The sequence below is a fragment of the Mesorhizobium sp. DxT genome, from assembly GCF_058448885.1.
This window is the reverse complement of sequence record NZ_JBZFLJ010000018.1, coordinates 1-47,504: the sequence shown is the minus strand read 5'-3', so window position 1 is coordinate 47,504 and position 47,504 is coordinate 1. Positions and strand designations below refer to the sequence as shown.

Sequence of the window (47,504 nt, the reverse complement as noted above, 5' to 3'; positions counted from 1 at the left end):
CCTGATGAAGTGTTCCGTCAGAAGCTGATGGCCGCAGATCGATGAAGCGACTACATTGCTTGCGCTCGCAAGTCGCACTTCAGCGAAAACTCACACCGTAAAGCTAGAGTGTCCTGTCTGCAAAGTTGGAATGTCATACTCCCCGGGCCTGAATTGCGTCTGGGAGATCGCGGGTGGGAGATCCGTCAGATGGGGCAGTGGCTGGAGCGGCACGGCGTGAACTGAGCTTGCCAGACGGAAATTGCGGCGGGGCTCGGACACCCCGCTACCGCGCCGGGTAGGTTACCGAACCTTCGTCGCCGAAAACGGCGCCGTCAGTCGGGACAGCAGGCTCGACGCGGTGGCTGCCCATCAGATGGAAGACCTCTTCTCCGTTGGCGAGGAGATGGTCCGCGATAATGCGGCGATGGCAGCGCCACCAGACGGCCTCGGAACACATGATCGCGCATCGGTATTCCTGCCCCAAGGCGAGGAGCCGGTCGAACCCTGCTTGGAAGTCCCCGGTGAGGGCATAGTCCGCATAATTGTGGAAGCTAATGTTGCGCCACGCACCGTTGGTTTCAGCAGGTACGGTCTCGACCTTCCTGCGTCGCCCGCCGAGCGGAACGATCAGTTCATAACTTATCTGCGCCTGCGCCAGCGAACCGGCGAGGTTCTCGCTGTCGAACTGCGGATAGGTCCGGGATCCGGGCAGCCTGCGGACGTCAACGATCATGCCGATCCTGGCCGTGCGCAGCAGATCGATGAACTCGTCGGCGGTCCGGTTCGAATGGCCGACCGTGAAGAAGGGCTGGCCCATGATCGGCGAGAGACGGAGACGACTACTTCTTGCGGTCGCCTCGATCTCCCTGCCCGGGTTTCGTGTCGCTCTTCGCCTTCCGCTTCTGGTCCTGGGCGCGGCTTCGCCCGACATCCTCGAGTTCCGTGAAACGGCCTTCGTCGTCGCGGCGGACATAGCGCTTATCGCCGGGTGTCGGTTCGATCAATTCGCGCGTGGCTACCATCGGGTTTCTCCTTCGCTGGATCCATGTGCAACGGATTTGGATTCCTTCTTGTTCCAGATTGCGAAGGCGGACGCCCCCGAGGCCGGGGATCGAGGGGCCGAAGTGACTGGGTTACGATCCATCGATGATCATCCTGTCGAGCGGGATGTCGTGCCATTGCGGATTGATGGTCGGCAATTTTGCCAGCGCGTATCCTACGCCGAATGTCAGCGGCCTGCTCGGCATCGCCGCAAGAGTCCGGTCGTAGAAACCGCCGCCATAGCCGAGCCTGAACCCGGCCTCGTCATAGCCCACCACCGGAGCCACGACGATGTCCGGAAGGGTCGCCACGCCGCCAGTCGGCACCGGGATGTTCCAGACGCCCTTCTCCAGCTTCTCGCGAGGAGACCATGTGCGGAACTCCAGCGGCTTTCCCTTCTCCAGAACGACCGGAAGAGCAAGCTGGCCTCCGCGTCCGGTCACTGTGGAAGCCCATTCGCGCAGGTCCGGCTCGCCGCGGAACGGCCAGTAGATTCCCACCACGCTGCCCTCGACGGTCCCGATCTCCGCGTCGAGCCGGCTGGCGATCCTTTGAGCAGCCTGCGCCCGGACATCGGCCGGGAGGGCCAGACGTTCCGCCAGCAGCCTTTTTCTCTGGGCTTTCCGCCAGCGCGCGACATCGACAGCGGCCTGCGCGTACGGGTGTTCTATCGAGAAAGCGGGATCAAGTTCGTGCATGAAGCACGGGGGGGAAGCATAGCCGGGATTGTCCTCGTCTCCTGGATACATGGCAGTCTCCTTTCATTCGTCAGTTTCGTCGCAGCAGGCTGGCTCGGCGACGCAGAACGAAGTGCGCCGCAGACCTACGGCGGTCATGTGCGTCCACCGTCGGGACATTCGATCACCAGGGAAGAATAGGGCACCGGAGGCGCTTTGCTCCTGAAAATGCGTCGTCGGTCTGCCGCCTTATGGCAGGTTGCCCCGGACTGCTTGGTTAGCTTGACTTTCATCCCGCAAAGTCCCACGTCTGTGGCATGTGCATGACCGACTGCCACTTTCTGAAATTTTACAGGGTCTGCCCCATCGCGGACATCTGACCCCCGGCCAGGTCGCGTCGCGCCCCGGCCGCGGGGCATAGGCTGATTCCGGTTTGACGGAGCTGCCGTCACTAAATCGGTAAACAATTCCAGTTCACAGAAGACAGCGTCACGCCGTGGTTGCGTGCGCGTGTCGTTTACATGAAAGGGCCCAGAGATGGCTCAACCGACCAAGAAGAACCGCAAGCCGGCGATCGCCGTGACGCGCACCGACAGCGAGCGCCTGTGGCGGCTCGCAGACTCCTTCGCCGACCGCAACCCCGCCGTGGCGGAGGAACTGCTCGCAGAGCTCGATCGCGCCAAGGTCGTAGAAGACGGCCGGCTCGCGCCGGACGTGGTTCGCATGGGATCGTCCCTGCGATTTACCAGCGATCTCGGCGAGGACAGAAACGTCACGCTGGTGTTCCCGGGCGAGGCCGACATCGCCGAAGGCAGGGTTTCGGTCCTGACCCCGATCGGCGTCGCGCTCATCGGCGTTTCCGCCGGACAGTCGATCGACTGGACTGCGCGTGACGGTCGCGTTCACCGCATGACGGTGGAAACAGTTCGGGTCCCGATGTCCACTGTGCCTCCGTCAGAAGCCTCGCAGGAACTGCGGACCGCGTCATGACTGAAATCCGCCCGCCCTGCCGCCTCTCGCTCTTCGGGGGCTGCCTCATCACAGGATAGCTGCCCCTGCGCCGCGTCCGTGCGGCCCAGGGGATTCTCCAGTGCGCCACAACGTAACCGCTCGAAGCCGAGCGATGGAGAACAGCTATGAAGAGAGAGACCTGCTTCCTCACGACGAAGGACTTCACGATCCTGGAGGTGATGCGTGACCGCTGCCTCGGCCAGGGCGATCCGCTCGCGCCGATCCTCAAGCGGAAGATCGAAGCGGCGACGGTGATGTTCCGCGACGACATCCCCGTCAACGTCGCCACCCTCAGCAGCCGGGTGACCTTCAGCGTCGACGGCCGCGATCCCGACACGCGCATCATCTCGCATGACCAGATGACGTCGCCGATCGGCATGTACCTGCCGATCACGGCGGCGCGCGGACTGGCGCTGCTCGGCCTTTCCAAGGGCCAGGGATTTGCCCTGCGCAACGGCGACGGCGAGGAGGAGCGGATCGTGCTCCACGAGATTCACTACCAGCCCGAAGCCGCGAGGCGCGAGAAGGAAGCGCTGGAGCGGGCCAGCACGCCGGCCTTCGGCAAGCCGAGCCTCCGCGTGATCCGGGGAGCGTTCTACGATCAGCCCCGCCTCGTGCCGGTCGCCCATGACGGCTTCGACGATCCCGGCCCGCCAGCCGCCTGAACGTCCGCCGCGGCAAGGAGAAACGAGTGACTGAATACCTTCTCCTGGCCGCGGCGGCCTTCTTCGCCGGGATGCTGAACACGATCGCGGGCGGAGGTACGTTCCTGACCTTCCCGGCGCTCGTCTACACGGGCGTGCCGCTGGTTGCCGCGAATGCGACCAATGCGGCCGCCGTGTTTCCCGGCTATCTCGGAGGAGCGCTCGGGTTCCGCCAGGAGATTGCCGCCTTCGACAGGATGCGGCTCATGAAGATCGTCGCCTTCACCGCCATCGAAGGGCTTGCGGGTTCGCTCCTTCTCCTTGTGGGGCATGCGCGACCTCAACGTCATGAACGGGCTGAAGAACGCCCTGTCGTTCGTGCAGTCCGGCATTTCCGTCGCCACCTTCGCGGCGGCGGGTATCGTCGCATGGCCGCAGGCGGTCCTCATGATGGTCGCTGCCACCATCGGCGGATATGCGGGCGCACCCGTCGCCAGGGCGTTGCCTGCCTCCGTCGTGCGCATGATCGTCATCGCTGTAGGCACGACGATGAGCGCCATCTTCTTCCGGCGGACATTCGCATGAGCCGCCCGCCCTTCTCCCGGTCAGGTGCATTGCTGATCCGGCATTGACCCCGGGGACCACCTGTCCGGCGGTCTCCGGGGTAGCCGGCTTCAACGCAGGTAGCACGGTCGCTTCCGCTCGTTGGCGAAGTTTCCGCGCGCCTGAAATCCAGCTTTCGGGCAACCCGCCGACCCCGGCGCAAGGCCCGGCCATATTCGGAGACTGACATGTCTGATCACAACAATCCTCGCCCGCGATCCGCCTTTGCGCGAATGATCGTCCGCAGGTTCGGGAGATGGCAGCGCCAGAAGGCGATGGACCAGCTTCAGGCCCTCGACGACAGGGAACTCTGGGACATCGGCATTTCCCGCAACGACATCCCGCGCGCGGTCGAAGGCCTCTTCCGGGACAAGTAGCTGGTTCCGGCCCAGGTCATTCGATTGAATGGAGATCGCCAATTGGACTTGACGACCAAGGTCATCATCGCGTCCGGCGTGCTGGGCCTGATGCTCATCGCATTCGAGCTGCTCTGACACCATTAATGAAGGCCTGCACGCGGCACAGTGTCCGCGTGCAGGCCTTTGCCTTATCGCCGCTTTCCCGGCATCGCCGCTCGGGCCATCAGTTCCGAGACGGAACCGACTTCGGCCTTCTTTTCCTTCTGCTGCTTGGGCTTGCGGGCTTCCTTGTTGCCCTTCCTCTTCGCCATGACGGCTTCCTTCCTGACGGCGCGCGCACGGCCGCCTGGCAGCACGCGGCGCGGTTGATCAATGGTGTGAAAGGAATGTCCCTGGCCCGCCGCCCGAGGCTGCACGAGCCAGGGCTAGCTGCCGTTTTTCGGGCGCTTCCGGAATGGAAGCCGCATTTCAGAAAGCGTGATCACGGCTGCATCTTGGCCAGGCTGCAGTCGATGTCAAACCTTCTTTGCGTCGCAATGCCGGTGGCCGGGCGACATAAGGTCGCCTCGTAAAGAAGGCGGCGAATGGCTATATCGACGGCATGTGCATGGAGACTTTCATCAAGGTTTCGAGGCTTGCCGGGAACGGTCGCATCCGCCCCCGGAGCAGGCTTCCTCACCCTGATTTCCGCACCTAATCCTGCTCCGGGAAATCCCTACGAACCTGCGGTCTGATCCTGCGGCGCCGAGCGCCGCATCGATGGAGCGTACAATGAGAACTTTCCGTTCACGGCCGGTCTGCCGTCTTTGCAACCACCATCTCCCGCTTTCCGCCAGCCGATGTCCCTGGTGTCTGACTCCGCCTGATCGGCGCTCTCCAAGCCCGTTCCGAATGCCTGCGCTTTCGCTCGCCCTCTCGTCAGAAACGGGGGCGCGGCCATGATGCAGTCCAGCTGCATTGTGGCGGTCACCGGCGACCTCCTGAGAGAACACGCTGCACTCCCGTGGCGCATTAACTGCGAAGGGAAGCTCGATGTCATGCTCCTGCGCCTGCGGAGGGGCGGAAGCTGGCGCATTCCGGCAGCCCGCTGGTCCGGCACGAGAAGAGGGCTGCAGTCGGCCGACCGCGCGGCGTTCCAGGAAGCCGGCATCACGGGAAGGGTCGGTTCCGAACCTCTCGGGCTGTACGTGGCGCCGAGACTTCAGCCATGCGGCAGCCGCAAGGCGGTCGAGGTGACGGTCCATGGGCTCCAAGTGTGGGGCACCTTGGTCAGCTGGCCGAACGACGTGAAGGTGATGCGTCGCTGGATGCTTCCGGACGAGGCGGCAGTATCGGTCGAGGATACCGGGCTCCGCGATCTCTTGGCGTCCCTCGTCTCGGGCACGGCACTGGTCCAGCCGGAACTGCCGTCAGGCAGCCGCCCTTTCGCAGTCGGGAACGCGTCCGTTTCAGGGCGTGCTTCGTCGGCAACAACCGCTAGGTTCGCTCCATGCTGAAAATGCCAGCCTTGGTGCGCCTCGAGGGCGCGCGCCTGCTCAAAGCGGGCATCTAACCCGGACGCGATCTGACCCCTGGCTCAGCGTCCGGGTCCGCCAGGCTTCAGCAATCTCATTTGATCTGCGTGCCCGCGATCGCGGGCGGTCGCCTGCGGCGTTCGGCCGTGGCGGGGAGTCCATCATGGAAATTCTCAATCTCCTGCATCCGCGGGACATTCTGCTGCGCGACCCGGCGCAGGCCAAACGTCCGCTTCTTGAGGCCATTGCGCGCCAACTCTCGTCCCGGACCGGGCTGTCCTTCGTGTCAGTGCTCTCGGCGCTGCTGGACAGGGAGAAACTGGGCGCGACCTACATCGGCCAAGGCATCGGCCTGCCTCACGCGATGCTGGAGCGACTGAGGGAGCCGGCCGCGGTCCTTGCAATCCTTCAACAGTCGATCCCTTACCATACCCCTCACGAGCAGTCGGTTGATGTCGTGCTGGGGGTCGGCTGGCCGCGCGAGGGTGCGACGGACTTCCTCAACGCTCTGGCGCGCTTCTGCAGGCAGCGCTCCCAGCCGCAGGTCTTGAAGAAGGTCAGAGGCGCTGCGTCGGCCGAGGAAGTTCTGGCGCATCTGAGCCGGCCTATGGATTCCGCACCTCTCTCAATTCCCGGCTTGTCGAGCCTCCAGCCTCGAGCCCAGGCAGCGGAGAGGTGGGGGTGGCGATGAGCGCAAAGACGATGGACAGGCCTTCGTGCCGGCTGGACGGTCGGATGTCAGCTCAGGATCTGGCGGATGCGCTCGGATGCGACATCGCGTTCATCCACGGCGTCTTGGCGTGTTGGAGCCGAAACTCCCTTCCCATGGCGCCCGCAGCGCGAACACAGGGCGTGCAGACCTGTGTTCGGCTGACGATAGCCCACGCGCTGCACACGACCGGCGCGCTGACGTTGCCGGACGCTGCCGCCGTGTCGGCTGGAAGCTGGCGGGTTTCTGCTTCGCTGATGAAGCTCCTAGCGTTCCGTCCGTATGGCTGTGGATCCGGCAAAGGTGATCCTGTTAGCGGTGGCGAAACGGACCCGCTCATGCAGTTCGTCCCGCATGCGGCGGAGGCCATCCCGATCGCAGCCGCCGACGAGTATCTGGATGTGGCGGACGGCCGGCGGGTCTACTGGCGCAAGCCACGGCGCGACGCATACCTGCTTGCCTGCGATCTCCACCGCCTGTCACGCGTAAGCCGACGCGAACACACGCCCGCGCTCCAGGAAGAGTACCTCGATTTGCTTGCCCGGCTGCGGGAGCCCGAGGACCATGTCTGCGAATGGATCGGGACGGTCGCTGACGGCCGTTTCCGTCCCGCTCCCGACAGGTTCGCCGAGCGTTCGCCAGCAATGCGGCAGGGAATTGGCGACGCAAGGGGCCGATTGTTCGCCGAGTCCTACGCGAGGAAGGTTTCCGTCAACGTGTCGCTGGCGGCGCGCTCGATGAAGCGACGCGCGCTAGGCCTCGCCGTGATCGATCCGCTGCGGACGGCGGCTACCCGGAAAGGCGATGGCCGAGCATGATGAACACCCACCTGATCGACAAGTCGAAGCTGCTCCTCAACCTCGAGCGGATCGAACACCTGCGCGAGAAGTCCGGAGCCAAGGCGCTGCTGGCGCTGAAACGCTTTCCAGCTTGGAGCGTGTTCGACTTCATACGCCCCTACATGGACAGCGCGACATCCTCGTCCCTCAACAAGGTTAGGCTGGGAAGCACACCCGGTTCGGCGGCGAAACGCACGCCTACGGCCTTGCTTGGGCCGATCACGAGAACTACGAAGCGGCCGGGCTTGCATGGTTCATGAACCGGATGCGGGTCCTCGAGTTCTTCCGGTTTGTCTGCGGCTTGCGCAATCGGTTGCTCGCGGCTGGGTTAGCTGCCAAATCATTGCGGGCGGATTGATCAACTTCAGCTCGCGCGTTCAGGTAGGTGTATCTCGCGGCCTCAATACCGCCCCAAAGATTGCGTCATCTGGCTCGAATTGACGCGCGGGAGAGAGCCGGGGGACCGGCCGCCGAAGGAGCAACCGCCCCGGAAACTCTCAGGCACCCGGACCGCCCGTCGATAAAAGACTCTGGAAAGCGGAGCGGCAGCTCCCGCCGAAGGTATAAGCCGGGCCCGTGCGAGACGGTCCCTGCCAAGCTCTCAGGCCAATGACAGAGGGGGCATGCATGCGAATAGGCATGCATCGCGCCAGAGGTCTGTCATGAATCAGCGCCCTTGATCAGCGTCGCAGTTTTCTGCGTGCCGTGATGGCGCGCAGTTGTCCTGCTCGACATTTCAACTTCGCTCTTCCGGTCGCACGTCCGCTTCGTCGAAGCTGGCGGCGCGCCGCTTTTTCAGAATGCAACGATATGACTGATTTTCCCCCTTCTACCCTGAGCCGTCGCGCACTGCTCGTTGGTGGCGCCGCGTTCCTCGCCCCCGCCGCCGCGGGCTGTTCCACAACCGCTCCCGCGCCTTCGCTGGCTGTAGCTCCACCCCCCGCTCCCGAAGCTTCCTTCGACGTGGATGTGCTGTCGATGTACCGGGCGATGCCGGAGGAGAAGTTTCCGGTGCCGGCCGCCGACCTGCAGAGTCTTGACCCGAAATATGTCCGTCGGGTCGTAGACTACGTAGCCGTCGAGAAGCCCGGCACGGTGATCGTCGATACGGCCGCACGCTACCTGTATCATGTCCTGCCCGGCGGACTTGCGACCCGCTACGGTGTCGGCATCGGTCGTGCGGGATTCGAATGGTCGGGCCGGGCCCACATCGCCTACAAGCGGGAGTGGCCGGTCTGGACGCCTCCTTCGGATATGATCAAGCGCCAGCCCGCGCTCGAGAGGTGGCGTCATGGCCGGCCGCCCGGCATCGACAATCCCCTTGGGGCACGCGCGCTCTACATCCACCAGGGAAACCGGGATACGCTTTACCGCATCCATGGCACCGCTGAGGCGTGGACGATCGGCAAGGCGATATCGTCGGGCTGCGTGCGCCTGCTGCATCAGGATGTCATCCATCTGCACGAACATGTCCGACCCGGGTCAGCCATCATTGTCATGGGATCCGGCGGCGCTGCCGACGTGTGAGGACTGTCATGATCGACCAGGCAATGACTTTCCTCGACTGGTTCGGGGTCGTGGTCTTCGCGACCACTGGCACGCTGGCCGCTGCACGCAAGCGGATGGACCTGTTCGGCTTTATACTCCTTGGCACGGCCACGGGCATCGGAGGTGGAACGATAAGGGACACTGTCCTCGGCGCCACGCCCGTATTCTGGATCACCAGCCCGGAATACCTTCTGGCCTGTGTGGCCGTGTCGTCCGCCGTGTTCTTCCTGGCGCATATCCCGCAGTCACGGGAAGCCCTCTTGCTGCGGTTTGATGCAGTAGGCTTAGCCCTTTTCGCAGTCCTTGGAGCCGACAGGACTCTGGCTATGGCCGGTGGACCTGTGGCTGCGGTGGCCATGGGCATCGTGACAGCCACGTTCGGCGGTCTCGTCAGGGATGTCCTCAGCGGCGAGAGTCCTGCGATCCTCAGCCGGGAGGTCTATGCCTCCGCGGCGCTCGCAGGTGCCTCGACGTTCGTCCTCCTCCATGAGGGAGGTGCCGGACGAGAGATCGCGGTGATCGTCGGCTTCACGGTGGCGGCTGCTATCCGCTTCGGGGCACTGCAGTGGGGGTGGTCGCTTCCCCGCTACAGCGCTCGCGGCGCAGATCGCGCCAACGGGGTGGTCTCCAGCTAAAATGGCATTCTGGATCCGAGATGGCGGAGAGGCCAGCCCTTGCTCCGACCTAGCAAGGGGCGCAACTATCGCCGCCTCGATGGACCTTCGAGGAGAAAGTTCGATGATTTCAGGTTCGCAATGCCGAGCCGCCCGCGCTCTCGTGGAAGTCACGCGGGCCAAGCTCAGCCTTCGTTCTGGAGTGGATGAAGACACCATCCATGACTTCGAGCGCAAGATCGACAACCCGAACGAGCGTGACGTTGAGGCCCTGCAGGCTAGTCTCGAGGAGCTTGGGGCCGTATTCATTCCGGAGAATGGCGGCGGCATCGGAGTACGGCTGAAGTTTACCGCGGCTGAAGCCCGCCAGATTGCACGTCTTGAGGGAGAAGGCGGCGTTGTTGCAGATGATCGAGTGCCATGAGCCAACGGGCCTCCCACCTGCTTTGTTGAAGCAGCGATTATAAGCCGGGGCACGGCGCTTGTCGTCCACGCGGCGCGGTCGCTGTCGTGGCACGGCCCAGCTGTTAACCGCCGAGCGACGCCCTGGGATCGCGCCCCAGATCTCAACTCAAGACGCCCTGAGCCCCCGCTAGTCCACCATGTCGTCAGTGACGACGCGGCCCGTGTGACGCGGAACGATCAGCGCTGTCAGGTCGAATCCTTGGCGTTCCGCCTCCGCGAGGTATTCAGCGCGCGTATCCGCGTCCAGCGATGGAGTTCTCGACAGCAGCCACAGATATCTATGATCCGGCGTGCCGACCAGGGAGACCGAGTAGTCGTCGGCGAGTTTCAAGACCCAGTAGTCGCCGCTCGTGAAGGGTATCCACCGGATGACTTTGGGCAGGAAGGTCACCTTCATTCGGGACCCGCCCTCGTCGACCGGTATGGCCTCCCCCACCGCCTGTGATGGGTTGCCATCCTCGTCGAAGCAGCGATTGTCGATCCTGACCGATCCGCTGTCGTTAAGCGAGTAGCGTGCGGTGATGTCGGTCGCCGTCTCGTCCTCGTACTTCAGCGGAAGCCGACAGATCTCGTACCATTGACCGAGGTACCGTTCGAGGTCGAGTGAAGGAATAGCGGCGACGGGTGTCTGCATCATGGTTGTTCTCCTTGCTCGCACAAACACGCGGTCCAGCTGTCGGGTTCCGATCTGCGATTCTTGTGCTGCTGCGGCGTCCGGTCGATCTTCCGAGCCGTCCGGCAGGGGAAACTCCGCGTGAGGCCGTTCATCCTTCATGCCCGCCTCCTATCGTTCGCGATCGTCGCGATCGCGCTCGTGACGCTGTTCAATCTCGTGTTCGATCTGGCGCAGTCGCGGCACGTTCTGCTGAGGGGGATCGGATCGGTCGGGTTCGGCCGCGGGCCTCGTGGGGGCCTCTTGCTGGCCGTGCCCGTCCCCCTCTTCAGACTCGCGAAGAACGTCCAAATCCGCCTCACGGACCTGATCTGCCTCGATAGCTCCCGAGGGCGATCCGTTTGAATCCTTGCCGTCGCTCACCACGGACGACTGACCGGCGAAATGGTGTTCGCGGTCGACATTTCGATTGGCTTCACGCCGCGCAAGTTCGATCGCCTCGATGGCTCCTTGCAGCTGCTGGTCCGACTTGGCGACCTCGCGCAGAAATTGGTTGTCGCCATCCACGGCCATTTCCGCCGCGCGGTTGATTTCCCGTGCGAGACCATCCTGATAGCTGGCGCCATAGGACCGCGGCAGTTCTCCGGCATTGATCCTGGACAGTCCTTCCCGATAGTGCTCGACCTCGACCAGGACCTCATTCGCCCTCTCAACCGCGTCCCGGCCCGGTCGAGCCACCGCCGAATCCCAATCGGCGTTGGACCTATCCGGCCGTTCGTCCCGGCTATCGTGAGGCAGCTCATTCCGGACCTGATCAGATTGCCTTTCGGTGACCTCGAGATATTCGCGACGAATGTCGACTACCTCGCGAGCCGCGGCGGCGACCTCATCGAAGTCAGCCTGCGCCGAAGGCTCAAGTGACCGCTCCACCGAGGCAAGAACCGCTTCCACGCGCTTTTCGTAGGCTTCGAACTCCGGACGTGTCATCTCGCGCATCTGTCGATCCTCACCGTTTAAGAGTTGATAAATCTCTATCATATTGGCTTGATTTTTGACAGTTTGACCCGATCCTCTCTCGGAATTATGATTGTTTTGATTGATCTCAGCCAGACCTTCCAGGCGTGCCGCATGCAGTCTTGCAAACGTCCCCGCGGACATCCCCGTCTCGGCATTGGCGAGATCGTTCCATGCCTCCGCTGCCCGAGCCGCGTACTGACGGCTGCGGTCGGTGGTGGCGAGGTTGATCTCGTTGGAGCGCTTTGCCTGATAGCGGGCGTGTGAGGCTTCGCTCGTACCCACATGTTCGGTTCGGTCGCGGTAGCTGACCGGGCGGACCTGATTGCGACTATAGGCCGGAGCGCTGGCGAGTTCCCGTCGATCGGTCAGCTCCATGTCGAGGCCTTGTTCCCGCGCCTTCTCCGCCATTACGGAGCGCCATTCCCGGAACAGCTTGGGGCTGGTGACAATGCGATCTCCGGTCTCCGATCGCATTGTAATGATGGCATGGGCGTGGATGTGAGGGCGCTTGCCACCTTCGGCAAACTCCTTCGGGTCGAGCGCCGGATCGTGAACGGCGAACACATATCGATGCCCCGCGAACTGCTCGCCGAGAAACTCCCGCACGGCGCTTTCGAAGGGAGCCGCATCCGTGCCGGCCCGGGCCGAGACGATCAGGTGCATGACGTCCCTGCCCTTTCGACTGTGCAGTTCCTTGCGCCACTCCTTCTGGACGAGATCGCCAGCCTGCGTCGCATCCCCGATCAGCCGGCCGGTCTCGTCGCGAACCTCCCCACCGACTGACGCGACCAGTTCCCGAACCCGCGCGGTACCCCATTCGACACCGTTGCCGTAACCATGGAAGCAAAACCGTGCGTCGACGTCCCTGCCGGCTTCGCTGTCGTGATGGCGCTGCTGCACTATCTCGGCAGCTTTTCGGTCCCCCGTCAGCCGTTCGCCTTGCCCGCTGCGCAAGACAACGACACCGTTCACCTGGATCTCACCCGGATTTCGTTCGCGCACCGAATAGACGAATCGTCGGTCGCCAAACCCCGACACCAGGATATGGCGCAACTGATCGTCCTGGTCGAAGTCCTGCCGCAGCGATGCCGCATCGATTGCGACCTGGAAAACGGCAAGATCCCGGCTTGCCGCCCGATTGTCGAACAGATGTTCCCACTCGGCCCGCTGCTCGGCGAGCGCACCTTTGCCCATCACACGTTCGCCGCGCTCGTTCTCGACGGCAAGCTCCCCGCACCGCGACGTGTAGCTCATCATCGCGCCGGCGCGGGCTCCGCCGCCATAGGAGGCAAGCTTCACCACGGCCGGCTGGCTGCCGCGCGCCAGGGACGCAAACCGCTTCCGCATCGAGCGGCCGCTCGAGCCTACGCCATCGAGCAATCGCCGCGGCTGGCCGTCGCCACGCCGCCGCGCTTGCCCCAAGCCACGTGCGCCCTCGTCCAGCGGCCGCGCTGCCCCTCCCCTTTTCGGCTCATCCCAGTCGTAGCTATCGATTCGATCAAGCTGCATCTCATGCACAAGCATGGCACGGCGGCGCTCCCACTCCGCCTCGAAAGCGCCTGGGAAGAACTCCATCACGCACCCTCCCCGCGTCGATGCGCTGCCGATCGCCGGGTCAATTCCGCGAGCTCGGAAGCGAGAGCTGTCGTCGCCCCATGGGCATCCTTGATGCTGCCTGTCAGGTCTCCTTCATCTGGCACCTTGCCAGTGTTGATGGCGCGGGCGATTTGATTGAGGTTCCCGCCGATCGCACGGATGCCCGCGGCGAGTAGGCCGAACACGGCCCGATCTCCTTCTGCGAGGAAGGGCCGCACACCGGCGCCTTCCATGGCAAGCGACCGGACGAAGGCCGAAACAGTCATGTCTGCAGACCTCGCGGCCGTCTCGAGGGCGTCAAACTCGGCCCGCGAGAAACGGATGTGAACCACCCGGTCTTTCCTTTTCGACGTTGCGCAGAGAACGCGAGCCATCGCTACGCTTGGCCTTTGATCGTGGTGATCGCGGCCGCAGGCCGCGGATCGAGGGCTTGTCCCTCGATCGTCAGGAAAATGTATCACATTTTTCCGTATCCTGCCAACTCATATATAGCATTGATTTTTCTTACTCTGGTTTGTTCGTCCATTTTTCAATGTTAATATGATTGTGTTTTTTTATCCTTCGCGTATTTCTAGTGCGATGTGAATCGACGACCACACCGAGATGGATTCCTGTGCGAGTAGAAACACATTCCATGGAGCTACCGATGACCGTCGTGATCGCCGCCATTAACGGGAAGGGAGGTGCTGGCAAAACGACCGCGCTGATGAACATCGCCGGTGAGTACGCACTGCGCGGAGGACACGTTGCCATGATCGACATGGACGCCCGCAACAACCTGATGCGGTGGTGGACCGACTGTCAGGAGAAGGATGCGCAGCCCGAGGGCATCCACGTCTATAGTCACAAGACGGCACGAGGGTTCGAGCGCTGGATGGACGAACACGGCCCAAAGTTCGATCACGTGCTGATCGACACGCCTGGCGAGGACACATCGATCGTCGACCCGGTGATTGCTTCGTCGGATCTGGTGATCTCGCCAATCCAGCCGTCGAAGCGTGAAGTGCTAGGCGCCATCGATAGTTTTGAAAGCGTTCGGCGTATCAACGACGTTCTAGGCAGCGAATGCAGGCATGGCGTGTTGCGAACGCGGATCACCGTAACCGTTCGCCATACCGAACTCTACCGCAAGATCCGGCCGATCATCGAGGACAAGGTCGGAACCTACTTGTTTCGGACTGAAGTGTTTGAGCGCAACGTCTACAAGGATATTCATAACGGCATCGGCACATTGCAGATGCTGGAAGTGACAGAGGCGATCGCCAAGGCGCGGCGGGAGACCCGGGCGCTTGTCGAAGAAGTTGACGCACATCTCGAAGGCGCGTCGAAGTCGGAGCGTGCGGCGTGAGCAGTAAGGAAAATCTGTCGCTCGAGGAATTTGCCATCGCCCCTCGAAAGCCACGCTCAACCCCGACGCTGTCGGAGCCGGAGCAAGTCGAACACCCGGTTGCGATAGAAGTGATGTCGGAACGGGCGACGGAAGCAGACGACGTGCAGGCGGAGACGTCGAGTGGGGCGAGCAAGGCGTTACGACAAATGAAAAGGGCTCGCATGAAGGGTGCGAGCCACTTCGTGAACGTCAATCTGGATCGGGACACGAAGCGCCGGCTGAAGCTGGCATCCTTCAACCTGGAGACGTCGATGCAGGCCCTCATGGAGAGGGCTATTCAGCAGTATCTGGACGCGAATGGATTTTGAGAGAAGGTGTGTCGCGCGGGGCCTTCCAGCACGTGTCAAGTTGAAGTCGCATCTGGATTCCTGCTAGGACCACTGTGGTTTTGGATCTGATTTTTCGGGTCTGGGGTAATTTCGTGGAATCTCGCGGCTCTTTTTGACGGGGTTCAGCAGTGAGCGGGTTCGAGCGAGCCAGTCTATGGCGATCAAAGACATAAAGACATACATCGACAAGCGCGGCCTCGTTGAAACAAGCGATTCCGAGGTCGACAAGCCGATCTGGCGCAGACCGGGCTTCAACGGGATTCGCAGCCTGCTGGAAATGGAGGAGGAGCTCAGTCGCTTCCTGCGGGAGCGTCGCGATGGGCTGAATCTCAATCGTGAGCAGGTCGGCATGATGGTCGGTCTGCATCATGAGATCTACGCCCGACATGAGCGGGCTGGCGCCAAGCTTAGGGTGACGCGGCTACTTCACCTCGCCGAACTGCTCAACTTCTCTCCGGTGGAAGCGGTGTATGCGGCGGCACCGCATATGTTCGGCGAGAGCGCTGAGGAGGCCGAGGTCAAGATGAAGCTGATCAGGCGAATGCTCGATCTCCCATCGTCGACCGCGCAAAATCTCTTGATGATCATCGAGCAACTGTCGTCTGATAACCGGTCGGACGACTCGAACCGACCGGCGGACGCGAAGCGTCCGGATTGATCGGACGCGGGAGCCTTGCCGCCAGTACCGACGTGAGGTGCGAGGCGAATCGTCACGAAGTCTTCGTCGGAAATCAAGGATTGGTCCGCCCCCTGAAAAGTGGTCCTCGTTGAATTAGGCTATTGAGCCTGAGAGAGGACGTTGGAATGCCCCAGAAGAAGTACAAGCCCGAAGGGCTGCGGGCAGGCCACTTAAACTGCAGTCGATCGCAGCCGACGCTGACTCCACAGCTTCGCCCTCAATCAGGTCGATGTGGACGTGGGAGGTGGGGTCGTCAGCGTTTTCGAGAGAGCAAGCAAGGGGCGCAATATGGGACACTTGCGCTACGCGCCGAGATGGACGCGTTGCCAATGCTCGAACTCAACCGGTTCGATCACGCCTCCATAAACGTCGGCCACATGCATGCATGCGGCCACAACGGTCATATGGCGATGCTCGCCGCGGCAGCTTTTCTTTCCAAGCATCGCGTCGGTTGCATCGCCTTCGTCTTCCAACCGGCTGAAGAAGGTGACGCAGGCGCACGCGCCATGCTCGAGCATGGACTGGTCGAACGCTACGATATCACGTGTGCTATCGCCCTGCACAATCGGCCAGGAGTGCATGCTGGAGCCCTTGCCCTTCTGCCCGGGCCGGTAATGGCGACTGCCGACCGGATCACGTTCCCAATCAACGCTTCCGATTGGCACGCGGCAATGCCGAAATGCCCCATCTAAATGCGGATCCCGTCGTGGTGGGGTTCCATCATTATAGGGTGCCAACTCATCGTGTCGCGGCATGTCTCGCCGCTGCAGCCCGCTGTCCTTACAATCCCCGTCTTCGAGGCGGGGACGGTGTACAATCGCCATTCCAAGAAAGACTGCGCGAATACAATCAAGCGCGATCAGAACTGCTGAAAGGGCTTCGCCTTCGTTCCTAGCCGATGTGCGACAGTGCATCGCTCAAGTCTGCGATCAGGTCACCAGCGGCTTCCTGGCCAACATGAATGCGGATCAACTTCTCCGGCCCATTCCAGGTTTCTGGACGCATCGATTTCACATTCACAGGGAGCGCGAGGCTTTCAAAACCTCCCCAAGACGAGCCGATGCCGAAGAGCTGGAGCCTGTCCACGAATTCCTCGCTTCGGTGATTGTAGTGGTCCGCAAGCGCGAAGGAAAACAGGCCGCTGCTACCGGTGAAATCCCTTTTCCAGATTTCATGGCCATCGCTGTTCTCGAGAGCGGGATGCAGCACGTCCGTGACTTCCGGCTGGTCTTTCAGCCAGTGTGCGATCTTCAATGCAGTGCGCTCATGGATTTCCAGGCGCGCGCAAAGGCTCTTCATACCGCGCAAGGCAAGATAGCAGTCATCCGGACTGACACAGATGCCAAAGGTTCCGCTCAGTTCAAACAGCGGCCTGTACAATTCTTCACGAGTGACGATGGCGCCCATCATCAGGTCCGAATAGCCACCAACATATTTGGTGACGGCCTGCACCGAGACGTCGGCGCCATGAAGGAGTGGCTTGAAATAGTGCCCCGCAGCCCAAGTGTTATCGACTGCCAGACGGACGCCAAGCGGCTTCGCGATACGTGAAAACGCCGGCAGGTCGATAACTTCAAACGTGTTCGATCCCGGCGACTCAAGCAAAGCCAGACGGGTATTTTTCCTCAGGGCCGCTTTGAAGGAATCGGTGTCCGGCCGAAAATAGCTGAACGTGACGCCGCGTTTGCCAAAGTGCTTTTCAGCGAGCGCACGAACAGGCGGATAGACGGAGTCGATAATTGCAACGTGGTCCCCTGGCTCCGTGTATGCAAGGAAAAGTGCAGCGAGCGCGAACAGGCCAGAGGGATAAAGAAAGGCTCTATCCCCCTGCTCGAGTTCGCAAAAAGCATCCTCCAGCGCAAACGCGGTCGGCGTCCCCCTCGCCCCGTAGGTAAAGAGGCGTTCGCCGGTATCGCGCCGTTGACGGTGATCCTTCATCGTCGCCAGGTCTGGATATAACACCGTGGAAGTGCGCACTACAGGCGGGTTTACTGCTCTTGCCTCGGGATAGGATTTGCGGTTCACACCGATCAAGCGCGTGGCTTCATCCATGACGCTTGTCTTCAATGTGGAACTGGCCGCGTTCTGACGAGCTCATTTGCGCGACGAGCCCTGTTTCCCACTCCAGATAGCGGCGCGATGCTTCCAGATTGCCATTGTGCCGGTCATGTACAAAAAACAGGAAGTCTATCGCCTCGGCATCCGCAGGACGATCGGGCGTCTGTTCGACCTCGCCACCCTGGGCGCACCAGGCCTGAAAGCCGCCGTCGAGAATGAAACAGTCGACATTGCTGGCGCTCTCTAGGTCGCTCGCGCACAAATCCGCTACACGGGGGTCGTCCGCGACAAACGTCACAGTTCTGCACGCCGGCGGAACGACAGAGGCTAATCTGGCGCGGGTGGCCCAGATCGAGCCCGGCACGTGACCTTCCCGGAAGGCCATGCTCTTGCGCAGGTCTAAGATCAGGTTCGTGTCACTACACAAAGCCACGTCCGAGGGTGAAACGGTTCGCAGCCGGGATCTTGGCGACCGTAGCGCGTCAGGCTGGGTCATAAGCGCTTTCGCACGACGCATGACGATCGGCTTGTGGCCGAGTTGTTTCAACCATACGGCTGTCGAAGCGGCACGAACGCCGTTATCGTCGATAAGCAATATCGGTGAACGACGCTGGGCAACGTATTCATCCGTGGCTTGCACCAATTGCACCGTCGGCGCATGTAACGAACCGGGAACATTTGCTGCTTCGAATTCGGCCACGGAGCGGACGTCGAACATATAGGCATTCGCGTTCACATGCCGCCAAGCTGCAAAGTCAGACGCTTCAAGGGTTGGTACCCCATATTGAGTTACCAGCCTCTCGAATCTCTCGCTGCCCTGGTCCACCTTGGTAGAGGTCATGGCCGGCAACCCATCTGAGCGATTGCCGCGCATTAGATGTCGACCCGACAGGGCCCAACCTTGTGTTCCGTTCTGCAGCGCGACAACCGGATTGGGTATGCCGGCGTTGATCAGGCTCTGCGCACCGATAAGGCCGCGCGTACGACCCGCGCAATGCACCACCACGGGCACAGCGGGATCGAGGTCTAGCGCGTCCCATCGGTAGAGCAGTTCGCCATTTGGAAGGCTTCGTGCTCCCGGAATGGTCATTTTTTCGAATTCGCTCGTCGGGCGCCCGTCGATCAGAAGTAGAGCCTGCCCAGATTCCTGCATTCTGGCGAGCTCATCGGGCGTGATCGACTTGACCTCCATAGCATGTTCAATCAGTTCTCCCAGCACCTTACTGGGCACGTTCACGCCCTTGAATACGGCGAGTCCCGCAGACCGCCAGGCCTCGATCCCGCCTTCAATTATCAGGACATCTTTATAGCCGATGCGCTCCAGCGCCTGAGCTGCCCGTTCGGCAACGCCGTCAGCGTCGTCATAAATGATCAGGGTGGCTTTTATGTCGGGCACCAAGGCGCTGATTTTGAGTTCGAGGACGCTGTACGGACAGTTCGAGGCGAACAGCAGGTGCCCCTCCCCGTAGAGCCCGTGCTCGCGTATATCCAGAACCGCCAATGGATCGGCCGAAGCGATGAGTTGCTCGGCCTCGTGTGCAGAAACGTACCTCACCTTGCGACACGCGTCCTGACCCCGACGTCCATGACGCGGCAGGTCTTGTCCTCCATGTTGAACATCAGTCGCTGCGAGAGTGTCTCCAGCCCTCGACCATAAAAATGCAGGTGCCGAATGACACTGTCGCCTGGAATGAAAACCGAGTGGATGTCTTCCGGCATCATGCCGATCGCGATGCCCGGTGCTATTGCCACTTCCCGCACGGGCTCGAGTTCAGCGTGGCCTGCTCCAGAGCCTCCGTCGATCCGGCGGTACAGGGTATTCAGCTCGACCCCATCGACCGCTGCCACGCAGGCCCAGGTCGTATGGTTGTGCGGAGAGATTTTCTTGCCCGGCTTCATGACGTTGAGATAGAGGGCATATGTCTGCCCCTCGTCCTGGGCGATCAGATAGCGCGCCTGCTTTTCGTCCCCCTCCGGCGGTGGAAACTCGGCTTCGCTCCACAGCGCTGTATCGGCCGCAAGTTGGCGCAGCCCAGCGGCAACCGCCTCGACATTGGTGCGCTCGATAGCGGATTCGGGAAGCAGCTCTCGCGCCTTGTCCCTAAGGGCAGACACTAGTTCATCGCGCCGGCTCTTCACGTCAGACATCTATCTTCTCCCCTGTTTCTCGCATCGCGAGATGCGCCTCGGTTGGCATTCTTTCTATTCCATTGATCGGCATGAGGTCCTGCGGACACGCTGACAGGACGAGGACTATGTCACGCTCCGCGCGGAACGTGACATAGTCGCCAGGGCGCGAGACCGGTGGCTTCCGCGAGAACACACCCTCGGCATCGACGGGATAATTCATGAAAAGGTTCAGCGGCGCCGGAGTGTGGTCAGATTTGAGGCCTATCTCGTCGAGCGCTGTGTGAAGATTGTCTTCGCAATTATCGTGATATTCGGTGCAACCCATTCGCTTGTAGATGGGGTCTGAGCATGAGCACATCAGAATGTCGTGCACGCCGGGCGAGGTGTCCTCGACCATGGTCACGATGGCCTGATACCTATTGTCCACCAGACTATCGCCAGCCTTGATATAGATTCGGCTGATGCGAGAGCGCGTGTGCTCCATGGACATGTAACATCTCATGTCCATGGCGTCGAAAGCCCACGTATCCAAGACCTGGCTACCGTGGGTGTTGATGACTTTGACTTCGGCGCCAGCGCCAAGTCGGATGGCCTTGCCCCGGCGTGCGGGGATGACGATCTCTGACATGTTTGTCCTTTCACGTGACCTTGTTGCTCTAGCCGGCGGCTTCCATCGAGATGGTCCCGAATGGGTAGGCTGACGCACCGAGCTTCAGGGACAGGCGTCGCGCCGATGCGAATAGCCAGTCCTTGATGCGCGCAGGGTCCTCCTCGTCGAGAAGCGGATCCGGCAACACGATGCCCAGCGCGTAGTCAAGCGCCCCCTCTTCGCCGAATAGAGGGACGGCCAGAGCCGCCAAACCGGGCGCGCTTTCGCCTCTGGTCGTTGAACAGCCGCTGGCCGCGACTTCGTTCAGGACGGATCGGAACCGGGACATATCAGTGATGGTGCGGTCGGTAATCGAGGTCAGATTCAATCCGGCGAGAATGGAATCACGGCGCTGCGCATCCATAAAGGACAGCATCACCTGCCCTGCCGCCGTCGCGTGGATCGGAAGCCTGTTCCCGACGCGCCATCTGCCATCAATGAAGTGCGGGCCTTCCACGGCCATGATGTGAAGTACATGTTCGCCGCGAAGCGTGCTGAGAGTGGCCGAATGCCCGCATAGATCGACCAGCTGGCGCATTATCGGGAGTGCGTCCCTGGCCACTTGGGAGCGAACGATGTAGCGCGTCCCCAACTCGAAGGCGTCCACCCCTACGGAGTAGCGTCGGGTGCGTGGGTCCTGTTCAAGAAACCCCTCCTTGCGCAGCGAACTCAGGATTTTGGAGACGTGGCTCTTCTTCAGGCCACTACGTTCGACCACATCGTTGACGGAAAGGTCGCCGTCTTCAGAGATGAAGGTCTTCAGGACAGACACTGCCGTTTCAAGCGATTTCATTCTCCGGCCCCCCGATATCGGGCGTAGACATCGGGTCGCCTCGACTTGATGTGACTTTGCAGGTCGTCGCGACTGGCGAGTTCTACCTCCGCCACGATTAGTGTCGTTTCATCGAACGGAGCCGGGCCGGCCAAGACCTCGCCCGCGCTTGAAACGATGCAGGAGTTGCCGAGGTATCGCGTTGTCTCTTCCTGCCCGATCCTGTCGGCTGCAACCACGGCAACCTCGTTGACGCAGGCTGTGGTTCGCGCCAGATGGAAACCCATGGCATGACCCTGGCTATCGAGAACCTGCATCATGCGCGGGTTGCCAGCCCAGTTCGCCGGCGAAGCAATGATGTCCGCGCCTTGCAATGCGAGTGCCCGACTGAGTTCAGGAAACCACAGATCGTAGCAGATCGAGAGCCCGACCTTCCCGATGGGTGTAGGTACCACCATGGGGGCGTCGCCTGCCGAGAATATCTCTCGCTCGGCACCCCATAGATGAATCTTGCGATAATAGGCTGGTGCCGCGTCTGGCTGCAGCACAACCGCGCTGTCAAACAGGAGCGGTCCTTCGCGCTCGGCGATCCCGGCAACGACCGTCATACCGGCTACCGCCGCCGCATCGGCAAGACGAGCGAGCCGTGCACTCCCACGTTGCTCTGCCACCGTGCGAAGAGTAGCGGCATCGGCGAACCGATAGCCGGTGAGGCAGCATTCGGGCAGAACGAGTAACGCCGCACCCTCCCGGGAGGCCTGGGTTATAAGGTCGAGCGCTGCCGCAAGATTGACATCCGGTTGTGCGTGCTTGGGCGCGTACTGAGCCGCTGCTATCTTGACCTCTTTAACGCACATCGACCCCGTCCCATTCAAGGCCGACGAAGGCTACACGATCACCGGAGTGCACCACGGGATCCGTTCTGAGGCCGATTATCTTTACGTCGGCATCGAATGAAATGGTTTCGATGAGGTGGCCGAAGGCTGATCGAATAGTTCCCAGCGGCTCGCCTGCCTTAAGCGTTGTGCCCGCCTCCGCGTGCTGACGAAAGAACCCACCCTCCCCGCAGAATACGTGGCGTCTTGCCGTAACGCGCATCACGTTGTCTGGCTTCTGGTCGCCATCGTCGGCGAGCATCTTGAGGTGCCTCGCCAATCTGCTCAGGCCGGCAGTGCCGGCCTCGATATAGGCAGCTTCCTGTCGGCTGCCGCCGCCAAGCTCAATCATGAACGCGAGCTTACCGAGCTTGAGACATTGATAGTCGAGCGCGCCGGAATTGTTGCCGGGAAGTTCTGCACTTGAACTGACCGACATGCGGCATGCCACAAAAGGGGAAAAGCACGACAAGGCGGCCAGCAATTCCGCTTCAGCTGGCGCACCGTCTCCCGCGGTTTTGTAAACTGCATAGGGTGCGCTATCGAAATAGGGGTTCATCGTGTGAAAGTTCACCACGACATCAGCGTGGGTGCGTATCTCCTCGAACAATGCGTACGCCATACGTTGGGACAGCATGCCGCCGCTTACGCCTGGAAAGCTCTGGTCGAGATCCTGATCATCCTGAGGAACACGCTTGGTGCGTGCATCCAACGCCGTCACATTGGAAACTGGCGTAGCGACGATCGTGCCGGCGAGGTTCTCCCATGCGACGGACTCCATGAAATCGAATATGGCCAGGATGCCGTTGATCTCGTCCCCATGAACGGCCCCATTCAACCAAAGTACCGGGCCCGGACGCGTCCCCTTGATGACGGAAACCGGCAAGTCGATCGGCTGTCCGCTGGCCATGGTGCCGGCTCGAATGCTGGACCGAAAGCAGCCGGCGCTCAGCTTGTCGCCGAGAATGTCGGCAAGGACCTCGTGGGTTAAAGGCATTGTCATTCAACTTCCTCCAGACCTGCTGCTGCAGGTTCAGGTTCCCCGCCCAGAAAGGCAGCGCGTATTTTAGGATTGGCCATCACCTGCTTGGCGGGGCCGTCTATGAGCTTGGTGCCCAGATCGAGCACCAAGGCAAAATCGGAAACGAGCAGCGAACCAATGACGTTCTGTTCGGCCATTATCACCGTGACCCCGGCATCGCGCAGCAGAGCGACGTTTTCGAACACGTCCTGCTGCATCTTGGGCGACAGACCGAGAGACGGCTCGTCCAGGAGCAGCAATTTGGGATCGGTCTCCAGCACCATCGCGGTCTCGAGGATCTGCTGCTGGCCTCCGCTGAGATTCCCTGCAAGCGTCGCCAGCTTTTCCTCAAGCATGGGGAACATCTCCAGAACGCGATCCATGGCGTCGCGCTTGGCTGAGCGCGGAAGCGTATATGCCCCCATCTCGAGGTTTTCACGGACGGTCATTGCCGGAAAGTTGCAGCGCCCCTGCGGCACGATGCCGACGCCCGCCCGCATACATTGCTGTGGCGAAAGACCTTCCAAGTGCTGTCCGTCGAAGATGATTTCCCCGGCAAACCACTTGGACATGCCGAACAAGGACTTGAGTAGCGTCGACTTGCCGGCACCATTGCCTCCAAGGAGACTCCACACGCTCTGCCTTTTCACATCCAGGGAGATGCCGCGCACGATCGGGTGGTCGAGATATCCGACAGAGAGATCTTTCAGGCGAAGGATTGGAATGTTGTCAGGCATTTAGCGCCTCCACCGAATGAGCTGCATAGTCGCCGAGATAGGCTTCGAGCACTCGAGGATCGGTGCGGATGACAGCCGGGGGACCCTCGGTCAGCAGCTGCCCCTGCTCGAGCACGACGACCTTGGCGCAGTGCCGCATGATGAAATCGACATTGTGCTCGATCATCAGGAACGTCTGTCCAAGACCGTTCAATTCGTCGATCAACTCGGAGATGCGCCGAATGACTGTCGGGTTCACGCCTGCCAGCGGTTCGTCGAGGATAATCAGCTTGGGCTTGCCCATGAGGCACATTGCAAATGCCACGAGCTTGCGTTGGCCGTAGGACAGTATTCCCGTTGGCGCATCGGCATATTTGCCGATTCCTACGAGCTCGAGGTGGCCTAGCGCTTCTTGGCGCAAATCGTGCTCGAGGCGGCTCACACGACGCGAGGAGACTACCTGCTCCCACCACGGATATCGGCGAAGCGACCGGGCTGCGACAACAAGGTTGTCCAGCACACTCATACCTTCGTAGATGCGCACGTTCTGGAACGTTCGCACCATGCCTAGTTCGGCCAGTGCTTCTGGTGATTTTCGAGAGACATCGGAGCCATCGAAGAGAACGCGGCCACCATCGGCAGCGGTAAACCCCGTGATGCAATCGATCGTCGTGCTCTTACCCGAGCCGTTCGGGCCGATGAGTCCGACGATCGAGCCGGCTTCGACGTCAAGGTCAAGTCGATTCACCGCAGTGATACCGGAGAAGGTTTTGGTCAGGCCTCTCACTTGCAGGAGCGATTGAGTTTCGGTTCGCGGGCTCATGGGCGCATCTCCCGGCGCAGTCTTTCCACACGGCGCGTCTGAAGATATCCGCCAATGCCGCCGGGTAGCATCAAGGCCACAACGATCAGCACAAGGCCGAACAGAACCATGCGCAGCTCCGGGCTGAAACGCAGCAACTCCGGAATGGTGGTGAACACAAAGCTCGACAGGATGACGGTCCAGAAGTTTCCGGCGCCGCCGACGATGACGATGATGAGGAGCATTTCATTGTAATAGCTGTCGAAGATCGTGGGATCGACGATGCTGAGATGGAAGGAGTAGAGGCCGCCCGCCATGCCTGTGAAAAGTGCGGCGATCACAAAGGCCAGGAGTTGGTAGTGTTTTGCTCGAATGCCTTGCGATCGGGCCAGAACCTCGTTCTGGTTGACCGCCAACATGATGCGCCCAATAGGCGAACGGACGATGGCATACATGATGCCGATGGCAAGAACGGCGAAGGCCAGCATTATGCAATAAAACACCGCCGGATCGTGACCATCGGCGATGACCGCCCCCTGAAGACCGAGAGACGGAGCTGGCAGGCCGGGTATGCCCAAGGGACCGCGCGTTACTTCCACCCAGCTGCGTGACAACAGACCCGTCAGCAGAGTGAAGGTCAGCGATACGATGACGAATGCAGGGCGGGAAACGCGCATGGCGGGAATGCCAACAAGGAGTGCCGTTGCCGCCGCAAACGCTCCGCCTGCCGGGAAGGCAAGCCAAGGCGACCAACCAAAATTGACCGTGCAAAGCGCACTGACATAGGCTCCGATGCCCCAAAAGCCGATCTGAGCAAATGACAGCAACCCGGCATAGCCGAAAACCAGATTGAGCCCGGTTGCCAATACCGCGAAGGTGAGCCCGAGGGTCCCCACGTTTTGCACGTAGCTGGAACCGGAGAACAGTGGGAGCAGAGCGACTGCTACCATCAGTGGAACAAGCAATGCGGGGCCCAACGCCTTGCGACGGACATTGCTCGTTACGATCGCGCGGTCGCTCATACCCGCGCTCCTTTTCCGAAAATGCCTTCAGGGCGCGCCATCAGGATCGCGATCATGGCGAAGAACACCACGCTGTCTTGAAGCGCCGATGAACCGAGCCCGCCGACAAAGCTTTCGATCACACCCACCATCAAGCCAGCCAGGATCGCGCCTGGTATGTGTCCCAGCCCGCCGATGATCACGATGGCAAAAGCCTTGAACAGAACGGGAATCCCCATGACGGGATGCACGGTATAAATCGGCGCAAGCGAAGCGCCTGCGAGTCCCGCCAGTCCGATCCCCAAGGCCGTTGCGGTACCCGCGACCACCGCCGGCTTGATGCCGACCATATGCGCGGCCTCCCGGTTCTGAGCAAAGGCACGCATCGCCTTGCCGATGCTGGTATATTGCAGCACGATATAGAGACCGGCGATCGCCACCACGCCAAGCGCGATGGACAGGGCGCGGAGAAGGTCCATTCGAAGACCGGCGAAGGTGAGTTGAACAAAACTGAAGTCGGTATCGACTACGCGCGGCAGCGAACCAAAAAGATAGGCAGTACCGTTCTGGAGCACCATTCCCAGACCCATGGTCAGAATGATGCCGCGCTGGAAGTCGCCTTGCTTCAGATGCCGCAATAGTAGGAAGTGGATCGCTGCACCAAAGACAATGGTCACAAGTGTTGCGCCCAGGATTGCGGGGAAATACCCGATTCCCAGCGTTGTAACCGCGAGAAGCATCAACGTGGCGCCGACCATATAGATCTGGCCGTGAGCGAAATTGACGATCTCCATCACGCCGAAGATCAGAGACAGGCCCACGGCAATCAGGGCGTAAGTCATCCCGATGACCAAGCCGTTTAGAAGCAACTGGGCAAAAAACATTGTGCTCATCGAGCTACCTCAATACGTGGAACGGAGGGGCGGCCCCTCCGTCTGTTGATCAAGTGCCCGACTTGGCTTCGACGACGATTTTTGAGCCCTCGACACGCATGACCACAGCCGCGTTATGAGCCTGATTGTTCTCATCGAACTGAATCTGTTCTCCTGTCAGCGAGGTGTAGTCGGTCGTCTCCAACGCCTCGCGAACTGCCGACGGCTCAGCGGAATTGGCACGCGAAATGGCGTCCGCGACCAGATTGATCGCTTCGAACGTCTCGAAGCTCTGATAATTCGGCAATTCTCCATATTTGGCTTTGAACGCTTCGACGAACGCCCTGTTCGGCGCTGTGTCGAGTTGGGTAGCGTAGGGGAAAACGCTTGTTGCGCCGTCGATCGCCCCTGAACTGACTACGGTCTCCTGCAGTTCGTCGAGCGCGATGCGTCCAGTCAGGTGGGTGTCGAGGGCCATTCCGCGCAATTGGCGCAGGAAATTCAGCTCATCCGCCCCAATAGCATAAAGCGCAAGGGCATCCGGTGCACTGTTGGCGAGCTTGGTCAGAAGCGTGGTGAAGTCAGGCGTGTTCTGCTGATAGAAGTCGACAGACACAACCTCAATGCCCCTGTCTTTGAGTGCAGCCGACAAAGCGTTATGGCCACCGCGACCGTAGTCGGTATCTTCGCCCACAAACGCGACTGTCTTTATCCCGCCTCTGTCAGCGATATAGTTGGCAAGCGCTACAGCAAGGCCGACATCGGACGGATTGATCCGGAATGTCCACTCATTGCCACCGACACCTGACTGGTCGGTGATTGCCTGCGACGTCGCCACACCGACGACGAGCGGCACTTCGGCGCGCTTGATCAGAGGCATGATCGCAAGGGTGACTGAGCTGCACAGAGCGCCCAGGATCGCGACAGGCTTGTTCTGCAGCAGGCTTTCGACACTGGTGATCCCTTGCGAGGGGTTGCACTGGTTGTCCTGAACATCGAGTGCCAGCTGCGATCCCGCGACCCCGCCCTTCGCATTGATCTGCTCAATGGCCAGCTGAGCTCCCCACACCTCGTGCTGCCCTAGGGACGCCACGCCGCCGGTCAGTGGCGTGCTCATCCCGATCCTGATTTCGTCAGCTGATGCCGGGCCGACACTCAAGGTGGCCAGTGCGGCCCATACCACACACTGTCTGATGTTCATTCTTTCCTCCAAAAGTTTCCTATTTGGAAACTTAGTTTCCCATTTGCAAACTATCTGTAGCCAAGCTAAGCGTGCAAGTCAACGGAGCGTGCCGATTGAATGACACTTCCCGCCGGAGACCTGCAAATTGCTCAACGACAATCGAACCAGACGCGGTCTACGACTGACGCCCATAGGCGGCCGCCGCCTACTCGCTGTCCTTCCCGGCTTGCTATTGACCGCGATGGCGGTCGGCGTGTGCCTTGGCGTCGCAGACCTGATGGGCATCCCTGTCATGTTGCTGGCGATGCTGTCGGGATTGGCAGCAGGAGGCCTACGACGGGCTGCCCGCCTTCGTCCTGGTCTCGACGTCGCAGCCAAGCCATTATTGCGGGTCGGCGTTGCGCTTCTTGGCGCACAGATCAGCCTACTGACCATCATAGCCCTCGGACCAGTTACTCTGGCCCTGGTGATCACTTGCCTCGTGCTCACGTTAGGGGTCGGTTATACGCTGGGTCGGTGGCTTCGTCTCGATAGGGATATTGCCTTGCTTCTGGCAGGTGCCACTGCCATCTGCGGGGCATCGGCTGCATTAGCTATCGCGTCCGTCCTGCCGGATTCGCCGAAGAAAATTAGGTGGACCGGCGTGACCATCATCACTGTGACGGTGCTCTCGACGATAGCGATGGTGAGCTATCCGACCCTATTGGGCTTCATGCCGTTGTCCGACATTCAGGCCGGCTTTACCATTGGCGCGTCAGTTCACGACGTGGCTCAAGTGGTCGGTGCGGGATATGCGCTCTCACCAGAAGCCGGTGACGCCGCTGTATTGGTGAAGCTGACGCGCGTCTTTATGCTCCTGCCAGTCGTTCTGGCTTTGGCTCGGTTCACGAGAAACGCGAACTCCACGCATCCCCACTACCGGCTTCCACACTTCCTACTGGGTTTCATTGCTTTGGTTGCGCTGAATTCGCTCGGCGCAATTCCGGATGGTTTGGGTACCGTGCTGCGTAAAGTCTCACAGTTCCTATTGATAGCATCCGTGTTTGCTATCGGTGTCGTGACCCCACTTGGCGACATCAAAAGTTGCGGGCGAACTCCCGTTGTCGCAGCCACTCTAACGACCTCGTTCCTGCTCGTCCTCGCAGTGCTGCTTGCGACACTATTGCCCACCTAGATACGGCCGCGCAACAAAGAGGGGAGCTTCTACCCATACGCCGGAGCTGGTGCGTTCGGTCGGCCGCATAGCGCGAAATGATCCCGCACCGGTCCGCGGGGCAATTTTGGCCAAATTGCATCGCCTCGATCATCACCCTCATATGCGGCTGGCTTCCCGCATAGCCACCTCGCGATCCATCAATCTGATGAATCGAAACACGCCATTCGATTCAAAGCTGTCATTGGACACGGACCCGACGTCGGGCGATTCTTTCATGGATGATCGCGCAGCCCTATCGTGTCTATGTAGAACGCCGAGAAGCGGGCCGGAACATGGCTCGCTTCTACGCGCTTTCGATCGAACAGACACTTTTCGGACAGCCCTGTCTTGTGCGCCGTTGGGGCCGCATTGGAACGTCCGGCCGCATGATCCAGCAAAGCTTCGAGCGTGAAGACGAGGCCGTCGATCTGTTCCTTTGTCTCCTTCGCTCAAAAAGGTCGCGTGGCTATCGACCACCGTCCGCCTTACGGCAAGCTGATGCGGCCTCGCCCGGGGGGCGAGGCCGCTTTCGACCGGATCAGTCCCGGTTGGGTCGGGACCAGATCAAGAAGAGCCCTTCAGCGCCCTCCACCTCAACCAGGGTTGCGTAGATCGGACCGGGGAAACTCGGGTCATCCAACTTCACCGAGAGGTAGTCACGACCACTTTGTTCTGAGTGTTTCTGCCAAGCCGCCCCAAGCTCGACGTTGCCCGAGAAGATGCGGAAGTGCGGGCCGTTCTCGGAAGGGTTGTCGATACGCTCAAAGCGCGCCTTGACATTGAGAGCGAGGGTCTTGATCTGACCGGTGAAGCCGTTCTTGGTGGAAGTGAAAGTGCCGATATTGGCCATTGTCCTATTCCTTTTCGATGTTTCGAGCCGCGCCCATCGCGGCCTCGATGGTTGTCGAAGAGCCCGGGAACGAACGGCGCGCATCCCCCCGGGGTCCACGTTGCGATTGCGCCACGGGGTGGGCTCGCAGGGACCGCAATGAAATGGAGGACGGCGGTACGGGGCTTTCTTGTTTCGCGAGGAGTGGCGGCACAGCCGGCAGGGGGAAGAAAGGCCCGGTCCGCCGTTGCGGCAAGCCGAGCGAGGCGAAGCCGGTTGCCGGTCAGACATGCCAAATCGAGGCCGCGTAGGGCGGGCTCCGCGAGAGACGACAGAAAAAGGAATAGGCCAGAACGTGCCAAGCATGCCCACTGCCACCCGTGACCGGCAGACAATCGGTAGACCGTTCTCGGCAGCGTTCAAGGCAGCTTAACAGCTGGACCGGGAACTCCCACACTCATGGCCGGCCATCTGACTATTTCCAGCCTGAAGACGCGAGACTGGAGCGAACTTGGCAGGCATCAGCCGGAATGCGGCGTTTCACTGACAACGGAGCGGCTGTTGCGGCGGTTCTGCGTTGGCACGGCGTCAGGTGGGCAGGCAGGTGCCGCAGATGCCCTGTTGCTCCGGGCCCTCGTCTCGATCAATGGTGACGGGCATTCGCCAGATTCAGGGACGTGGATCAAGCGTCACACTGAACTACAGCGACAAGCGATAGCGCGTGGCAGAGGGCGATCCGCCCCCTGCTCTTGCATTCAGGAAAGGGAGCGTCATGCTCCCTTTCCCTCTTCGAGGGCTCGCGCCGGCTGCAGGCTGTGAAGATACGTCACCGCTCGTTGGGCATGAGCGGCTGCCTGAAAGATCGCCCGCTTGTCATCCTTGAGCACCCGCAACCACGAATGAAGGTAGCTCGCGTGATCCGGCCGCGGCTCGAGCTCCGGCACGATGCCGAGATCGGCGCACAGGAAGCAGCTCCCGAGCTCCGCAATGAGTTCTTCGCGGGCGCGTTCGGTGCGATCCTTATGGTAGCGCGAAAGATCGCGTCCTACGCGGTGTTCTGGCGCCGTCCAGTGGGTTGCCTCGTGGCAAAGGACAGCCACGTAGGATTCCGCGTCCCGGAAGCTCTCGAAAGGTGGCATCTGGATGTGGTCGCTTGCGGGAGCGAAGAAAGCCTTTGAGCCTCCATGACGGATCACCGCGCGGGTGTGTTTGAAGAAACGCTCGGCATGCTCGATCCGCGACGACGGGTCGATAATCTTGTCGGGACGATGGTAGTAGTGTTCGGGCAGACCGTCGATCTGATCGCAATTGAACACGGTGTAGGTCTTGAAATACGGGATATCCCGCTCGACCTCGTCGCCGCGAGCGTCAGTCTCGGTTTTAGTGAACCGGCTGGCATAGACTACGGTTGCGCCGGTTTCGCCTTGGCGGACCTGCGCACCGATTTGTCCGGCCTGCCGGTAGGTCATCCAAAGGGGCGCCTCGAAACCACGGTTCAGGCTTTCCGACCAGAGCAGCAGCACGTTGATGCCGGTATAGGCCTCCCCGGTATGCCGGAGCGGTCGCGTGATCCGGCTTTCGAGTCCACCCGCGCTCCAGGGTTTCATCCAGGGGCGGACGCCTTTTTCCAGATCCGCGACGATCGTCTCGGTGATCCGCTCGTAGATGTCGGCGCGCGGGCTCTTCTCTTTCCTTTTCATTTTCAGGCCTCCTGATTTCAGGACCGCGCCGATCGCGGTCCGTCACGAGGTCCGATCACGGCGGGGCTGAAGGCAGGCGCCGCACCCAAGCCGGGGCCCGCGCAACGCAGCGGGGTGGCGAAGGGCCGAAACGCAGAGGAGGACGGCGAAGCCGTTGCTGCTGCGGCCGGCTCCGCCCGGACCCTTCTCGGGACGGACCCCGACCGGGGCAGACGCGCAGCGGAAAGGCGGCGCAGGGCGCCGCCGCCAGGGGATGAGAGAAATAGTCGGTCAGTTGACCGAGTGACCGCCGGTGTAGGGGTCGTATTCGAAGAGGACGACGATCTCAGCGTCGTGGACTTCGTCGGCAGGAAGGATGCCGTATTCGTCTTCGGACTTGAAGAGGACGATCGGGGTCATGAGCGTGCGGGCGAGGTTCCAGGCGTGTTTCTGGGCGAGGGAAAGATCGTGGTGCATATGAGGGCTCCATCGTTGGAGCGGGCCAATCCCCCTCTTGATGGCTCCGTCAGTGTGCGGCTTAGCGGACGCGATCACCGCGCAGGCCACAGCCAAGCGGCCGCCGCTTGCGAGCGGACCCTTTAGGGGTTGATCGTGGAAGTCCGCGCCGCACCAGGAATGCCATATCTCCAAGAGGGGGAATGGGTTGCGTCCGAGATGAAGTACCGGTCATGTCCGGTCTAAGCGGCTGGGTCGAGGCTGGACATTCAGGGCGTCGCTCCGGACAGGTGCTCACAGGCAAATGACGGTGCGGGAGACGCTAGGCCAATGTGCCGGCACTTGATTTCAGGTGTATTCAGCGCGAGTTGGCCTTCAAGAGGCTTGAAGAGGTAAGTGCAAAAAAGACGACATCGGGATTGCCGGGCGTCTTGATGACGATGCAGACAGGGCGAGGCTTCCGGCCGGATTCTTCACCCTTCTCCGCTTCGCGATCAGAGATTATGAAATTCGGCCTCGTCGCCCTGTTCAAACATCGTTCTTGTCAGGACCGAGAATGGCATCGATGCCGGAGATCAGCTCCACGTGGACATCGTTAGGGGCTTCATGCAGGGAAAATGACTTCGTCGGGCTCGGTTCGCCGCGCATGCGGTGATAATCGCGGGCGGAGACAATAACGAGCTTTTCCTTGCCATGCTTGGTCAGCATGACCGGTTCGACCATCGCAGCCTCGAGGATTTCGCCTGAGGAGCGGTTCATGTCGGAGAACGTGTACTGTTTCATCGCAAGCCTTCATCATTTTACGTAAATTAGGTAATTTAGGTTGTGGTCCCAATTCGGGGCTTTGCCGCGACGAACGGAGGCGGAGCCGAAGCCCCGCCGAGCGGCTCAGCCAAGCGCCGCCATCTGCAGTTCGGCAGCCTTACGGTCGACGGATTGGCCGGAGGTTTCTACCTGCCGTTCAAAAGGCTTCCAGGCTTCCCCGACGATTTCTTCGTAAGCGGTCACCACACCTTCGGCTGCGCAGCGGAGCGCATGGGCCTGAATGCCCATGTCGGCGGCGAATTCACGTTTGCGTTGGGCATTGCTGTCGAACCCGGCAGGACCGTCGAGGTCCTCGTCGCGTGTATCGTTGGCCGACTTCGCGGTTGCGTCTCGCGCTTCAGAGACTGCCCGGGAATAAAATTGTCCAGCGCCGTGGGCGGAACCGACATAGGAGCCGACGATGCGCTGGAGATGGATTTGCATGGCCCGGTCGCCAAGGCCTTCGTTCAGAGATTCGGCCGTGTCGACGATGATCTTGCGGTGGAGATCGCAGATACCTTCGCTATCGATGACCGGCAGGCCGAAACTTTCGGAGATGAGGGAGGCCTGGGCGCTGTCGGGGCAGGCGAGCCGGACCATTTCGAGGGACGCGCCCTTCCGGAGCTGGACGATCTTGCCGGATTGACGGGAGGGACGAGCGTTGCTGGTCATGTGAGGTCCTTTCCTTCACGATTTGACCGAAGGCTTGAGCCGGCCCCTGCCGGCCCTCCCTTCGGGCGCGGGCAAAAAGAAACCGGCGGAAAGACGGGGGCTTCAGGGTCCGTACGGACCGGGACGAGCGAAGCTGTCCTGCGGGCGAGCAGGGCTTATCAAGCCCTCGCGCAGCCCGCGGGGCCGGTTTGGTGAGGATGGTGCGTGCGGCCGCACCGCGGCGCGTCAGCGGCCTTGAAGGCTCCGGCCGCCGGTTTACGACCGCGACCAGAACCGAAGGGAGGCCGTCAGGGGTGGCATTTCATCGGCGCCCATTGTGAAGGAAACGACCGTGGCCCGCCGCACACGCTCCTGCCGTCACAATGCGGCATGCACATCCGCTTTGGCGGTCATCCCGTTGGTAATGGCCTTTGCCCTACGACGAGAATTGACCACTACTGTCGTAAGAGCTTTCGGTTGAGGGCCTCGATTTCTCCTCGCCGCTCGACGCTCCACTGGTCGGCGCAGGCCCTGAACATGGCTCCATACGACCGTGTCCAGCGCGATCACCCGCGGAGATGTCTTCGGGCCTTCGCCTTGGCTGTCGTGGTCATGCGTTCCGCCCTCGCCGATATCGGACGTTCGATCCGATCAAGATGCGCCCTCGTCTGGCTGAGCGCTGCTTTCATCCGAGAGAGCAGGTCGGTTTCCCTTGGGCACGCACGCTGCTCTCCCGACATCGGGGCCCAGCGCCGTGACTTCCCGGAGCTCGGCTTCGGGATAGCCGTGCCGGGTGAGCCAGTCTTGGGCGGCGATGCGGTTTGCGGCGAGATGGACCAGCTCCCCAAGGTCACCCGGCCGGCTCATGACGACGACCGACCCGGGTACCGGCTGCTCGCGTACTGTAAAGTCCCGCAGTGAGTTCACATCGAAAGTCTTGTGGACCCGCATGACGATTGTGCCGTTGGACCCGTAGTCGCCCTCATGCAGGGTGAAGGATGCCGGAATCGTGTGGGCACCACGTTCGACGGCGGCACGCTTGCAAATCAGCCGGCCGGCCCCGTTGCGGTTCTTCCAGTCGGCGAGCTTTCTGCGATGGTGCTCCGGTGGCCGCGGCGTGCCGTCGGAATAGGTGATGATCGCGCCGATCGGCGCATGGTCGAAGATGAGCTTGGCGGACATGGTGTCCTCCTCCTTTATTGAGTGAAAACGAAAACGCCGCCGGACGATGCCGGCGGCGTGATGTGCATTCGGAAGGGAAAAGACCCTCTATTCGGCGGCTTCTCGGAAACCTTCGGAGACGGCATCCGGGTCGATGTCACCCTCCTCCGCTTCGCCGGTGGAACCGTCGGCATCCTCGGCGTCCTCGTCCTCGGTGAACTCATTGTGGGCCTTCCAGTCGGCCAGTTCGTTGGCGTCAGGCGCGAACAGCGCCGACCCGTGCACGAAGCGTTCGTTCTGGAAATGCTCGACAAGTGCTGCGCGGGTGTCGCGAACCTTGTTGCGCGGCAAAACCGAGGTATCCGCGCATGCGGCCTCGAGCGCCTGCCGGGACAGGCACAGAAGGAAGTCCTCCGTTCCCATATTGGGCAGGAAGCTGTCGGCCCCGACGACGGCGCCGGCGATCCGCGAGACGATGCCGCTGTTCGACATGTTGCGGCGGCACGACAGCACCTCGATCAACACCGAGCGCACGGCAGCCCTGAGTGTTTCCGTGTCGAAGGCGAGATTACCTGTCTCATCGACCAGGGTCGCGGCATGGGGTGCGATCTGGCTCCGGAACGAACCCGAATTGCCTGATCCGGTGTCGACGCGGACGTTCTGACCGGCGAAGGCGATGACGAGCAGCGCCATCAGCGTGTCGTCCTCGATCGGCGCATGGGAAAGCGCTTCATGTAGCGCGTCAGTGCGGAAATCGCCGATCATGTCCTGGCCCTTCTGGGTGACGTCCGGGCGCTGCGCCGGCGCGACGCCACCACCCTCGCCACCCTTGTCTTTCGCCGGCTTCGGTTCGGGCATCCGGTAGACGACCGACTGCACCTTGCCCTCACGGTCGAGATACAGCGCCGTATGGTCGGACTTCTTCGGCTTGCCGTAGACGCGCTCGGCCGTTTTCGGCAATTCCGGCTGACCCCAGTTGTTGGACTCGGTGATCAGGCCGTTCTTCGGAAGATTGTTGGTCATCCACTCCTGCTGAGCGCCAAGGAAAGCCTCGACATCGGTCGTATAGCGGCTGTCCTCATCCGCGGGCGCGAAGAGATCTTCGACCCAGGAGATCCCGTAGGCTTGCGCCAGGTCGTCGTCGAAGCTGGCGTCGCGAGCATACATGCGGGTTTTTGAGAGGCCATTGGCGACCGACCACCACGAGGTGGTTTCGTTCTTCTTTGGCTTGTGGGCTTTCCAGACCTCCTTTTGATCGGCGATCGAGGCGGCGGCGATGGTCCTCAGCTGCCGCTCGTCCGGCATGTCGCCCTTGGCCATCTGGTCCAGCATGGCGGGAAGCACATTGGCGAGAAGCCGGAGCTTCTTGATCTGGCGGACGGATAGGGACAGCGCTGCGGCGATACCGTCCTCGGTCCAGCCGAGCGCGACCAGCCGCTCGATGGCCCGCCACTGATCGACCGGGTTGAGCGGTTCGCGGGCGATGTTCTCGACCATGGAGCGCATCGCGCCGCCATCGTCGGCCGCGTCCGTCACGATGACCTCAATTTCCTTGAGCTCTGCGGCAATCGCACCCCTCGCCCGGCGATGGCCGGCCTGGATGATGAAGCCGTTGCCGCCATCGACTTCGGGTGACACGACGGGCGGCTGGATGATGCCGACGGCCTTGATTGTGGCGGCCAGCAGCGCATCGCCCTGCGGCGTTGATTTGGACTTGCGGGCTTCGTCGGGATTGTCCCTCAGCGCGCGCGGATCGATCTTGATGATATGCATGGGAAGCTCCTGTTCACGATTGCGGGCCCGGCATGTCGCCGGCTCCCTTTTTCGTCTTCTTCTCGAAGACATGTCCTGGAACCGCGGAGAGGGCGGGCCGTGATGGCGCAGGCGGCGGTTGAGCGAATGCGCCACCGGTCAGACCGCTCTGCGAGCGGTCTTTCCTTCCTTCACCTTCTCACATTTTCCTTCGGAGTATTCGCGCGGCCCCGTGACGGCCGCGCCCGGACGTCAGCCTTGTCACGCGGGGTGCACCGGATGTCCCTTGAATGCCACTAATATTGACGCTATATTGCGTCATAATCTCTGGCAAGAAATGGAAATAACATCATGGGCCTCGCGGCATATTCGGATCAGGGCCTGTTCGCGCCGAGCAAGATCGCCAAGGCTTTTCGCACGACGAGCGACGAAATCGCCCGGACCGTGGGACTGGGCAAGGATGCCGTTCAGCGAAAGGACCGGGTGCGTTCCGACAAGACTCAGCGCCGCCTGCGCGAGATGGTGGAGATCATCAACAAAGTCGAGCCGCGCTTCGGTTCTGCGCTGATGGCCTATGCCTGGTATCGCTCAGAACCGCTGCCGGGATTTTCAGGGCAGACGGCCATGCAACTGGTGCGTGACGGGCGGGCGGGAGAGGTGATCGATTTCATCGACGCGGTCGATGCCGGCGTTTACGCCTGATCGTGGCCTCGACCTATTCGGGCAAACTCTACCGGGCGCTCAATCCGGTCTTTGCGCGCGAGCCGATGTCCGGACGCGGGGCGGAGCTTTATGGCGGCCGGTTCAATCCCAAGGGCGTGCCGGCGCTGTATCTGTCGACATCGGTGCTGACCGCCCTGCGGGAGGCCAATCAGGTCGGAGATTTGAAGCCGACCACCCTCGTTTGCTACCGTGCCAAAATCGAGACGGTCTTCGACGCATCCGACATCGCGGCCCTTGAGACTGCAGGTTTCGAAGAGACCGCTCTGGCCGATCCGGCCTGGCGCGACCAGATGCGAACAACGGGAGAGGCGCGCACGCAGCGCTTCGCTCGCGAGCTGATCGCAAAAGGCTTTAGCGGGCTTCGGGTGCGCAGCTTCGCTAAGGGAAGCGGGCCGGATGACATGAACCTGGTGCTCTGGCGGTGGGGCACGACGGCTCCGTCGCGGCTCGAATTGATCGACGACGAGGACCGGTTGTCGTAATGCGCGTAGCGCTTTACACCGTCGCCAAGGCCTTCTTCCCCTTTTCCAGGACTTCACCCGCCAGATCGGCGTCGATCGTTTCAAGCAGCCGGCGTTTCTCGGCGAGCTCCTCCACGAAACAGAACTCGCCGCCCTGCCGGGATTGGTAGGATGCCAGCCGGCGCTTCGCGTCGCCAAGGCGCAACCGGTAGTGCGACCGCTCGTCCTCGAAGCCGGTCAGCACATGTTCGATGCGCGAGACCGCGCCGAGAGGCGTGACCGTCAGCGCGAGATCGATGTCGGTCTCCGCCCCGGTACGTGCGAGCGCGACATCGTATTGGAATTCATCATTTCCAAAGCGCTTGCCCGAAAAGACGAGATCGAAGCCGCCGATCGCGGCAATGGGGTTCTCGTCCTCCTGCCGCAGATGCACGAGCGTCATGATCTCCTTCATCAAAGCACGGCCCGCAGGCTTGCGCTCGGAGAAGGATTGTCCGGCAACGGTCATGGCGAAGGCATCGACCGCTGTCGGAATCCTGCGCTCAATGTCCTTGCCGATCTCCGCGATCCGCCGCCTGTCATGTTCGATATCGCGTTCGGCATTGCGGATCTGGCGACGGACGGCAAAGAGATCGTCGCGATGCGCAGCCCGCAGGCGTTCGAGCCTCGCAATGTCGGCCTCGAGGCCAGCTTTTTGCATCAGGCGCTGATCGCCGGAAGCGATCGCCTTGGCCATGGCAAACTGGTTGGCTTGGCCCTCGCCCAGATCTTCCAGGCTGCGCACGGAGGTGTCGCCGGAGAGCGCCGCGGCAATGAACCGGGCCTTGCGCTCGTTGTTCTGCCACATCTGCGCGTCCATCGAACCTTCGGTGGCGTAGGCAAAGATGTCGATTTCCTCATGCTGATTGCCCTGCCGCTCTATTCGACCCTCACGCTGCTCGATCTGCGAGGGGAGCCAGGGCACGTCGAGATGGTGGAGCGCCTTCAGGCGAAGCTGGGCGTTGACGCCGGTGCCCATCGTTTCCGACGATCCAATCAGGAAGCGGACCTTGCCGGCATTGACGTCGGCAAAGAGCCGATGCTTGGCCTCGGTCTTCTTGTAGTCCTGCATGAAGGCAATTTCTGAGGCCGGAACACCGAGCCGGACGAGCTCGTTGCGGATCCAGCGATATGCGGAAAAGCCTCTGCTTTTCTCGACGCTGATCGTGCCGAGATCGGAGAAGATCATCTGGACTGCGCCGGGCAGATCGAACGGCTTGCCCTCGCGTGTCAGATAGGTGTTGGAGCCGGTCTCGCGCCAGATGCGATAGGCATTGGCGATCAGCTTGTTGAGCTTGTTGTTCGGCTCATTGTCATTGTCGGGATCGACCAGCCGGAGATCGATCGCGGCATGGCGGCCGTCGGTAATGACGGAGAGCAGGATGTCGTCGCCAGGCTTGGCTGGGCGCTCACGCATTTCGATCGCTTTGATGCGCGCCTCAAGCACCTGCTGATAGAGTTTGAAGTCATCCGTCGGTTTGGCGGTGACGATCTGACGCTTGCCGGTCGAGACGGCGGGGATTTTCACATATTGCTTCAGGTCCTCCGGCAAGACGACGTCGGCGAAAGAGCGGAACATGGCGATCAGTTCCGGCACATTGACGAAGGTCGCAAAGCGCGAAACGGGCTTGTATTTGCCGGATGGCTGCAATTCGAGTTCGGTCGCCACGTCGCCGAAGGTCGAAGCCCAGGCATCGAATTCGTGCAGACCGCGTTCCTTGAGCGCCGCAAAGCCGAGGAAACGCTGCACTGAGAACATCTCGCCGAGCGTGTTGGTAATCGGCGTCCCCGACGCCAGCACGAGCGCCCGGCCCGGGTTCTTCGTCTCGACGAACTGGGACTTCACATAGAGGTCCCAGGCGCGCTGCGATCCGTTCGGATCGACGCCTTTCAGGGTCGACATGTTGGTGGCGAATGAGAGCTTTCGGAACTCCTGCGCCTCGTCGACGATGATTTGGTCGACGCCGATCTCGGAAATCGTCAGCAAATCGTCCTTGACCGAGCCGAGCGCCTCGAGCCGGTCGCGCAATCCTTCCTTCAGCCGCTCCAGCCGCTTGCGTGACACCCGGTCATCGCTCTCGACCCGGATGAGCAATTCCTCATAGAGCGTGAGCTCATCCTCGATCATCTGTTTTTCAAAGGCGGCAGGTACAGCGATGAACTTGAACGCTGAATGGGTGACAATGATCGCGTCCCAGGTCGCCGTCGCCGCGCGCGACAGAAAGCGATGTCGCTTGTCTTTGGTAAAGTTGGTCTCGTCGGCGACGAGGATGCGGGCCGTCGGATAGAGCGCGAGGAACTCGCGGGCGGCCTGGGCCAGGCAATGGCCGGGCACAACCAGCATGGCCTTCGAGATCAGGCCGAGGCGGCGTTGCTCCATGACCGCGGCGGCAAAAGTCATCGTCTTGCCGGCGCCGACCGCATGGGCGAGATAGGTGGCGCCCGACGAGATGATCCGCCAGATGCCGCGTTTCTGGTGGTCATAAAGAACAAAGGCGCCAGAGGCGCCCGGTAACTGGAGATGGTCACCGTTGAAGGATCGTGGCGCGATGTTGTTGAAGGTGTCGTTATAGACCCGCGCCAGCCGGTCGGTGCGGTCCGGATCGGACCAGACCCATGTCTGGAAAACGGTCTTGATCTTGGTGAGCTTTTCCTTGGCCGCCTCCGTGTCGACGACATTGAGAACCCGGCGCTCACTGTCCCCGTCCTTGATCGTGTCGAAGATCTGTGGGATGCGGCTGTTGAGAGCATCGGACAGCAGTTCGCCGGCGTGTCGGCGCTTGGTGCCCCATTCGGACGTGCCCTCGGCGCGATAGGCGAGCATGCGGGCATCGACCGTCCAGGTAGCAAGCTCCGGCATGTGACGAATGCGGATGTCGGTCCCCATCGTCTCCTTGACGAAGTCGACGACATCACTTTCCGGAATCCAGGGCGCACCGAGCCGCGCGGTGATATCGGATGGGCTGAGATCGGCCGGCTGCACCCCCTCGAGCGCCTCGACATTGCGCTTGTAAGCCGGATCGATTTCGGCGGCAGCCTCAGCGATCGCCAGCTTGTCGCGCACGGGGCCGGAGAGATAGGCGTCGGATGTCTGCCAGGTGCCATCCGCCGGATCGCGATAGATCGCGCTGCCGAGTTCCTCGATGACGGTGTCGCGGTCCTCATGCAGCAGCTCGGCGATATGATCGATGTCGACATAACCGCGGTCGTTCAGGACCACCGCAAGCGCATCGGCGGCATTGGTGATTACGGGCGGTGACGGCGGGGCGATGACCCGTTCAGAAAAGAGCGGGCCGGGCTTCGCGGTATCCGTATCGAGATCGTAATTCTCGATGGAGGCGACGAGCCAGCAGTCCGGATCGTCCAGAAACGGCTGCAGGTTCGGGCGCCGATGCGTTTCGCGGGTCTCTCCGGTCGCCTCGTTTTCGGCGATCGACACCTTGGTGTGATTGATCGGTCCGAAATCCCGCACGAAGCTCGACCAGGCGATGCGCAGCTTGACCTGCAGATCGCGCCACGGCCGATCGGTCTCCTGGGCCTTGAGGACCGCGCGCACTGTGTCTCGGACCGGGATCAACTTTCTGATGACGTTGATCTGCTTTTCGGAAAACCCGTCGCTCGACCGCCCCTTGCGGACCCGCACCGGCCCGGGCTTGCCGTCGAGAACCTGCATCAATCCTTTCGAAGCATCGAAGTAGAAACTGCCCTCGCGGACATGGGCATCCTCGGGTTTGGCTATATCGGTGAGCGTCCCGCCAAGCTCGAGGTTGAAATCGATCGCGGCGGGCTCGCCGTCATAGATGGCGTTGGGAAGGCGGAGTATGGCAGTGTTCAGATCGGTCTCGAGGTCACCGTCGCCCCGTAAGCAGGTATACCTCTCGCCGTAGGGGCCAGAGGTGTTCGCATGGCGGCCGAGCACATGATCGGGATGATCTGCAAACCAGCGATTGACACGGACCGCTTCCGCGTCCTCGCCGGCGGGAATGACCTCGACCTGGTCCATCCATCTCGCGTCGCACTGCGGCTCAACCGGCTTGCGCTTGCGGAAGAACAGGATGTCGACAACGACATCGGTGCCGGCGTCGGCGCGAAAACTTCCTTCGGGCAGGCGGATGGCGGCGATCAGATCGGCGGATTTGGCGATGTGCTCACGCGCCGTGGCGTCCGCCTTGTCCATCGTTCCCGACGCGGTGACGAAGGCGGCGAGCGCCCCGGGTTTAAGAAGATCAATCGACCGAGCGATGAAGTAATCATGTAGCCGCAAACCCATCGACCGATAGGCGCGATCGGAGCGGACGGTTCGGTCCGAGAAAGGCGGATTGCCGATCACCAGATCGAAATGGGCGGGCAGGCCGGTTCGCGCGAAATCGCCCTCAAGGATGCGTGCGACCGGCTGCAGGAGATGGGCGATGCGCGCGGTGACCGGGTCGAGCTCGACGCCGGTGACGAACGATGCATCGCGAAACGCTTCCGGCATCAGGGCTGGGAAGAGCCCCGTTCCGATTCCAGGCTCAAGGACGCGGCCCCCGCGCCAGCCGAGCCGTTCGAGCCCCTTCCAGATCGCCCGTATGATGAACTCGGGCGTAAAATGCGCATATTGCGTACAGCGGCACAGCGAGGCGTAGTCGGCGTCGCAGACAGCTTCCTGCAATTGTTCGCCGAGGTCTTCCCAACCCTTGCGGAACCCCTCCTCGCCGGGCCGGGTGAAGATGGTGTTGGCGAGGCCGGACGCACCGAAGCCGGTGAATTTGATGAGGCGCCCCTGCTCTTGCCGCGTCGCGGGCCGGTGCTCGGCTGCGATTGTGGTGGCGAGTGAAATGGCGTCGAGGTTATCCTGCGCGCGGGACTTCCAGCCGTTGGAAAGAGAACGGCTGGCGGAAAGATAGAAGTTGCTGCCGCACTCGCCTGCTCCGCCGACATTCTCAGCAGCACACTTCTCGCATGCTGGCGACTTGGACAAATCCACCACTGGCGGAAGGTTGATCTCGCCCGTTTTTGCTTTCGGACTTTCAGAAAAGGTGGTGACGCCAAATCCAAGCCCGGAGGACAAGGCCGAGCTACCGAACATATCGAGGGTGAAGGGATCGTGGTCTGACATTGATGGTTTCTCGCATGATGGGGGCGCACGAAGCCGCGCCGTCGGGAAAGCCAGCGGCGCCGGAGGCGTGCGGAATTGGAAGTGCGGTTAGCGGTTGATCAGCGGCAACGAGATGTCGTTCGCGGTGGCCTGGATACCGAGATGGGTGATCCCGAAGCTCCGGTTGAAGCTCGGGACCAGCAGATCGGCATCGATGAATTCGATGCCGTCATCGGCCCCGAAATGTCGGTGCTTGTAGTCCCACCAGTCGGTATCGCCCTTCGCGTGGCATTCAGTCGAATAAACGACGAGCGGTTTCTGCCCCTCGGCAAGCTTGCCGTTGGAGATGATGTAGACGCCCTCGTCGCCACGAGCCAGATGCCGGGCTTCTCGCCCTCTCCCGGCCGGGTTGCCATAATAGGGATTGCGGAAACCGCCATCGGTGGCGGCATCGTCTTCGCCGCGGCGATGACGTTGCGCACCGCAAGAATCGGAAATGTGCACATGGCCCACCTCACGCGGCTTCAGGCAGCGGCAGGTGGCGCAGATGCACCGGCAGCTTCTCGGAGACCTGCTGATCGGTCAGGCTCTCCAGCAGCTCGAACCGTGTGCCCGGTTTGCCGTAGACGATGACAATGCGCTTGCCCCGATGTTCGGGCCGGAAGTCCGCGCCGGCATAACCGCGATAATCGTCATGGGTGGCGCTCCAGACGTGCTCGATGCGTTCGTCGCGCGTCATGGCCTTGACCGGGCGGCGTTCGCGCTCGACGATCGCATCGCGCATGGCATGGACGGAACGCGGATCGAACAAATCGCAATAGGCGTGGAAGTACCGTTTCACGCCGTTGATGCTGAGTGTGTAGAAGACGCTGGTGATGCTGCCGGTCAGGAATTCGCGCATGGCGAACATTTCGCCGCGCATCCAGAGCGGCGGCAGGATTTCGAGCATGTAGTCATGTTGAGCCTGCGCGATTTCGAACCATTCGCCGGCGTAAAGCGCGCCGTCGTCATCCTGCCAGCGGTCGGGCCGCCCGGCATGGCGGTCGAAGAGCCTGAACGTCTGGTGGCGGTCGGCGATGCCGAAGTAGATTTTTCGGATTGGTGCAAGAAGGGTCATGGCGGGCTCCTGTGGGGCCTGTCTCGGGCTGGAGCGCGGTGCACCCTGTCGGCATCACCATCTTCTTCAGCCCTTCCGGACCCCTTCCCGCGGCCGCCTCTCCGTCCGGCCGGGTCAAGGGCCGGCGTCAGCCGGGCGGAGCGTCACCCTTGAGGCGGACTGCGGGCATGCGGCAGCCGTCCCTCTCCTTCTCCCTTCCATCCTTCTTGGCCTTCAGATCCTCGTTCCAGTCCTCCAGCTCCGGTCGCAGCCGCGCGAACTGACAACCGACATCCCGCGCGAGCGCCTCGAGCCTCGCGGCAAAGATCTCCCCTTGCGCATTGTTGTCGGTGGCGGCGACGAGGAGGGAGTCTGCTCGAATGGCGAGATCGAGCAAGGCCTCGGAACTCGCCGGCGACCAACCGCCCCCGGTGCTCAAATAGCGCGTGTCAGGCCGCTGTTCCTCGAGTGCGGCAAGGCTCATGGCATCGATTGCGGCCTCGGCGACGCACAGGCGCAGCGACGTTTCCGCACCGAACGCAAAGAGCAGTTTGGTGCCGCCGGAGGCAAAACCGCGCCAGTCGGGACCACGCTCTTCCCACCCCGTGACCATTCCTGATGGATCCCGGTGGGCAGCCCACATGCTGCCCTGCGGGCCTTCGCGAAGAAGGTCCTCGGCGACGGCCGCGCGCATTACGGGATCGGGTAGCGCCCGCTCGTCCTGCAGGTAGCGCCATGTCGCGGAGCCGGGCCAAGGCTTGCGACGGCCTGACCAGCGCTCAGCAACTGAGAGGTCGGGCATACGCTCACGCGATTGCCGCAGCCACTGCGGTTGCGAAGGGACGAAGCCGACGAGGTCGGCAACGACATAGAGCGCGGCCGCAAAGGGCAGGCCGTCAAGATGCTCGACGAGGCGGAACACGTCGCCCTTCGCATCCGACAGCGGATCGAACCAGCCCTTGCCGTCATGAATGACAATGATGATCTCTTCGCCGCGGCGGTATTTGACCGCGCGGCGGGTGCTTTCCTTTACGTCGACCGCAAAGCCCGCGGTTTCCAAGACGGCCTCGCAGGCGACCTTTTCTCTCAGCTCTTCCAGATCTGCTTTTTCCATTCCCTCTCCGCGTTTCGCGCGGTCCTCTGTCCGGTTTCCGCTCCCTATTCCTTAGGGGCGGCAACCCGGGGGCCGCGAAGAGCAAGGCAGGACAAGGGCGCGTCTGGCAAGCCGGCATTTGTGCCGGATCGCATGTTTCGCGGCCAGAGGCGGCGAAGCCTCCCTTGCCGGCCGCCGCGCGCAAGCGGCACCAAGGTGTTCTCGCAGTTCTTTCCAATCCCCTCAGTAGCGCCGCGCATCAAGGATGGCAGCCCGGATGGGGGAAGACCGTTTGCGGGCTTCAGCTTTGCCAACAGCCCGGCCCTTAAAGCGATGCCAAACATCGATTCAACGTGGCCGACAAACACGGACACAAGCTTGGTACGATAACTGAGAATTATCAGGGCCTCAAAAGCGCGTAGCAATCGCCAGCGCTCTGTCGGGTCAGGCCTGTTAATAGCCCGTGTGTTCCGGCTACTGATCAAAGATTGTATTTAATCTTTGGTCAGTAGCTGCCTATCGTGCCGTCAACAAACCGCAGGCCAGTTCCCGGTCGCCCCAACGTGTCGAAAAGGTATCGGAGACTTCGAACCAGCCTCCGTCGTTGCCGGCACCGTGGTTAGCGCCCATGCATGAACATTGGCACTCATGACCGAGCGCTTCCTGGCATGCTCTCGCGCTGATCTTGTGATATCGTAAAAGACATCAAAAGAGATAAATGATGCAGAAATAAACATCGATGAAATATGAAACCCAAGAGATCGCGGACCGCCTACGCGAAGCCAGAGAAGCCAAACAGCTCAGCCAACGCGAATTGAGCCGCTTAGCTGGCATCCCGCAAGCGCAGATTTCGCGGATCGAATCCAACAGCGTTGATCTACGCCTATCGAGCCTCGTCGCGATCGCCAGCGCATTGACTTTGGAGATCGCCCTGGTCCCACGCAAGGCAGTGCCTGCAATCAAATCGATCACGCGTCAGACGACGGATCGAACCGTGATCCAACCGCGCGCGATCGGCAAGGAAATGCAGCAACTGCAAAAGGCGGTTCGCGCCCTTCAGATTGAAGCGCCGAGCCTGCCGGAGCTGGATGAGCTGCGCAAAGCGACGGCATCACTCCAGCGCCTCCAGATTGATACCCGGTTTTTAGATAGCCTCCGCTCGGTGCGCCAAACGATTGACCACGCCAAACGGACGGAGCACTGGAAGGGCGTATTGGATGCGATCAACAGCATGAGAGCGCTCCGCAACCAGATCGCCCATTTCGAGCCAACGAGCGAACAAAGGAATGCGAACCGTCCAGCCTACTCATTAGATGAGCAGGACGACAATGCCTGATGTATCCGTTTTGAGTGTGCGCCTCTATGGCGAAGAAATCGGCACGATCACCTTTGTCGGAAACGAAAAGACACTTTTTGCGTTCAACGATGCCTATATTGAGAACCGTGAGAGACCGACCCTCGGCCTGCAGTTCGTGGATAGCCTCGGCGACCTGATCACTGATTTTCGGCCATACAAGATCAAGCTGATGCCCTACTTCTCGAACCTCCTGCCGGAGGGTCATCTGCGCCGATACCTGGCTGAGAAGGCAGACATCCGTATCGACCGCGAGTTCTTCCTCTTATGGGTGCTCGGGCAGGACTTGCCCGGCGCGATCACCGTCGTCCCAGCGGACGGTGAAGAATGGCCCGACGAAGCACACAACATCCTTGAAGGGGAAGCCGCGAAAGAGGCTGCCGAAGATGCCATGCGATTTTCATTGGCGGGCGTGCAGCTCAAATTCTCGGCAGTTCAAAGTGCGAGCGGCGGCTTGACGATTCCGACAAGCGGCGTCGGCGGCAATCGGATCGTCAAACTCCCCTCACGCGAGTTTGCCAACCTCCCGGAAAACGAGTTCTCGATGATGAGCCTTGCCAGGATGGTTGGGATCAACGTGCCAGGGATCGAGCTGATCGATGTGCGATCGATCGGAAACCTGCCAGACGGGATTGAGAAGATCGGGCAACAGGCTTTCGTCATCGAGCGCTTCGATCGCAATGAAGATGGCAGCGTCACACATATCGAGGATTTTGCGCAGGTCTTTAACGTCTATCCTGAGGACAAGTACAAGAAGGCCAGTTACCGCAATCTGATATCGGTGAGCGCCTCCGAATCCGATCAGTATGATGTGGCCGAATTTATTCGCCGCCTGACATTCAATGTCCTGATCGGCAATGGCGACATGCACCTGAAAAACTGGTCGCTGATCTATCCTGATCGCCGCAACGCACGCCTCTCTCCGGCGTATGACTTTGTGTCCACGATTCCGTATATCGCGAATGACAAGTCCGCGCTGACCTTCAGCCGGACGAAGGAGTTCACCGGTTTTACAACGGACGAGCTGGCGCATCTATCCGCAAAAGCCAAGCTGCCCAAGAAGCTTGTCCTCGACACAGCCAAGGAAACCATCTCGCTCTTCATGGAGCGATGGGAGACCGAAAAGGCCAACTTGCCCATGCATAAAGATGTTGTCGAGACCATCGACAAGCATCTTACAACTTTGCCGGTTGTCACCGGCAAAGAGTGAAAGGATGCGGCCTAAGCCGCATCCTCGATATCACGATGATTGGAAGCCAGAGACATCAGCCAATTGCTGGCCTCAGAGGCTTTGGACGCTGCAGTGAAGACCGCCTTCTTGTAGGATTACCGTAAGCGCGAAGTCTGGGCCGCCTGACGTTTCGGTTGGGCGTCTTGTATGAAGGCAGGGATTGGCGGAGGTGTCAGTTTCTGTGTCTACGGTTG

48 protein-coding genes, 4 pseudogenes and 1 riboswitch are annotated in these 47,504 nt (G+C 61.2%); of the genes and pseudogenes, 22 read left to right on the top strand and 30 right to left on the bottom strand.

Annotated features, from left to right (window positions below):
- Positions 1-265: 265 nt before the first annotated feature.
- From ACVJNE_RS23560 to ACVJNE_RS23550, 3 genes are all read right to left on the bottom strand, one after another.
- Positions 266-799 carry a DUF488 domain-containing protein gene (locus ACVJNE_RS23560; protein WP_499569172.1) on the bottom strand — a complete coding sequence of 178 codons (534 nt, stop codon included), beginning with the start codon at positions 797-799 and terminating at the stop codon, positions 266-268.
- 22 nt (positions 800-821) lie between these two features.
- On the bottom strand, positions 822-1,004 hold the full coding sequence (locus ACVJNE_RS23555) for a hypothetical protein (protein ID WP_499569171.1): 183 nt from the start codon (positions 1,002-1,004) through the stop codon (positions 822-824).
- A 111-nt stretch (positions 1,005-1,115) separates the two neighbouring features.
- Positions 1,116-1,772: a 5-formyltetrahydrofolate cyclo-ligase gene (locus ACVJNE_RS23550; protein WP_499569170.1), complete on the bottom strand. Its 657-nt coding sequence runs from the start codon at positions 1,770-1,772 to the stop codon at positions 1,116-1,118.
- A gap of 465 nt (positions 1,773-2,237) precedes the next feature.
- Here ACVJNE_RS23550 and rnk point away from each other — a divergent pair, with 465 nt between their 5' ends.
- The 5 genes and pseudogenes from rnk to ACVJNE_RS23525 all read left to right on the top strand — a co-directional run bounded on the left by rnk (position 2,238) and on the right by ACVJNE_RS23525 (position 4,335).
- The gene (gene rnk, locus ACVJNE_RS23545; protein WP_499569169.1) at positions 2,238-2,690 is read left to right on the top strand and encodes a nucleoside diphosphate kinase regulator; all 453 of its coding nucleotides are present in this window, start codon (positions 2,238-2,240) and stop codon (positions 2,688-2,690) included.
- Between the two features lie 146 nt (positions 2,691-2,836).
- Positions 2,837-3,376: a GreA/GreB family elongation factor gene (locus tag ACVJNE_RS23540; RefSeq protein WP_499569168.1), complete on the top strand. Its 540-nt coding sequence runs from the start codon at positions 2,837-2,839 to the stop codon at positions 3,374-3,376.
- A 71-nt stretch (positions 3,377-3,447) separates the two neighbouring features.
- Positions 3,448-3,621, top strand: a pseudogene (locus tag ACVJNE_RS23535) (TSUP family transporter); the annotation flags it as partial.
- 64 nt (positions 3,622-3,685) lie between these two features.
- Positions 3,686-3,940: a TSUP family transporter gene (locus tag ACVJNE_RS23530; RefSeq protein ID WP_499569167.1), complete on the top strand. Its 255-nt coding sequence runs from the start codon at positions 3,686-3,688 to the stop codon at positions 3,938-3,940.
- Positions 3,941-4,146: 206 nt separating this feature from the next.
- On the top strand, positions 4,147-4,335 hold the full coding sequence (locus ACVJNE_RS23525) for a DUF1127 domain-containing protein (RefSeq protein WP_499569166.1): 189 nt from the start codon (positions 4,147-4,149) through the stop codon (positions 4,333-4,335).
- Positions 4,336-4,505: 170 nt separating this feature from the next.
- On the opposite strand, the gene ACVJNE_RS23520 is transcribed toward ACVJNE_RS23525, so the two are convergent.
- Positions 4,506-4,628, bottom strand: coding sequence for a hypothetical protein (locus ACVJNE_RS23520; protein WP_444727595.1), 123 nt, complete (start codon positions 4,626-4,628; stop codon positions 4,506-4,508).
- Positions 4,629-5,354: 726 nt separating this feature from the next.
- On the opposite strand from ACVJNE_RS23520, the gene ACVJNE_RS23515 reads away from it, so the two are divergent.
- From ACVJNE_RS23515 to ACVJNE_RS23485, 7 genes and pseudogenes are all read left to right on the top strand, one after another.
- Entirely contained in the window at positions 5,355-5,813 is a 459-nt protein-coding gene (locus ACVJNE_RS23515) for an NUDIX hydrolase (RefSeq protein ID WP_499569165.1), read from the top strand.
- 181 nt (positions 5,814-5,994) lie between these two features.
- On the top strand, positions 5,995-6,522 hold the full coding sequence (locus ACVJNE_RS23510) for a PTS sugar transporter subunit IIA (protein WP_499569164.1): 528 nt from the start codon (positions 5,995-5,997) through the stop codon (positions 6,520-6,522).
- Positions 6,523-6,656: 134 nt separating this feature from the next.
- Positions 6,657-7,358 (top strand): hypothetical protein, encoded by a 702-nt coding sequence (locus ACVJNE_RS23505; protein WP_499569163.1) that lies wholly within the window; start codon positions 6,657-6,659, stop codon positions 7,356-7,358.
- A pseudogene (locus ACVJNE_RS23500) lies at positions 7,355-7,605 on the top strand (carboxynorspermidine decarboxylase); the annotation flags it as partial. The gene ACVJNE_RS23505 and the pseudogene ACVJNE_RS23500, both read left to right, overlap by 4 nt.
- Positions 7,606-7,814: 209 nt before the next feature.
- A riboswitch (glycine riboswitch) is annotated at positions 7,815-7,902 on the top strand.
- Between the two features lie 287 nt (positions 7,903-8,189).
- The gene (locus tag ACVJNE_RS23495) at positions 8,190-8,906 is read left to right on the top strand and encodes a L,D-transpeptidase (protein ID WP_499569162.1); all 717 of its coding nucleotides are present in this window, start codon (positions 8,190-8,192) and stop codon (positions 8,904-8,906) included.
- Between the two features lie 8 nt (positions 8,907-8,914).
- Positions 8,915-9,562, top strand: coding sequence for a trimeric intracellular cation channel family protein (locus tag ACVJNE_RS23490; RefSeq protein WP_499569161.1), 648 nt, complete (start codon positions 8,915-8,917; stop codon positions 9,560-9,562).
- A 103-nt stretch (positions 9,563-9,665) separates the two neighbouring features.
- The gene (locus tag ACVJNE_RS23485) at positions 9,666-9,965 is read left to right on the top strand and encodes an XRE family transcriptional regulator (RefSeq protein ID WP_499569160.1); all 300 of its coding nucleotides are present in this window, start codon (positions 9,666-9,668) and stop codon (positions 9,963-9,965) included.
- 168 nt (positions 9,966-10,133) lie between these two features.
- Here ACVJNE_RS23485 and ACVJNE_RS23480 read toward each other — a convergent pair whose 3' ends face one another.
- From ACVJNE_RS23480 to ACVJNE_RS23470, 3 genes are read right to left on the bottom strand one after another with little or no spacing between them, the layout of a single operon-like run.
- Positions 10,134-10,781, bottom strand: coding sequence for a lipocalin family protein (locus ACVJNE_RS23480; protein WP_499569159.1), 648 nt, complete (start codon positions 10,779-10,781; stop codon positions 10,134-10,136).
- Between the two features lie 9 nt (positions 10,782-10,790).
- Positions 10,791-13,160, bottom strand: coding sequence for a relaxase/mobilization nuclease domain-containing protein (locus tag ACVJNE_RS23475; RefSeq protein ID WP_499569173.1), 2,370 nt, complete (start codon positions 13,158-13,160; stop codon positions 10,791-10,793).
- Between the two features lie 50 nt (positions 13,161-13,210).
- Positions 13,211-13,606 (bottom strand): plasmid mobilization protein, encoded by a 396-nt coding sequence (locus tag ACVJNE_RS23470; RefSeq protein WP_499569158.1) that lies wholly within the window; start codon positions 13,604-13,606, stop codon positions 13,211-13,213.
- Positions 13,607-13,878: 272 nt separating this feature from the next.
- Here ACVJNE_RS23470 and ACVJNE_RS23465 point away from each other — a divergent pair, with 272 nt between their 5' ends.
- The 4 genes from ACVJNE_RS23465 (at position 13,879) to ACVJNE_RS23450 (ending at position 16,322) form a co-directional block, all read left to right on the top strand.
- Entirely contained in the window at positions 13,879-14,580 is a 702-nt protein-coding gene (locus tag ACVJNE_RS23465) for a ParA family protein (protein WP_499569157.1), read from the top strand.
- On the top strand, positions 14,577-14,930 hold the full coding sequence (locus tag ACVJNE_RS23460) for a hypothetical protein (protein ID WP_499569156.1): 354 nt from the start codon (positions 14,577-14,579) through the stop codon (positions 14,928-14,930). Before ACVJNE_RS23465 ends, ACVJNE_RS23460 begins: the two co-directional genes overlap by 4 nt.
- Positions 14,931-15,105: 175 nt before the next feature.
- Positions 15,106-15,609, top strand: coding sequence for a helix-turn-helix domain-containing protein (locus ACVJNE_RS23455; RefSeq protein ID WP_499569155.1), 504 nt, complete (start codon positions 15,106-15,108; stop codon positions 15,607-15,609).
- 146 nt (positions 15,610-15,755) lie between these two features.
- Positions 15,756-16,322 carry a M20/M25/M40 family metallo-hydrolase gene (locus ACVJNE_RS23450; protein WP_499569154.1) on the top strand — a complete coding sequence of 189 codons (567 nt, stop codon included), beginning with the start codon at positions 15,756-15,758 and terminating at the stop codon, positions 16,320-16,322.
- Positions 16,323-16,521: 199 nt separating this feature from the next.
- Here ACVJNE_RS23450 and metC read toward each other — a convergent pair whose 3' ends face one another.
- From metC to ACVJNE_RS23390, 12 genes are read right to left on the bottom strand one after another with little or no spacing between them, the layout of a single operon-like run.
- Positions 16,522-17,682, bottom strand: a complete 1,161-nt coding sequence (gene metC / locus ACVJNE_RS23445; RefSeq protein WP_499569153.1) for a cystathionine beta-lyase — start codon at positions 17,680-17,682, stop codon at positions 16,522-16,524.
- The gene (locus ACVJNE_RS23440; protein ID WP_499569152.1) at positions 17,675-19,243 is read right to left on the bottom strand and encodes a rhodanese-like domain-containing protein; all 1,569 of its coding nucleotides are present in this window, start codon (positions 19,241-19,243) and stop codon (positions 17,675-17,677) included. The genes metC and ACVJNE_RS23440 overlap by 8 nt, the downstream gene beginning before the upstream one ends.
- A complete protein-coding gene (locus tag ACVJNE_RS23435) occupies positions 19,240-19,836 on the bottom strand; it encodes a cysteine dioxygenase family protein (protein WP_499569151.1) in 597 nt (198 codons plus the stop codon). The genes ACVJNE_RS23440 and ACVJNE_RS23435 overlap by 4 nt, the downstream gene beginning before the upstream one ends.
- Positions 19,829-20,446: a DUF1989 domain-containing protein gene (locus ACVJNE_RS23430; RefSeq protein WP_499569150.1), complete on the bottom strand. Its 618-nt coding sequence runs from the start codon at positions 20,444-20,446 to the stop codon at positions 19,829-19,831. The genes ACVJNE_RS23435 and ACVJNE_RS23430 overlap by 8 nt, the downstream gene beginning before the upstream one ends.
- Before the next feature lie 28 nt (positions 20,447-20,474).
- Positions 20,475-21,260 carry an IclR family transcriptional regulator gene (locus tag ACVJNE_RS23425; RefSeq protein WP_499569149.1) on the bottom strand — a complete coding sequence of 262 codons (786 nt, stop codon included), beginning with the start codon at positions 21,258-21,260 and terminating at the stop codon, positions 20,475-20,477.
- Positions 21,257-22,096, bottom strand: coding sequence for a nitrilase-related carbon-nitrogen hydrolase (locus tag ACVJNE_RS23420; protein ID WP_499569148.1), 840 nt, complete (start codon positions 22,094-22,096; stop codon positions 21,257-21,259). Before ACVJNE_RS23420 ends, ACVJNE_RS23425 begins: the two co-directional genes overlap by 4 nt.
- Complete coding sequence (locus ACVJNE_RS23415) at positions 22,086-23,117, bottom strand: M14 family metallopeptidase (protein ID WP_499569147.1); 1,032 nt, start codon at positions 23,115-23,117, stop codon at positions 22,086-22,088. The genes ACVJNE_RS23420 and ACVJNE_RS23415 overlap by 11 nt, the downstream gene beginning before the upstream one ends.
- Positions 23,114-23,872, bottom strand: coding sequence for an ABC transporter ATP-binding protein (locus ACVJNE_RS23410; protein ID WP_499569146.1), 759 nt, complete (start codon positions 23,870-23,872; stop codon positions 23,114-23,116). Before ACVJNE_RS23410 ends, ACVJNE_RS23415 begins: the two co-directional genes overlap by 4 nt.
- A complete protein-coding gene (locus ACVJNE_RS23405) occupies positions 23,865-24,674 on the bottom strand; it encodes an ABC transporter ATP-binding protein (protein WP_499569145.1) in 810 nt (269 codons plus the stop codon). Before ACVJNE_RS23405 ends, ACVJNE_RS23410 begins: the two co-directional genes overlap by 8 nt.
- Positions 24,671-25,675 carry a branched-chain amino acid ABC transporter permease gene (locus tag ACVJNE_RS23400; RefSeq protein ID WP_499569144.1) on the bottom strand — a complete coding sequence of 335 codons (1,005 nt, stop codon included), beginning with the start codon at positions 25,673-25,675 and terminating at the stop codon, positions 24,671-24,673. Before ACVJNE_RS23400 ends, ACVJNE_RS23405 begins: the two co-directional genes overlap by 4 nt.
- Positions 25,672-26,547, bottom strand: a complete 876-nt coding sequence (locus tag ACVJNE_RS23395) for a branched-chain amino acid ABC transporter permease (RefSeq protein WP_499569143.1) — start codon at positions 26,545-26,547, stop codon at positions 25,672-25,674. Before ACVJNE_RS23395 ends, ACVJNE_RS23400 begins: the two co-directional genes overlap by 4 nt.
- 49 nt (positions 26,548-26,596) lie before the next feature.
- A complete protein-coding gene (locus tag ACVJNE_RS23390; RefSeq protein WP_499569142.1) occupies positions 26,597-27,727 on the bottom strand; it encodes an ABC transporter substrate-binding protein in 1,131 nt (376 codons plus the stop codon).
- Between the two features lie 127 nt (positions 27,728-27,854).
- Between ACVJNE_RS23390 and ACVJNE_RS23385 the strand changes: the two genes are divergently transcribed.
- Positions 27,855-28,883: a YeiH family protein gene (locus ACVJNE_RS23385; protein WP_499569141.1), complete on the top strand. Its 1,029-nt coding sequence runs from the start codon at positions 27,855-27,857 to the stop codon at positions 28,881-28,883.
- Between the two features lie 260 nt (positions 28,884-29,143).
- Positions 29,144-29,395: pseudogene (locus ACVJNE_RS23380) on the top strand (WGR domain-containing protein); the annotation flags it as partial.
- 47 nt (positions 29,396-29,442) lie between these two features.
- On the opposite strand, the gene ACVJNE_RS23375 reads toward ACVJNE_RS23380, so the two are convergent.
- The 7 genes from ACVJNE_RS23375 to ACVJNE_RS23345 all read right to left on the bottom strand — a co-directional run bounded on the left by ACVJNE_RS23375 (position 29,443) and on the right by ACVJNE_RS23345 (position 36,257).
- Complete coding sequence (locus tag ACVJNE_RS23375; protein WP_499569140.1) at positions 29,443-29,754, bottom strand: DUF736 domain-containing protein; 312 nt, start codon at positions 29,752-29,754, stop codon at positions 29,443-29,445.
- A 749-nt stretch (positions 29,755-30,503) separates the two neighbouring features.
- Positions 30,504-31,433: an ArdC family protein gene (locus ACVJNE_RS23370; protein ID WP_499569139.1), complete on the bottom strand. Its 930-nt coding sequence runs from the start codon at positions 31,431-31,433 to the stop codon at positions 30,504-30,506.
- Between the two features lie 270 nt (positions 31,434-31,703).
- Positions 31,704-31,889 (bottom strand): hypothetical protein, encoded by a 186-nt coding sequence (locus tag ACVJNE_RS23365; RefSeq protein WP_499569138.1) that lies wholly within the window; start codon positions 31,887-31,889, stop codon positions 31,704-31,706.
- A 507-nt stretch (positions 31,890-32,396) separates the two neighbouring features.
- Positions 32,397-32,651: a type II toxin-antitoxin system prevent-host-death family antitoxin gene (locus tag ACVJNE_RS23360; RefSeq protein WP_499569137.1), complete on the bottom strand. Its 255-nt coding sequence runs from the start codon at positions 32,649-32,651 to the stop codon at positions 32,397-32,399.
- Between the two features lie 105 nt (positions 32,652-32,756).
- A complete protein-coding gene (locus ACVJNE_RS23355) occupies positions 32,757-33,344 on the bottom strand; it encodes a hypothetical protein (RefSeq protein ID WP_368804731.1) in 588 nt (195 codons plus the stop codon).
- Positions 33,345-33,974: 630 nt separating this feature from the next.
- Complete coding sequence (locus tag ACVJNE_RS23350) at positions 33,975-34,505, bottom strand: UCP036055 family protein (protein WP_499569136.1); 531 nt, start codon at positions 34,503-34,505, stop codon at positions 33,975-33,977.
- Between the two features lie 87 nt (positions 34,506-34,592).
- A complete protein-coding gene (locus tag ACVJNE_RS23345) occupies positions 34,593-36,257 on the bottom strand; it encodes a ParB/RepB/Spo0J family partition protein (protein WP_499569135.1) in 1,665 nt (554 codons plus the stop codon).
- Positions 36,258-36,587: 330 nt separating this feature from the next.
- Here ACVJNE_RS23345 and ACVJNE_RS23340 point away from each other — a divergent pair, with 330 nt between their 5' ends.
- A complete protein-coding gene (locus ACVJNE_RS23340; protein WP_368804728.1) occupies positions 36,588-36,938 on the top strand; it encodes an antitoxin Xre/MbcA/ParS toxin-binding domain-containing protein in 351 nt (116 codons plus the stop codon).
- A 2-nt stretch (positions 36,939-36,940) separates the two neighbouring features.
- Positions 36,941-37,441, top strand: coding sequence for an RES family NAD+ phosphorylase (locus ACVJNE_RS23335; protein WP_499569134.1), 501 nt, complete (start codon positions 36,941-36,943; stop codon positions 37,439-37,441).
- Between the two features lie 13 nt (positions 37,442-37,454).
- Here the strand turns inward: ACVJNE_RS23335 and ACVJNE_RS23330 are convergent, their stop codons facing one another.
- The 4 genes and pseudogenes from ACVJNE_RS23330 to ACVJNE_RS23315 form a co-directional block, all read right to left on the bottom strand.
- Positions 37,455-42,557 (bottom strand): helicase-like domain-containing protein, encoded by a 5,103-nt coding sequence (locus ACVJNE_RS23330; RefSeq protein WP_499569133.1) that lies wholly within the window; start codon positions 42,555-42,557, stop codon positions 37,455-37,457.
- A gap of 87 nt (positions 42,558-42,644) precedes the next feature.
- Positions 42,645-43,042: pseudogene (locus ACVJNE_RS23325) on the bottom strand (DUF3085 domain-containing protein).
- Positions 43,043-43,050: 8 nt separating this feature from the next.
- Positions 43,051-43,653, bottom strand: coding sequence for a DUF1419 domain-containing protein (locus ACVJNE_RS23320; protein WP_499569132.1), 603 nt, complete (start codon positions 43,651-43,653; stop codon positions 43,051-43,053).
- Positions 43,654-43,780: 127 nt separating this feature from the next.
- Entirely contained in the window at positions 43,781-44,746 is a 966-nt protein-coding gene (locus ACVJNE_RS23315) for a DUF3991 and toprim domain-containing protein (protein WP_499569131.1), read from the bottom strand.
- Positions 44,747-45,464: 718 nt separating this feature from the next.
- On the opposite strand from ACVJNE_RS23315, the gene ACVJNE_RS23310 reads away from it, so the two are divergent.
- Both ACVJNE_RS23310 and ACVJNE_RS23305 read left to right on the top strand, forming a co-directional pair.
- Positions 45,465-46,061, top strand: a complete 597-nt coding sequence (locus ACVJNE_RS23310) for a helix-turn-helix domain-containing protein (RefSeq protein ID WP_499569130.1) — start codon at positions 45,465-45,467, stop codon at positions 46,059-46,061.
- A complete protein-coding gene (locus tag ACVJNE_RS23305) occupies positions 46,054-47,289 on the top strand; it encodes a type II toxin-antitoxin system HipA family toxin (protein WP_499569129.1) in 1,236 nt (411 codons plus the stop codon). Before ACVJNE_RS23310 ends, ACVJNE_RS23305 begins: the two co-directional genes overlap by 8 nt.
- Positions 47,290-47,504: the final 215 nt, after the last annotated feature.

Bases quoted from the DNA above. Each gene is read 5' to 3' on its own strand.
- ACVJNE_RS23540 (WP_499569168.1), top strand. From the start codon at position 2,837: ATGAAGAGAGAGACCTGCTTCCTCACGACGAAGGACTTCACGATCCTG.
- ACVJNE_RS23550 (WP_499569170.1), bottom strand. From the start codon at position 1,772: ATGTATCCAGGAGACGAGGACAATCCCGGCTATGCTTCCCCCCCGTGC.
- ACVJNE_RS23360 (WP_499569137.1), bottom strand. From the start codon at position 32,651: ATGAAACAGTACACGTTCTCCGACATGAACCGCTCCTCAGGCGAAATC.
- ACVJNE_RS23395 (WP_499569143.1), bottom strand. From the start codon at position 26,547: ATGAGCACAATGTTTTTTGCCCAGTTGCTTCTAAACGGCTTGGTCATC.
- ACVJNE_RS23425 (WP_499569149.1), bottom strand. From the start codon at position 21,260: ATGAAATCGCTTGAAACGGCAGTGTCTGTCCTGAAGACCTTCATCTCT.
- ACVJNE_RS23375 (WP_499569140.1), bottom strand. From the start codon at position 29,754: ATGGCCAATATCGGCACTTTCACTTCCACCAAGAACGGCTTCACCGGT.
- ACVJNE_RS23345 (WP_499569135.1), bottom strand. From the start codon at position 36,257: ATGCATATCATCAAGATCGATCCGCGCGCGCTGAGGGACAATCCCGAC.
- ACVJNE_RS23310 (WP_499569130.1), top strand. From the start codon at position 45,465: ATGAAATATGAAACCCAAGAGATCGCGGACCGCCTACGCGAAGCCAGA.
- ACVJNE_RS23450 (WP_499569154.1), top strand. From the start codon at position 15,756: ATGCCCCAGAAGAAGTACAAGCCCGAAGGGCTGCGGGCAGGCCACTTA.
- ACVJNE_RS23555 (WP_499569171.1), bottom strand. From the start codon at position 1,004: ATGGTAGCCACGCGCGAATTGATCGAACCGACACCCGGCGATAAGCGC.
- ACVJNE_RS23505 (WP_499569163.1), top strand. From the start codon at position 6,657: ATGGCGCCCGCAGCGCGAACACAGGGCGTGCAGACCTGTGTTCGGCTG.
- ACVJNE_RS23405 (WP_499569145.1), bottom strand. From the start codon at position 24,674: ATGAGCCCGCGAACCGAAACTCAATCGCTCCTGCAAGTGAGAGGCCTG.
- ACVJNE_RS23480 (WP_499569159.1), bottom strand. From the start codon at position 10,781: ATGAAGGATGAACGGCCTCACGCGGAGTTTCCCCTGCCGGACGGCTCG.
- ACVJNE_RS23370 (WP_499569139.1), bottom strand. From the start codon at position 31,433: ATGAAAAGGAAAGAGAAGAGCCCGCGCGCCGACATCTACGAGCGGATC.
- ACVJNE_RS23560 (WP_499569172.1), bottom strand. From the start codon at position 799: ATGGGCCAGCCCTTCTTCACGGTCGGCCATTCGAACCGGACCGCCGAC.
- ACVJNE_RS23465 (WP_499569157.1), top strand. From the start codon at position 13,879: ATGACCGTCGTGATCGCCGCCATTAACGGGAAGGGAGGTGCTGGCAAA.
- ACVJNE_RS23365 (WP_499569138.1), bottom strand. From the start codon at position 31,889: ATGCACCACGATCTTTCCCTCGCCCAGAAACACGCCTGGAACCTCGCC.
- ACVJNE_RS23400 (WP_499569144.1), bottom strand. From the start codon at position 25,675: ATGAGCGACCGCGCGATCGTAACGAGCAATGTCCGTCGCAAGGCGTTG.
- ACVJNE_RS23495 (WP_499569162.1), top strand. From the start codon at position 8,190: ATGACTGATTTTCCCCCTTCTACCCTGAGCCGTCGCGCACTGCTCGTT.
- ACVJNE_RS23415 (WP_499569147.1), bottom strand. From the start codon at position 23,117: ATGACAATGCCTTTAACCCACGAGGTCCTTGCCGACATTCTCGGCGAC.
- ACVJNE_RS23420 (WP_499569148.1), bottom strand. From the start codon at position 22,096: ATGTGCGTTAAAGAGGTCAAGATAGCAGCGGCTCAGTACGCGCCCAAG.
- ACVJNE_RS23340 (WP_368804728.1), top strand. From the start codon at position 36,588: ATGGGCCTCGCGGCATATTCGGATCAGGGCCTGTTCGCGCCGAGCAAG.
- ACVJNE_RS23305 (WP_499569129.1), top strand. From the start codon at position 46,054: ATGCCTGATGTATCCGTTTTGAGTGTGCGCCTCTATGGCGAAGAAATC.
- rnk (WP_499569169.1), top strand. From the start codon at position 2,238: ATGGCTCAACCGACCAAGAAGAACCGCAAGCCGGCGATCGCCGTGACG.
- ACVJNE_RS23350 (WP_499569136.1), bottom strand. From the start codon at position 34,505: ATGTCCGCCAAGCTCATCTTCGACCATGCGCCGATCGGCGCGATCATC.
- ACVJNE_RS23485 (WP_499569160.1), top strand. From the start codon at position 9,666: ATGATTTCAGGTTCGCAATGCCGAGCCGCCCGCGCTCTCGTGGAAGTC.
- ACVJNE_RS23430 (WP_499569150.1), bottom strand. From the start codon at position 20,446: ATGTCAGAGATCGTCATCCCCGCACGCCGGGGCAAGGCCATCCGACTT.
- metC (WP_499569153.1), bottom strand. From the start codon at position 17,682: ATGGATGAAGCCACGCGCTTGATCGGTGTGAACCGCAAATCCTATCCC.
- ACVJNE_RS23410 (WP_499569146.1), bottom strand. From the start codon at position 23,872: ATGCCTGACAACATTCCAATCCTTCGCCTGAAAGATCTCTCTGTCGGA.
- ACVJNE_RS23475 (WP_499569173.1), bottom strand. From the start codon at position 13,160: ATGCTTGTGCATGAGATGCAGCTTGATCGAATCGATAGCTACGACTGG.
- ACVJNE_RS23390 (WP_499569142.1), bottom strand. From the start codon at position 27,727: ATGAACATCAGACAGTGTGTGGTATGGGCCGCACTGGCCACCTTGAGT.
- ACVJNE_RS23530 (WP_499569167.1), top strand. From the start codon at position 3,686: ATGCGCGACCTCAACGTCATGAACGGGCTGAAGAACGCCCTGTCGTTC.
- ACVJNE_RS23455 (WP_499569155.1), top strand. From the start codon at position 15,106: ATGGCGATCAAAGACATAAAGACATACATCGACAAGCGCGGCCTCGTT.
- ACVJNE_RS23520 (WP_444727595.1), bottom strand. From the start codon at position 4,628: ATGGCGAAGAGGAAGGGCAACAAGGAAGCCCGCAAGCCCAAGCAGCAG.
- ACVJNE_RS23320 (WP_499569132.1), bottom strand. From the start codon at position 43,653: ATGACCCTTCTTGCACCAATCCGAAAAATCTACTTCGGCATCGCCGAC.
- ACVJNE_RS23490 (WP_499569161.1), top strand. From the start codon at position 8,915: ATGATCGACCAGGCAATGACTTTCCTCGACTGGTTCGGGGTCGTGGTC.
- ACVJNE_RS23510 (WP_499569164.1), top strand. From the start codon at position 5,995: ATGGAAATTCTCAATCTCCTGCATCCGCGGGACATTCTGCTGCGCGAC.
- ACVJNE_RS23315 (WP_499569131.1), bottom strand. From the start codon at position 44,746: ATGGAAAAAGCAGATCTGGAAGAGCTGAGAGAAAAGGTCGCCTGCGAG.
- ACVJNE_RS23355 (WP_368804731.1), bottom strand. From the start codon at position 33,344: ATGACCAGCAACGCTCGTCCCTCCCGTCAATCCGGCAAGATCGTCCAG.
- ACVJNE_RS23515 (WP_499569165.1), top strand. From the start codon at position 5,355: ATGCTCCTGCGCCTGCGGAGGGGCGGAAGCTGGCGCATTCCGGCAGCC.
- ACVJNE_RS23330 (WP_499569133.1), bottom strand. From the start codon at position 42,557: ATGTCAGACCACGATCCCTTCACCCTCGATATGTTCGGTAGCTCGGCC.
- ACVJNE_RS23435 (WP_499569151.1), bottom strand. From the start codon at position 19,836: ATGTCTGACGTGAAGAGCCGGCGCGATGAACTAGTGTCTGCCCTTAGG.
- ACVJNE_RS23470 (WP_499569158.1), bottom strand. From the start codon at position 13,606: ATGGCTCGCGTTCTCTGCGCAACGTCGAAAAGGAAAGACCGGGTGGTT.
- ACVJNE_RS23525 (WP_499569166.1), top strand. From the start codon at position 4,147: ATGTCTGATCACAACAATCCTCGCCCGCGATCCGCCTTTGCGCGAATG.